General features: G+C 50.6%; 55 protein-coding genes, 2 tRNA genes and 1 pseudogene (1 of these 58 cut by a window edge). 37 read left to right on the forward strand and 21 right to left on the reverse strand.

Going from position 1 to position 57,490, the window contains the following annotated elements:
* Positions 1–89 precede the first annotated feature (89 nt).
* The 4 genes and pseudogenes from EH228_RS09735 to EH228_RS09750 all read right to left on the reverse strand — a co-directional run.
* Positions 90–917, reverse strand: a pseudogene (locus EH228_RS09735) (tyrosine-type recombinase/integrase); the annotation flags it as partial.
* Between the two features lie 161 nt (positions 918–1,078).
* Positions 1,079–1,154, reverse strand: a tRNA-Asn gene (locus EH228_RS09740).
* A 124-nt stretch (positions 1,155–1,278) separates the two neighbouring features.
* Positions 1,279–2,070, reverse strand: coding sequence for a DgsA anti-repressor MtfA (gene mtfA / locus EH228_RS09745; protein WP_152321482.1), 792 nt, complete (start codon positions 2,068–2,070; stop codon positions 1,279–1,281).
* A 44-nt stretch (positions 2,071–2,114) separates the two neighbouring features.
* On the reverse strand, positions 2,115–2,774 hold the full coding sequence (locus EH228_RS09750; protein ID WP_152321483.1) for a hypothetical protein: 660 nt from the start codon (positions 2,772–2,774) through the stop codon (positions 2,115–2,117).
* A gap of 583 nt (positions 2,775–3,357) precedes the next feature.
* Between EH228_RS09750 and EH228_RS09755 the strand changes: the two genes are divergently transcribed.
* Positions 3,358–4,062 carry a phosphohydrolase gene (locus EH228_RS09755; protein ID WP_152321484.1) on the forward strand — a complete coding sequence of 235 codons (705 nt, stop codon included), beginning with the start codon at positions 3,358–3,360 and terminating at the stop codon, positions 4,060–4,062.
* 73 nt (positions 4,063–4,135) lie between these two features.
* Entirely contained in the window at positions 4,136–4,384 is a 249-nt protein-coding gene (locus EH228_RS09760; protein ID WP_152321485.1) for a hypothetical protein, read from the forward strand.
* A gap of 189 nt (positions 4,385–4,573) precedes the next feature.
* Here the strand turns inward: EH228_RS09760 and EH228_RS09765 are convergent, their stop codons facing one another.
* Positions 4,574–5,230, reverse strand: coding sequence for an epoxyqueuosine reductase QueH (locus EH228_RS09765; protein WP_152321486.1), 657 nt, complete (start codon positions 5,228–5,230; stop codon positions 4,574–4,576).
* A 116-nt stretch (positions 5,231–5,346) separates the two neighbouring features.
* Here EH228_RS09765 and EH228_RS09770 point away from each other — a divergent pair, with 116 nt between their 5' ends.
* Positions 5,347–6,756, forward strand: coding sequence for a DNA cytosine methyltransferase (locus EH228_RS09770; protein ID WP_152321487.1), 1,410 nt, complete (start codon positions 5,347–5,349; stop codon positions 6,754–6,756).
* Between the two features lie 40 nt (positions 6,757–6,796).
* Positions 6,797–7,270 carry a very short patch repair endonuclease gene (locus EH228_RS09775; RefSeq protein ID WP_152321488.1) on the forward strand — a complete coding sequence of 158 codons (474 nt, stop codon included), beginning with the start codon at positions 6,797–6,799 and terminating at the stop codon, positions 7,268–7,270.
* A 1-nt stretch (position 7,271) separates the two neighbouring features.
* On the opposite strand, the gene EH228_RS09780 is transcribed toward EH228_RS09775, so the two are convergent.
* Complete coding sequence (locus EH228_RS09780; protein ID WP_152321489.1) at positions 7,272–8,228, reverse strand: acyltransferase; 957 nt, start codon at positions 8,226–8,228, stop codon at positions 7,272–7,274.
* A 290-nt stretch (positions 8,229–8,518) separates the two neighbouring features.
* On the opposite strand from EH228_RS09780, the gene EH228_RS09785 reads away from it, so the two are divergent.
* The 4 genes from EH228_RS09785 (at position 8,519) to EH228_RS09795 (ending at position 10,331) form a co-directional block, all read left to right on the forward strand.
* The gene (locus tag EH228_RS09785; protein WP_152321490.1) at positions 8,519–8,785 is read left to right on the forward strand and encodes a hypothetical protein; all 267 of its coding nucleotides are present in this window, start codon (positions 8,519–8,521) and stop codon (positions 8,783–8,785) included.
* A 17-nt stretch (positions 8,786–8,802) separates the two neighbouring features.
* On the forward strand, positions 8,803–9,705 hold the full coding sequence (locus tag EH228_RS09790; protein ID WP_152321491.1) for a DUF808 family protein: 903 nt from the start codon (positions 8,803–8,805) through the stop codon (positions 9,703–9,705).
* 51 nt (positions 9,706–9,756) lie between these two features.
* The gene (locus EH228_RS20660; protein WP_275065359.1) at positions 9,757–9,888 is read left to right on the forward strand and encodes a hypothetical protein; all 132 of its coding nucleotides are present in this window, start codon (positions 9,757–9,759) and stop codon (positions 9,886–9,888) included.
* A 236-nt stretch (positions 9,889–10,124) separates the two neighbouring features.
* A complete protein-coding gene (locus EH228_RS09795; RefSeq protein WP_152321492.1) occupies positions 10,125–10,331 on the forward strand; it encodes a YodC family protein in 207 nt (68 codons plus the stop codon).
* 56 nt (positions 10,332–10,387) lie between these two features.
* On the opposite strand, the gene EH228_RS09800 is transcribed toward EH228_RS09795, so the two are convergent.
* Positions 10,388–11,608, reverse strand: coding sequence for a glycosyltransferase family protein (locus tag EH228_RS09800; protein WP_152321493.1), 1,221 nt, complete (start codon positions 11,606–11,608; stop codon positions 10,388–10,390).
* Between the two features lie 43 nt (positions 11,609–11,651).
* The gene (locus EH228_RS09805) at positions 11,652–12,455 is read right to left on the reverse strand and encodes a mannosyl-3-phosphoglycerate phosphatase-related protein (protein ID WP_152321494.1); all 804 of its coding nucleotides are present in this window, start codon (positions 12,453–12,455) and stop codon (positions 11,652–11,654) included.
* 436 nt (positions 12,456–12,891) lie between these two features.
* Between EH228_RS09805 and dsrB the strand changes: the two genes are divergently transcribed.
* A complete protein-coding gene (dsrB, locus tag EH228_RS09810; RefSeq protein WP_152321495.1) occupies positions 12,892–13,086 on the forward strand; it encodes a protein DsrB in 195 nt (64 codons plus the stop codon).
* Positions 13,087–13,146: 60 nt separating this feature from the next.
* On the opposite strand, the gene rcsA is transcribed toward dsrB, so the two are convergent.
* Together rcsA and EH228_RS09820 are read right to left on the reverse strand one after the other, a co-directional pair.
* The gene (gene rcsA / locus EH228_RS09815; protein WP_152321496.1) at positions 13,147–13,782 is read right to left on the reverse strand and encodes a transcriptional regulator RcsA; all 636 of its coding nucleotides are present in this window, start codon (positions 13,780–13,782) and stop codon (positions 13,147–13,149) included.
* Between the two features lie 990 nt (positions 13,783–14,772).
* Positions 14,773–15,096, reverse strand: coding sequence for a DUF6388 family protein (locus EH228_RS09820; protein ID WP_152321497.1), 324 nt, complete (start codon positions 15,094–15,096; stop codon positions 14,773–14,775).
* 166 nt (positions 15,097–15,262) lie between these two features.
* Between EH228_RS09820 and yedD the strand changes: the two genes are divergently transcribed.
* The 7 genes from yedD to EH228_RS20205 all read left to right on the forward strand — a co-directional run bounded on the left by yedD (position 15,263) and on the right by EH228_RS20205 (position 21,111).
* A complete protein-coding gene (yedD, locus tag EH228_RS09825) occupies positions 15,263–15,751 on the forward strand; it encodes a lipoprotein YedD (RefSeq protein ID WP_152321498.1) in 489 nt (162 codons plus the stop codon).
* Positions 15,752–15,951: 200 nt separating this feature from the next.
* Positions 15,952–16,938, forward strand: a complete 987-nt coding sequence (locus EH228_RS09830) for a D-cysteine desulfhydrase (RefSeq protein ID WP_152321535.1) — start codon at positions 15,952–15,954, stop codon at positions 16,936–16,938.
* A gap of 103 nt (positions 16,939–17,041) precedes the next feature.
* Positions 17,042–17,845: a cystine ABC transporter substrate-binding protein gene (tcyJ, locus tag EH228_RS09835; RefSeq protein WP_152321499.1), complete on the forward strand. Its 804-nt coding sequence runs from the start codon at positions 17,042–17,044 to the stop codon at positions 17,843–17,845.
* Complete coding sequence (tcyL, locus tag EH228_RS09840; RefSeq protein ID WP_152321500.1) at positions 17,845–18,513, forward strand: cystine ABC transporter permease; 669 nt, start codon at positions 17,845–17,847, stop codon at positions 18,511–18,513. The genes tcyJ and tcyL overlap by 1 nt, the downstream gene beginning before the upstream one ends.
* Positions 18,510–19,262 carry an L-cystine ABC transporter ATP-binding protein TcyN gene (gene tcyN, locus EH228_RS09845; protein ID WP_152321501.1) on the forward strand — a complete coding sequence of 251 codons (753 nt, stop codon included), beginning with the start codon at positions 18,510–18,512 and terminating at the stop codon, positions 19,260–19,262. Before tcyL ends, tcyN begins: the two co-directional genes overlap by 4 nt.
* A gap of 549 nt (positions 19,263–19,811) precedes the next feature.
* Positions 19,812–20,885 (forward strand): acyltransferase family protein, encoded by a 1,074-nt coding sequence (locus EH228_RS09850; RefSeq protein WP_152321502.1) that lies wholly within the window; start codon positions 19,812–19,814, stop codon positions 20,883–20,885.
* 76 nt (positions 20,886–20,961) lie between these two features.
* The gene (locus EH228_RS20205; protein WP_193323315.1) at positions 20,962–21,111 is read left to right on the forward strand and encodes a hypothetical protein; all 150 of its coding nucleotides are present in this window, start codon (positions 20,962–20,964) and stop codon (positions 21,109–21,111) included.
* On the opposite strand, the gene putA is transcribed toward EH228_RS20205, so the two are convergent.
* Positions 21,108–25,058, reverse strand: coding sequence for a trifunctional transcriptional regulator/proline dehydrogenase/L-glutamate gamma-semialdehyde dehydrogenase (putA, locus tag EH228_RS09855; protein WP_152321503.1), 3,951 nt, complete (start codon positions 25,056–25,058; stop codon positions 21,108–21,110). The genes EH228_RS20205 and putA overlap by 4 nt on opposite strands.
* A gap of 400 nt (positions 25,059–25,458) precedes the next feature.
* On the opposite strand from putA, the gene putP reads away from it, so the two are divergent.
* From putP to EH228_RS09885, 6 genes are all read left to right on the forward strand, one after another.
* Entirely contained in the window at positions 25,459–26,943 is a 1,485-nt protein-coding gene (putP, locus tag EH228_RS09860) for a sodium/proline symporter PutP (protein ID WP_152321504.1), read from the forward strand.
* A gap of 287 nt (positions 26,944–27,230) precedes the next feature.
* Positions 27,231–28,064, forward strand: a complete 834-nt coding sequence (gene efeU / locus EH228_RS09865) for an iron uptake transporter permease EfeU (RefSeq protein WP_152321505.1) — start codon at positions 27,231–27,233, stop codon at positions 28,062–28,064.
* A 58-nt stretch (positions 28,065–28,122) separates the two neighbouring features.
* The gene (efeO, locus tag EH228_RS09870) at positions 28,123–29,244 is read left to right on the forward strand and encodes an iron uptake system protein EfeO (protein WP_152321506.1); all 1,122 of its coding nucleotides are present in this window, start codon (positions 28,123–28,125) and stop codon (positions 29,242–29,244) included.
* Between the two features lie 5 nt (positions 29,245–29,249).
* Entirely contained in the window at positions 29,250–30,536 is a 1,287-nt protein-coding gene (gene efeB / locus EH228_RS09875) for an iron uptake transporter deferrochelatase/peroxidase subunit (protein ID WP_152321507.1), read from the forward strand.
* Positions 30,537–31,118: 582 nt separating this feature from the next.
* Positions 31,119–31,907 (forward strand): phosphate starvation-inducible protein PhoH, encoded by a 789-nt coding sequence (gene phoH, locus EH228_RS09880; RefSeq protein ID WP_152321508.1) that lies wholly within the window; start codon positions 31,119–31,121, stop codon positions 31,905–31,907.
* A 98-nt stretch (positions 31,908–32,005) separates the two neighbouring features.
* On the forward strand, positions 32,006–32,398 hold the full coding sequence (locus EH228_RS09885; protein WP_152321509.1) for a hypothetical protein: 393 nt from the start codon (positions 32,006–32,008) through the stop codon (positions 32,396–32,398).
* Positions 32,399–32,519: 121 nt separating this feature from the next.
* Here EH228_RS09885 and EH228_RS09890 read toward each other — a convergent pair.
* Positions 32,520–32,607 (reverse strand) — tRNA-Ser (locus EH228_RS09890).
* 284 nt (positions 32,608–32,891) lie between these two features.
* Here EH228_RS09890 and ghrA point away from each other — a divergent pair.
* From ghrA to EH228_RS09905, 3 genes are read left to right on the forward strand one after another with little or no spacing between them, the layout of a single operon-like run.
* Positions 32,892–33,833 carry a glyoxylate/hydroxypyruvate reductase GhrA gene (gene ghrA / locus EH228_RS09895; protein ID WP_152321510.1) on the forward strand — a complete coding sequence of 314 codons (942 nt, stop codon included), beginning with the start codon at positions 32,892–32,894 and terminating at the stop codon, positions 33,831–33,833.
* Positions 33,834–33,887: 54 nt separating this feature from the next.
* Entirely contained in the window at positions 33,888–34,625 is a 738-nt protein-coding gene (locus EH228_RS09900) for a phosphatase (protein ID WP_152321511.1), read from the forward strand.
* 36 nt (positions 34,626–34,661) lie between these two features.
* Positions 34,662–35,207, forward strand: a complete 546-nt coding sequence (locus EH228_RS09905; RefSeq protein WP_152321536.1) for a TorD/DmsD family molecular chaperone — start codon at positions 34,662–34,664, stop codon at positions 35,205–35,207.
* A 270-nt stretch (positions 35,208–35,477) separates the two neighbouring features.
* Here EH228_RS09905 and proX read toward each other — a convergent pair whose 3' ends face one another.
* Positions 35,478–36,719, reverse strand: coding sequence for a glycine betaine/L-proline ABC transporter substrate-binding protein ProX (gene proX / locus EH228_RS09910; protein ID WP_275065360.1), 1,242 nt, complete (start codon positions 36,717–36,719; stop codon positions 35,478–35,480).
* 463 nt (positions 36,720–37,182) lie between these two features.
* The gene (locus tag EH228_RS09915; protein ID WP_152321512.1) at positions 37,183–37,524 is read right to left on the reverse strand and encodes a colicin V synthesis protein; all 342 of its coding nucleotides are present in this window, start codon (positions 37,522–37,524) and stop codon (positions 37,183–37,185) included.
* 802 nt (positions 37,525–38,326) lie between these two features.
* Between EH228_RS09915 and EH228_RS09920 the strand changes: the two genes are divergently transcribed.
* The 6 genes from EH228_RS09920 (at position 38,327) to rnd (ending at position 46,023) form a co-directional block, all read left to right on the forward strand.
* Complete coding sequence (locus EH228_RS09920; protein ID WP_240116267.1) at positions 38,327–38,695, forward strand: zinc ribbon domain-containing protein; 369 nt, start codon at positions 38,327–38,329, stop codon at positions 38,693–38,695.
* 697 nt (positions 38,696–39,392) lie between these two features.
* A complete protein-coding gene (locus EH228_RS09930) occupies positions 39,393–41,297 on the forward strand; it encodes a DNA repair helicase YoaA (RefSeq protein ID WP_152321514.1) in 1,905 nt (634 codons plus the stop codon).
* A gap of 56 nt (positions 41,298–41,353) precedes the next feature.
* Entirely contained in the window at positions 41,354–42,055 is a 702-nt protein-coding gene (gene tsaB / locus EH228_RS09935) for a tRNA (adenosine(37)-N6)-threonylcarbamoyltransferase complex dimerization subunit type 1 TsaB (RefSeq protein WP_193323316.1), read from the forward strand.
* Between the two features lie 57 nt (positions 42,056–42,112).
* On the forward strand, positions 42,113–42,712 hold the full coding sequence (locus EH228_RS09940; RefSeq protein WP_152321516.1) for a Slp family lipoprotein: 600 nt from the start codon (positions 42,113–42,115) through the stop codon (positions 42,710–42,712).
* 218 nt (positions 42,713–42,930) lie between these two features.
* A complete protein-coding gene (gene fadD / locus EH228_RS09945; RefSeq protein WP_152321517.1) occupies positions 42,931–44,631 on the forward strand; it encodes a long-chain-fatty-acid--CoA ligase FadD in 1,701 nt (566 codons plus the stop codon).
* 285 nt (positions 44,632–44,916) lie between these two features.
* Positions 44,917–46,023, forward strand: a complete 1,107-nt coding sequence (gene rnd / locus EH228_RS09950; protein WP_152321538.1) for a ribonuclease D — start codon at positions 44,917–44,919, stop codon at positions 46,021–46,023.
* A 58-nt stretch (positions 46,024–46,081) separates the two neighbouring features.
* On the opposite strand, the gene minE is transcribed toward rnd, so the two are convergent.
* The 3 genes from minE to minC are packed head-to-tail and all read right to left on the reverse strand — an operon-like array spanning position 46,082 to position 47,902.
* Positions 46,082–46,351, reverse strand: coding sequence for a cell division topological specificity factor MinE (gene minE / locus EH228_RS09955; RefSeq protein WP_152321518.1), 270 nt, complete (start codon positions 46,349–46,351; stop codon positions 46,082–46,084).
* Between the two features lie 3 nt (positions 46,352–46,354).
* Positions 46,355–47,167, reverse strand: a complete 813-nt coding sequence (minD, locus tag EH228_RS09960) for a septum site-determining protein MinD (RefSeq protein ID WP_152321519.1) — start codon at positions 47,165–47,167, stop codon at positions 46,355–46,357.
* Between the two features lie 42 nt (positions 47,168–47,209).
* Entirely contained in the window at positions 47,210–47,902 is a 693-nt protein-coding gene (minC, locus tag EH228_RS09965) for a septum site-determining protein MinC (protein ID WP_152321520.1), read from the reverse strand.
* 158 nt (positions 47,903–48,060) lie between these two features.
* Between minC and EH228_RS09970 the strand changes: the two genes are divergently transcribed.
* From EH228_RS09970 to EH228_RS09980, 3 genes are all read left to right on the forward strand, one after another.
* Positions 48,061–48,336 (forward strand): YcgL domain-containing protein, encoded by a 276-nt coding sequence (locus EH228_RS09970; RefSeq protein ID WP_152321521.1) that lies wholly within the window; start codon positions 48,061–48,063, stop codon positions 48,334–48,336.
* A gap of 583 nt (positions 48,337–48,919) precedes the next feature.
* The gene (locus tag EH228_RS09975) at positions 48,920–49,579 is read left to right on the forward strand and encodes a fumarylacetoacetate hydrolase family protein (protein ID WP_152321522.1); all 660 of its coding nucleotides are present in this window, start codon (positions 48,920–48,922) and stop codon (positions 49,577–49,579) included.
* Between the two features lie 65 nt (positions 49,580–49,644).
* The gene (locus tag EH228_RS09980; RefSeq protein WP_152321523.1) at positions 49,645–50,085 is read left to right on the forward strand and encodes a YcgN family cysteine cluster protein; all 441 of its coding nucleotides are present in this window, start codon (positions 49,645–49,647) and stop codon (positions 50,083–50,085) included.
* Positions 50,086–50,161: 76 nt separating this feature from the next.
* Here EH228_RS09980 and EH228_RS20210 read toward each other — a convergent pair whose 3' ends face one another.
* Both EH228_RS20210 and dsbB read right to left on the reverse strand, forming a co-directional pair.
* Entirely contained in the window at positions 50,162–50,335 is a 174-nt protein-coding gene (locus EH228_RS20210; protein ID WP_193323317.1) for a hypothetical protein, read from the reverse strand.
* Positions 50,336–50,403: 68 nt separating this feature from the next.
* On the reverse strand, positions 50,404–50,934 hold the full coding sequence (dsbB, locus tag EH228_RS09985) for a disulfide bond formation protein DsbB (RefSeq protein WP_152321524.1): 531 nt from the start codon (positions 50,932–50,934) through the stop codon (positions 50,404–50,406).
* Positions 50,935–51,338: 404 nt separating this feature from the next.
* Between dsbB and fadR the strand changes: the two genes are divergently transcribed.
* Positions 51,339–52,058, forward strand: coding sequence for a fatty acid metabolism transcriptional regulator FadR (gene fadR, locus EH228_RS09990; protein ID WP_152321525.1), 720 nt, complete (start codon positions 51,339–51,341; stop codon positions 52,056–52,058).
* Between the two features lie 57 nt (positions 52,059–52,115).
* Here the strand turns inward: fadR and EH228_RS09995 are convergent, their stop codons facing one another.
* Positions 52,116–53,651 (reverse strand): SpoVR family protein, encoded by a 1,536-nt coding sequence (locus EH228_RS09995; RefSeq protein WP_152321526.1) that lies wholly within the window; start codon positions 53,649–53,651, stop codon positions 52,116–52,118.
* 930 nt (positions 53,652–54,581) lie between these two features.
* Here EH228_RS09995 and EH228_RS10005 point away from each other — a divergent pair.
* Both EH228_RS10005 and dadX read left to right on the forward strand, forming a co-directional pair.
* The gene (locus EH228_RS10005) at positions 54,582–55,883 is read left to right on the forward strand and encodes a D-amino acid dehydrogenase (protein ID WP_152321527.1); all 1,302 of its coding nucleotides are present in this window, start codon (positions 54,582–54,584) and stop codon (positions 55,881–55,883) included.
* Positions 55,884–55,906: 23 nt separating this feature from the next.
* Positions 55,907–56,977 (forward strand): catabolic alanine racemase DadX, encoded by a 1,071-nt coding sequence (gene dadX, locus EH228_RS10010; RefSeq protein ID WP_152321528.1) that lies wholly within the window; start codon positions 55,907–55,909, stop codon positions 56,975–56,977.
* Here dadX and EH228_RS10015 read toward each other — a convergent pair.
* Positions 56,974–57,490, reverse strand: partial view of a multidrug effflux MFS transporter gene (locus EH228_RS10015; RefSeq protein WP_152321529.1) — the 3' portion only. 680 nt of this gene lie beyond the right edge of the window; the window shows 517 of its 1,197 coding nt (coding positions 681–1,197); the start codon falls outside the window, past its right edge — the gene reads right to left on this strand; it ends in the stop codon at positions 56,974–56,976. The two genes, dadX and EH228_RS10015, sit on opposite strands and share 4 nt — an antisense overlap.

The raw sequence follows: 57,490 nt of genomic DNA on the forward strand, positions 1-57,490 counted from the left end.
AGAGAAACGCTTTTTCATGGGTAATGTCCTCATCGTTCAATGATAAACATTACTAGCCTGGCGATGGATTAACCAGAGGGGAGCAGGTCACCACGGCCAGAGTAGCGGACGCCGGGGATGGACTCGCGAGTGGCAGGAATGGTCCAGATTCTATTTTTGAAATCGATCTCAAACCAACGGGCGAAACGCAGTTCGCTGGAACGGATGAATAGGTGAAGGGTGAGTGAGACAGCCAGGCGGGTTAACTCTCGTCCTTGCTGGTAGTCCTCAATGCGTGCCAACAGTTCTGGTAGCCGCTCCAGCGGAAGGGCAGGGTAGTGGCGTTTAATGGGAGGGGCGATGATACCGTCCAGATTTGCTGCCGGATTGTGCTCTATCAACTCCTGATGTACGGCATGGCGCATGATGTTGCACATATGCTGCCGGGTACGTGCTGCGACTTCCAGCAGACCTTTTTGCTCAATGCCTTTCAGCAGGTCGATAAAGTGACGAGGTTTCAGTTCAGCTACCGGCACGTGTCCAATCACAGGGAATATATGATGGTTCATGCTGGCAAGCAGACGGGAGGCGTGGTTCTCTGACCACGTTCTGTTGCTTTTATGCCAGTCCAGTGCCACATACTTGAAAGTTTTTTCTGGCGAGGAAGTGGCTCTTTCAGCAGAGCGCTGCTGTGCTGGATTGATATTCTGCGTCAGCAGCTTGCGTATACCATCACGCTGTTGACGGGCATCAGCCAAAGACACTTCAGGGTAGGCACCTAAGCCAGGGCGAGATTCTTTTCTATTGATACGATATTTGAGATACCAGAGACGTGAACCGCCGGGATTGACCAACAGGTACAGTCCATGAGAATCGGAAACTTTGAAGGGTTTTGCGGATGGTTTTAAGCTGCGGATTTTTGTGTCGTTAAGAGACATTTGGGGGTCACTCCGTCATCGAACCAACATGACCCCAAATCTGACCACCAAATTCTCCCGATGCAGAGGGAAAACTAAAAATGCATCGGGAAGATTTTTCACGCTAACTCGTTGAATCTAAAACGCCTAAAGATTCGTGAAGATGCATGAAAACATAAATTTGGCTCCTCTGACTGGACTCGAACCAGTGACATACGGATTAACAGTCCGCCGTTCTACCGACTGAACTACAGAGGAATCGGTTGTGTGGGGCGCATATTAGCGAGGCTGGTCAGGGCTGTCAACAGCAAAAAAACATGCGTGCATTCAACTGGCTGCGTTTAAATCAAGGTGATCGAATAGTGAACACGGCATCATTAAATTAATCAACAATATCGCCAGCGTTGTGCTGTGTCTCTTCATCAGGTAGACGTTGGGCTGGGTCCTGGCGGTAGAACTGTGTGAAGCGGCGATACAGTGCCGGGAAGCGTTCAAACAACAAATCAGGCGCGCTGAAGAAATATTCAGACAGGACCGCAAAGCACTCAGCCGGGGAGCTGGCCGCGTAGGCATCAATGGTGGCGGCGTTTTCACCCACCAGATCGACCTCCTCCTGGATTGCAGACATTGCCGCATGCAGGTCCTTCTCCCAGCCAGCAATGTCCCGTAGTGCAATAGCGGGCACTCCGTTAGCATGCCCGCTTCCCCTGGCATCAAGTTTATGCGCGACTTCGTGAATAACCAGGTTATAACCGGAAAGATCGAATGAATCCTGCACATCCAGCCAGTTCAGTACCACCGGGCCTTGCTGCCAGCTTTGTCCTGCCTGTGCTGTTCTTTGGTGATGAACCAGGCCAAACTCATCTTGCCATTCGTCATCAACCATAAATGGAGTCGGGTAGATCAACACGTCATGAAAACCATCCAGCCACTCGTAGCCCAGATTAAGTACTGGCAGGCAGAATAACAGGGCCAGACGGGTACTTTTTAAATCGTCCAGTACAAAACCCTGAAGTTCGACCAGTCTTTTTTGTTGCAGGAAGCGCCGCGCAAGCTGTATCAGTGCGCGTTGTTCCGCCTTGCTCAGCGCGCCAAGTAGCGGAATCGCGAGCGCCTGCTGCCAGGGCAGGGTATCGGAGGCGCTATTAACCGTTTTCCAGGGCCATTTGATCATGATGCACCTAATCGGAAAGGAAAGTTATATCCTGCGACAGTTATTTAAATTCGGCTGAATTCAATGACCCAGACCCATGGGTTGACTACCCAACTGGCGCCGCCATATTGCAGAGTCCACTGTTTACGATAGGCGTCTTTGGCAGAGATCGCTTCGTGGTGCATAGTAAAAAAATGGTTCAGGAAGTGGGCGTCGGTTTGCACGCCCTCGGCAAGCACATCATCGTCGCTAATATCCTGAACTTTTTCTACCCGGATGTTGTTTATTTGTAGATCAATACGACTGGCCCAACGTGGCATATGGATCCCCGCCTGCCAGCCGACGTGATGGTCTTCATCGGCGACATTGGAAAATTGACTGATATCGGCACGGTACTGGCAATAGTACGGGGACTTAAAACGATCTGGCGAGTGTGCGTATTCCTCTACATCTTGCGGCGCGATTATCGGACCACGCCAGGTTTCCCTGACCCACAAACGGTCGCCGGGTTGGCCGTATGGGCAATGGTAACTTATATTTTCCATGCCCAGCACATGATTACCCTGTTGCTGATTTTTCAGCACATCAATACCGTAGCAGCCTTCATGGTTGTCCTGACTGGGGCCGAGGAGTTGTGACTTCATGATTCGCCGGGTTTGGCTTTGTTGGCCTGAGAGCAGTGCATGCACCCGTTGCTCATTAAACAAAATCGGGCGTTCTTTCATGGTTTAACCCCTGTTAGATAATTGTTAAAATACACACTATAAACTGACCGAAAACCATCACAATACAGAAGAAGTCTAATTTCTCACCACAAAAAAAGTAGAGATGTTAACTTAATGTTAATCATCGTTTTTTCTTTTAAATTTTTGTCTCGAGGTTATTGCTGGTGACCACAGTTAACCGAAGGGCTACCCGGCTTTGTCTATAGAGACGATCTGCAATTTCCGGCGATATATATCACCTTTGCCATTCATTCTGCGATAGCATATGACGGTTTCTCGATCGGCTGGATGGCGGGGAAATCGCCCATATTCTCTGGTCGGCCATGATTCTAACGTATTAACAGATAAAATACCGATAAGTTATTTTGATGGATAAATTATTAAATTTTAACTATTAATCCGATAGTTAAGTCGTCATGTTTCTATAAAGAAGAACTTAAAAGACTACTAATGTTTTTGTTTTGTTAAATGCTTTGTTGTGAATATGATATAGATATGGTTTTGACCATATGAGTTAGTCACGCTGCGCAAGAGGGGTTTTCCCGCTGACGGGTATATAAGTCCAATTGATATGGAGACGTTTATGACCGTTGCTTACTGGCAAATCCGCTTTGAAAGCTGGCTGCATGAGACGTGGCCACAGGATGATAAAGCCCATGATGTGGCACATTTGCGTCGGGTCTGGCAGACAGCACAGCGCATCATGCAAGGCTCGTCAGCCGATGAGTTGGTCGTACTGGCCGGGTGTTATTTTCATGACATTGTAAATCTGCCTAAAAATCACCCCGAAAGACATCTGTCTTCGGCACACGCCGCGGTGGAAACACGGCGTATTTTGCAGGATATTTTTTCTGATTTTCCGCCAGAGAAACACGATGCGGTCTTCCATGCAGTCCATGCGCACAGTTTCAGCGCGGGGATCGCGGCGGAAACGCTGGAAGCGAAAATTGTGCAGGATGCTGACCGTCTTGAGTCGCTGGGCGCGATAGGGCTGGCCCGCGTATTTTATGTCTCCGGCGCGTTGGGGCGTGCGTTGTTTGACAGTGCCGACCCATTGGGGCTTGAGCGCGCCCTGGATGATACGCAATGGGCGTTGGATCATTTCCAGAAAAAACTACTGCGGCTGCCGGCAACCATGCAGACAGCGGAGGGGAAACGCCTGGCGGAATACAATGCGCAGTTTCTGGTGACGTATATGGCTAAACTCTGTGCTGAACTGAAGGGGGATTACTGCGATCTGGATCAAGAGGTGTTAATGAAGTTTTCGCCGCCGGGGGAGAAATATTAAATTTTTATGAACATATAGTTAAAAACCTTTCTCTACGCTACGGTGTTGGGGAACATTCTCAGGAGAATCAGGTATGACCGACACCGTTAGTTTAACGATTAAAATCGAACCAGCCTTAAAAGAAATACTGAAAACGTGTGCTCTTGAAAATCAGATCTCACTCAGTCAGGAAGTCACGCAGCGTTTGCAGAGCAGTCTGAGCACGTCCCCGCATCCGGCGGTAGATAGTCAGGACCTCGTTGAAGAGGCCGCAGCACCGCTGACGTCCACTGAACTGAAACAGCTTCGCGCTTTACTGAAAAAATCGAAAAAAAAGAAGTAACGCTTTTCTTAACGTCCTCTGAGCGCCTTCAGTACGGCGTCCGTTTTTATCTTACAAACGGCATCAAACTGAAAGGGAGTACACTCCCTTTCAGTCAGTGGAGCGGCCCGTCGTCCATTGACTGAAAAAACTGCGGCAGAGTCCTGTGTTTATTGATAGATAACCGATTATTTGCGGGGATCGCGTCAATTATTTTTCATCATCGCCGTAGTAGAGCACCCCGAGTTTGATTAACGGGCGCCCATGGCTTTTACGATGCAGGTTGGTATCACGCAGCGAATAGACGCAACCACAGTATTCCTGTTGATAGAAACGTTCGCGTTTGCTTATCTCAATCATCCTGGCTGACCCCCCTTTTTTACGCCAGTTGTAATCCCAGTAGGTCAGATTAGGATAGGGCGCGACCGCCCGGGCGCCGCAGTCATTGATCTGCTGCATATTCTTCCAGCGGGAGATGCCAAGTGAGCTGCTCATTACCGGAAAACCATGTTCGTGCGCGTACAGCGCAGCGCGCTCAAAGCGCATATCGAAACACATGGTGCAACGCTCGCCACGTTCTGGTTCCCACTCCATGCCTTTAGCCCGTTCAAACCAGTTGTCGGTATCGTAGTCGGCATCAACAAACGGTACGCCATGTTTTTCGGCAAAGCGGATATTCTCTTCTTTGCGCAACAGATACTCTTTCTGCGGATGAATATTCGGGTTGTAAAAGAAAATAGTGTAGTCAATACCCGAGGCCTGGATAGCCTCCATCACTTCACCTGAGCAGGGTGCGCAACAGGAGTGCAACAGTAATTTATTGGCGCCGCCGGGCAGGTGAAGGGGCGGGCGTGAGATATCGCTCATCGCATCAGACTCCATTAATCATAAAAACAGCGTCAGTTTAGGGGCTTCTTCTGCCGATGTCACGGAGTCAATGAAGTGGTAGACTAGCGGCGAATATTCCTTATTACCGGGTAATTATGAGTGAGTTTGAGCGCATTGTCGCGTCGCCAGCGGCACTGATACATCAGCAGCAACCACCGGAAGTTGAGCAAGACCGCCAACTGATGGCGCGGGTGTTGGAGATTTATGACCTGAAAACCGTCGCGGTTATGCTTGCCAACGCGAGCCAGCATCCGTGGACGCGTGAAGCGCTTAAACGTTGGATGAAAGACCAGACCGCCACCAAACGGTTAAGTGAAACGGAGGTCAGCCTGCTTAATAGCTTGCTGCCTGCACCGCCAGCGCATCATCCTGATTATGCTTTTCGTTTTATTGATCTGTTCGCAGGGATCGGTGGTATCCGCAGTGGATTTGAGGCGGCAGGGGGGCAATGTGTGTTTACCAGTGAGTGGAATAAATACGCGCTCAAAACCTACAAAGCCAACTGGTATTGCGACCCGCACACACACGTCTTCAATCAGGATATCCGCGACGTAACGCTAAGTGGTCATCCCACGATTAGCGAACAGGATGCCCGCCTGCATATCGACCAGAAGGTCCCCGATCATGATGTGCTGTTGGCGGGGTTCCCCTGCCAACCGTTCTCGCTGGCCGGGGTGTCGAAAAAAAATGCACTGGGTCGTGCTCATGGTTTTGCCTGTCAAGCTCAGGGCACGTTGTTTTTTGATGTGGCGCGTATCATTAATGCGAAAAAACCGGCGATTTTTGTGCTGGAGAATGTCAAAAATCTCAAGAGTCATGACCAGGGTAAAACGTTCCGTATCATCATGGATACGCTGGATGAGCTGGGCTATGACGTGGCTGATGCCGGGGTCAGTGGTAGTACTGATCCAAAGATTGTCGATGGTAAACACTTCCTGCCGCAGCATCGCGAACGTATTGTACTGGTTGGTTTTCGTCGCGATCTGACATTGCCGAGATTTAGCCTGAGCGCGTTGTCTTCTCTGTATCCTGAACAGAGGACGCCACTGCGTGACCTGCTGGAGCCCACAGTCGATGCGAAGTACATCCTCACGCCAACGCTGTGGAAATACCTTTATAACTATGCGAAGAAGCATCAGGCTAAAGGTAACGGTTTTGGTTACGGACTGGTCAATCCCGAACAGGAGAATGGCGTGGTACGGACCCTGTCGGCGCGTTATTACAAGGATGGATCGGAGATTCTGATCGATCGAGGATGGGATCACCGTTTGGGCGACAGTGATTTTGATAATCCACAGAACCAGCAGCATCGCCCACGTCGTCTGACGCCGAGAGAGTGCGCCCGTCTGATGGGATTTGAATCCCCTGGTGGGCCACGTTTCCGTATTCCGGTTTCCGACACCCAGGCTTATCGGCAGTTTGGTAACTCGGTGGTGGTGCCCGTTTTCGCCGCAGTGGCAAAACTGTTGCTGCCATGGATTGAACAGGCGGTTAAAGCACGGTAGTTCTTCCGCCTGACTGTCGCCAGAAAATAAGGATGATGCTATGGCTGATGTTCACTCTTCTGAGACTCGCAGTAAAAACATGCGAGCTATCCGCACACGCGACACCGCCATTGAAAAGCGGCTGGCAGAACTGCTGACCGGGCTGGAATTCAGTTTTCGCGTGCAGGATAAAACACTGCCGGGACGTCCAGATTTTGTGCTGGATAAATACCAGACCATTATCTTTGTCCACGGTTGCTTTTGGCATCATCACCACTGCCATCTGTTTAAAGTGCCGGCGACCCGTACTTCCTTCTGGTTGGGGAAAATTAACAGCAACGTTGAGCGGGATAACCGCCATATGGCCGCGCTGAGCGCCGCAGGCTGGAAGGTACTGGTGGTGTGGGAATGCGCGCTGCGCGGTAAAACCCGGCTGGAGGAAGAGGCGATGGCCACCCGGCTGGAAGAGTGGATTTGCGCCGGGGACGGGAATAGTGAAATTGACGGACGGGGTATCCGTCAGATGATTGCCTGAATTAAAAGGTGACCAGCGCTCGCGTTAATCTGAACCGTAGCATAACCAGTGTCAGTATGACCGATAGCAGGAAAGTCAGGAAGATGACCAACAGCTTGGTCGCTAACGAGGTAATGTTAACCCACTGGATTAATAAATTGAAAAACGAGTAGTGCAGGATATAGACCCCGGTCATCGCTTTGCTCAGCTTTGCCGATAGCTTTTGTAGATGCGGCCCGACAGACAGCCCGTTAACTGCGATGATAATCAACACCACCAGAATATAAACTTGCGAGCCAGTGAGAATAAAACTGTTACGCTCGACATTGAACAGGGTAAAGAAGAAGTATTTCTCATATAGCCAGGTGAAGATATAGACAAATGGCACCATAATCATGGCGGCCTGTGCCACGAATGGGCGCGAGTAAACGGCGGCTACCACGGGGTCGAACAGCAATCGACCCGTTAAATAATACAGTATCCATGTCCATAGCCTGAATTCTGCGGGTAGCGAAAGCCAGCGATTATCCGTCGAATGGATAGCCAGTAAGTCATAATTAAAAGCCAGTAACAGCAGAACCACAATTGTGGCGACCAACAATGTTCGGTGTTGTACCAGTTGGTCGATCAACGAGTGAAAGCTGTAGATGAACAGCAGCGTCAGCACGAACCACGGCTGAATCAGGTAACCTTTGTGATACGGCTCGATAAAATACCAGATCGAATACCAGAACAGGAAAATCAGCAAAATGGCGCTGATTTTTTTCATTTGCCACGCGGTACTGCGTGAGGCGTTGGCATCCAGATAGCCGGTCACCACAAAAAAAAGCGGGGTGGAAATGGTGGAGATAAAGGTCATAAAGGTGAGGATATTATTATAGCTATAGGAATAATTATCGTAGGTGTTGTACAGAGTGAAGAACGTCACCGCTGTCAGGCAACCCAGGGTTTTTATCAGGTTCAGGCCTGTATCGTTCATACTGTTTTTCCTTACCTTTAAAACGCTGAGTACTATACCATGACGATAAGTCTGTAGAATAAATTAATGATCAACGTGTTATCTGTATTTTTCATCTGGGGAAGATTTATTTATTGGTCAGGAGGTTACTGATTTTCGGTTATCGCCGAGCCGGAGCCTGCTTTGCCGGGGCATAAGAGATTGACCCAGGATTTTCAGCATGGTTATCTCCCCGTCTGTCACATTATTTGCATATTCAGCGCATAATTGCTTAGATCACTTTTTTAACCTCTCCCTGTCCACGGTGGATTATGGCCAGTATCAAACTCACGGTAAGACGGCTGTATAAAATCAGCGGCGAACGCATGGTCAATACCCAGGCGACCGCACGCATTTATGTTGGCGACAAACTGGTGGCGACGGAGGAGGTTTCCGGGATGACTGAAAGCCCGGTGAGCAAGTATCTTCACCACCACGAGGCGGAAGGGCAGCCTGTACGGGTGGAATGGGAGTGTGATGGCGTTGCTGATATGGCGGTAGCTGAGATGCAGGTTTGTCCCTGCTGTCAGCATGATTAACAAAAAGGAAAGACATTTTGGCTGGAAGTAGTTTACTGACATTACTGGATGATATTGCTACCTTGCTCGACGATATTTCGGTGATGGGTAAGGTGGCCGCAAAGAAGACCGCAGGTGTATTAGGCGATGATCTGTCGCTGAATGCGCAGCAGGTCAGTGGTGTGAAGGCGAATCGCGAACTACCGGTGGTTTGGGGCGTCGCGAAAGGCTCTTTTCTTAACAAACTGATCCTTGTGCCGCTGGCGTTGGTGGTTAGTGCGCTGGCCCCCTGGGCTATTACGCCGTTATTAATGCTGGGGGGGGCTTATCTCTGTTATGAGGGGGTGGAGAAAGTTGTCCACAGTTTGCACCAGGGGCCATCCGAGAAAACCGACCAGGCGCGTGAAAGGCGGTTACGCGAGATCGACAGTCAGGATGCGCTCGCCTATGAAAAGAAGAAAGTTAAAGGCGCCGTCCGGACTGACTTCATTCTCTCCGCAGAGATCGTGGCCATCACCCTGGGTATCGTGTCCGAAGCGCCACTGTTAAATCAGGTACTGATCCTCTCCGGTATCGCCATCCTGGTGACGATCGGCGTGTATGGCATCGTGGCCTGTATCGTTAAAATTGACGATCTTGGCTGGTGGCTGCAGCAGAAATCCACCACGTTGCTGCAGGGGATGGGGCGCTTTTTGCTGACGATGGCGCCATGGATGATGAAGGCGCTTTCTATTGTGGGAACGTTGGCGATGTTCCTGGTGGGCGGTGGGATTATTGTCCATGGCGTTCCGCTGATCCATCATTTTATCAGCGAGTTCACTACCGATTATAGTGGCCTGACTGGCTCGCTTATTAGCAATCTGGCGAACCTGGTCGTGGGATTGGTTGTGGGGTTGATTGTGCTGTCAGTGGTAAATCTGATTGCCAGAGTACGCGCATAATCAGTATAAAGATAACGTATGATGGGCCAGGCAAAACGAGCGGGAGTCATGATGAAAGACGACATTTTTGAATTTGATATTGATGCACAGTTGGAACAAGCTGAAGCTAACGCAGAAAAAAAAGCCAGCGAAGTGCCGACCGATTTAAGCGACGAAGCCGACTGCGAAGGCTGCAAAATCTAATCTGTCGCACACGGCGGTTATCGGCATAATGCTTTGACTGGGTTAGTGATCTGAAGCGGGTACAGTGACTGCTGTACTCGTTTTTTTATTTTTCAATTCTTATTTTCTCCATTTTATTTAACAAAACTTTTACCCACGATCAACGGAAGAAATCGCTTCTGCCTGCTATACCCTAAATAATTCAAAACGGGAAATTTTCCATCAAGAGATCTGATAATCAACGAAAGGAGACAAGTATGATTCTGGTCAGTGATAGGGTGCAGCGTAAAGAAGGAGGCCCGGTAATGGTGGTCACTGGCTATGCCAGCGGTATGGTTGAGTGTCGTTGGTACGATGGTTATCAGGTCAGACGCGAAGCCTTTCGGGAAGACGAGTTGTGTCCGCTGTGCGTCAGACAAAACTCGCTCGCCAGTTGGCAGGCGGGAGAACGGGTGCTTTCATAAGACGATATAACCTGCCGCCGGCAGGTTATAGGCCGTTAACCGCGTCAATGACAGCGCTAAACCTCACCCACATTATCTTCTTCAACGGCGTTGTAAATGCGTTGCAGGATGTCCGGGAAGGCCGACTGTACACGGCTCCAACTGGGTATGAAGGGTTTTTCATTCGGGCGTTCAATAAACGACTGTCCGGCGTCCAGAATGGACTGGGTGAACATTTCAACAGCGGCTTCCTCGGCGTGCTGATCAAACTTCAGGCCGTTCATGTTTGCTTCATGGTTATAAATTTCCATCATATCCAGCGCGTTACGGTAATACGTGGCCTTCAGTACACGGAATGAGTCGCTGGTAATATTAACCCCCATTGTGGCCATTTTGCGCAGCAATGACTGGACAATATCATTGCTCATCCGTCGCAAACCGCCAGTACCATCCTCTTCCGATAGCGGCTGATGTTTATGGTCGTAGTTCCCTGTTATCTCGACCTGACAGCTTTGACGTGTGGTGTAGTTACGGTAAATTTCCGAAAGCACGCCAATTTCCAGTCCCCAGTCACCGGGGATCTTAATGCCATTCAGCACATGGGTACGCATGGCAAATTCCCCGGATAACGGATAGCGGAAGCTGGTGAGATAGTCGAGGTAGTCGGAATGACCATAAACTTTTTGCAGCGATCGCAGTAGTGGGCTGACCAGCAGACGTCCGACTCGTCCGTTAAGTTTGTTGTCGGCCACGCGGGCGTAGAACCCTTTACAGAATTCGTACTGGAATGAGGGGTTTGCCAATGGATAAATCAGGCGAGCCAACATTCCACGTTCATAGGTGATGATATCGCAGTCATGCAGTGCGACACAGGATGAGCGGTCAGACGCCAGCGTATAACCAGTGCAGAACCAGACATTTCGCCCTTTGCCAGGCTGAGAAGGCGACAGTCCTTCTTTCTCCAGTTCGGCATCAATCGCCTTCAGGCGAGGGCCGTCGTTCCATAAAATGCGGTGACGCTGCGGCAGGTGGGAAAAAAACGCACGGGCATGCAAAAACTGAGCGCGATCAGCACGATCCAGACCGATAATGATTTCCTCCAGGTAGGGCACTTTTGCCAGTTCGTCAACAATATGTCCCAGCGCCGGACCTTCCAGTTCTGAAAACAGTGACGGCAGAATCAGTGCCATTTTGCGTTTACTGGAGAAGCACACTAAATCTTTCTCCAGTTCGTCTACCGTGCGATTGGTGAGATTATGGAAATTGGTTATTACCCCATTCTGGAAAAAATCACTCATTGTTTCCCCCTTAAAAACGCGGCGCCTTGCGGGCTCGTTAAGATTAACAGTGGACAAAATGTGCCAGACCTTCACTCCAGCCTTGTGGGCCATAGCCGGTGCTGTAATAAATATTTTCGTTATCGTCGCGTGATAGTTGTATGCGGTTTTTACTGTAACCTTTGATCACTACGGCGTAGTTCACCTGATCGAGCATTGGTGCATCGTTAGGCCCATCACCAAGACCGAGGGTTATCCAGCGTTTACCTTGCGGATGCGTATAGTGAGCAAGTAGCCGGGCCAGCGCTGTTCCTTTACCGTCCCTCTGATTCATCACGTGCCAGAATCGTCCGCCCTGTCGCAATGCCAGTTTTTCTAGCGACAACGCCTGTTGAAAAGCGACGAAGTTCTCTGGGGAATCACGCCAGATAATGCTTTCTGAGCCTTTGCGCATCTTTGCCAAAACGGCCTCACGCGGTGTCAGACCTGTCCAGTCCGCCACTTCTTTCTCCGTGACATCGGCGAAGCCGGTGAATTCGAAACCATAGCGCTGACGAACATGCTGCAGAATCTGGCAGAGTGCTGAATAGTCTTTAGCGGGGAGCAACGCGTCACGTGTCTCGTTGACGTTTTTTCCCATGATGATAGCGCCATTTTCAGCAATAAAAGGTGCATTGGTGATCCCCAGCGACTGCTGTATGGGCTGGATTTCCGCCGCCGTTTTACTGGAGCAAATAATCAGTGGAATGCCTGCCGCATTCAGGCGATCAAGCCAGGGCTGGGCGGGTTGCCAGCTGTAGGTATGATGATCCAGCAGCGAACCATCAAGGTCGGTCACAATCATCAGCGGATCCTGGAGTGTCGGCATGGTCATGACCTCTGTTGAGCGTTAAACAAAAAAGTGGAAACTTTTAAGCATAGTGTTTCAGGCTACTTTCGGAATCATTGTCAATAGGGGAATTATGGTGGTGTGGGAGGAAATCACGTTGAGAACTATCTCAAAAATACCAGAACTGATTTTTCATTACTGAACTGAGCGATTTCACTGGCAACTTGACATACGGCGACGACAAGTTGGTGCACAGAAGGCTGGGAGCAGATCTCAACAGACAAAAAAGCCCGCGTGAGCGGGCAAAAACCTTGTTACTTTTTAGCTTGGTAGCCCTCTTGGGGGTGAGGGCATTGGCAATAGTGTAGACGGGAGGCTCGTAATAAATCTCGCCATGAAAGGTTAAAAAAGTGAAAAGGTGAGTATCATTGTTTCAGATACACTTAGCAGAACACTACTTCATGGGAGAGCGAGTATGAAAGTGAATGATCGGGTGACGGTGAAAACTGATGGTGGCCCACGCAGACCGGGGACGATACTGGCGGTTGAGGTGTTTAGCGAGGGTACCATGTTCCTGGTCGCACTGGAGGATTATCCGTTGGGCATCTGGTTTTTTAACGAAACGAACCATGAAGACGGTATTTTCGTCGAACCTTATCCAGAAAAATAATTGATCAGGCGACCTCACCGTTGAACCACCTCCCCCTGGGAGGTGGTCTTTTACTGGTGATTAGCGCACGTTAACGTAGATGCCACTGGTCACATTATCGGTTAAACGTACAACATGATAAATAACTTGTTTGTTATGTGTTTTTATTTTACGTTTAATATTTCCCTTATGGGAAGAAACGGTCTTGGCCTTAATTTGCATTTTGTCCGAGATCTGAATGGTATCATGACCAGACATCCACATTTTTAACATATTGGATTCGGTCTGGCTTAATGTCAGAGGATGAATGTCGAACCCGGCTGGGTAGCGTGGTGATACATTGAGTCTTTTTTGAAAATACGAGATGAGTAACGTATCCAGAGTGGCTGGTTTTATCGATTTTGATGTAATAATCAGGTTCTTACGAACATAGAGGTATTCCTCAAAATGGATATTGGATATCGCCATAAAGATAAAGAACAAGGTATCGGGATGATGCATGATAACCGTTCTGATGCGCTGACTGGCATCGGGTTCATGAATGAAGCAATCTTCGTTAATAAAAACCACGCCAGGTTGAAGTTGCTGACATTTGTCCTGTAGATGATCAATATCACTGACGGAAGTTATGTTTTTCTTTTTCACTCCCTTCGCAATCATATAATCTGTCAATCCTAGTCGTGTATAGCTGCATGAATCCATTATAATTGTTGGCATTATTGCGACCCCCTCACCAAATTGTTATCCGTTTAAATCAACGATGAATTACGTGATCGTATAGTCTCAGAGAGTAAGTACTCATATTTCAGTCTTATAGGTAGGTACTTCGGCATTGAATCAACCTGAACATCATGGTCAGGCGAACGCATCCATACCAATGTAACTGACATCATATCTTTACTGCGCCATAAAAGGCCTTTCATCCGACTATCCAGCAAGTTTGCCCTACAACAGCTTAAAGCTTTATTTTGCGACCAATGTCACTATCGCGTAGAACACAGAAAATCCTGATAGGATGATTCCTAAAAACATTCATCTTGCGAATGAATTCAGCTGTGATAAACGTTGGCAATGCCGCAAAACATCTTTTCCCACAAGGGAAAATGGCAATTTTGAAAAATACGCTTTAAAACAATATATTATATATTTTCGGATCGTTAATATTAGCGTGATTCTTCATCCATTTTGAGAGATAAAATACGCTAATCAAGATTTAATAAGAATAATTTTCATTGGCAAGGATGATTTATCGGATTTTCCTTAAGATGATTCTTAGAAAGGCGGTTTAAAAAATAAACAGAAATATCGACATCACTTAACATTTTTCGATTTATCATCAACTGACATATCAGTTTGTCTGCTGTGACGTTTACGAAGGACATTGAGCCGTAAATCAGATAATTTGCCAGACAGAAGCTCACAAAGCAGCATCGTCAGATGTAAAACAGCATATCCAATGATAAGTAACGGACAAACCCGTGGTAAAAATGAGTAACAGAGATGAAACAGGGTTTAACAAAGACAGGGCCAGATGAAGGATGAGTAGCGACATTCCTGTCACTACAAAGGCATAGAATAGAGATGATGGCTGTTGCCATATCCTGAGGGCTGGTGTGGCGGTTATCGTACAGAATGCAGGATTAAATGATCGCGAGGTCAGGCGTGGGCCAGGGTGTCGAGTATTTTGCCATCATCAGTAGTCGATTCTTAAAGTTGATTTTTAATACAAAACGCTTCCCAGCTCATCCCCAGTGCGCTGGCGTGTTCACGCAGGTAGGCCTCGATAGCCTGCGCCGCCACCTCTTTATCGGGTTCCGCCAGTTGAATGGCGAACAACATGCTATCCAGTTTTTTCTCGCGGGTGAAAGCCGCATAGGCGCGATGGGTCTGCATTGCCTGCAGTTGTGGCAATGTGATGCCCAATTGTGCGGCGTCTTCCGCACTGAGATTGGCGATACCTTCTTTGATATCAGGGTAGGCTTCAAGAAACAACGTAGTCGCAGTGGTATAGTATTCTTCGATGGTTTTCATCATGTGTCCGGCAACGGATAACAAATAATGTGCGCCAGTTTACACCCAGGCTGCTACACGTGAAATACCGGAGTGGGCTTAATCCGTACTGATCTGATGCGTGCTGCTTGCGGTGGCAGGTAAGAAATTATAACGTAGCGCCTGGTCGACGAGTCAGGAACTGAAAATGCAAAAGTGGATTTTAGTAGCCGCAGTATTGGGGCTGGCAGGTTGTGCCAGGATACCCAATTACCAAAGTGCGGTGAAAACCCCGCCGCCGGTAAGTCTGGTCGGCAACTGGCAGACTATGGGGCCGCAAAAAGGTCTGGTGAGTAAAGAGGCGATAGCCAGCCTGATTATTACTGCCGAAGGGGATACGCTGGATTGCCGCCAGTGGCAGCGAGTGATTGCCAAGCCAGGTAAAGTGACGCTGCTTCGCGGCGATTGGGTTAACGTGAATAATCAACTGCGGGTGATGCCGCTGAAGTTGGTCGGCAGTGAACTGCATTACGATAAACTGGTGTTGCAGAAAGTCTATCAGCCTACTGCGGAATGTCAGGATGCGCTGAAACATGAAGATAATCTGCCTGCGCCGCCATCACCGAAGATAACCTCTGATGTTACTGGTAAAAAACATCATAAATCGATGTTGAGAAACGACATCGATGAGCCATAATGTGGTTGAAATGTCGTGCAGTACCTGTCCTGCACGGCTTTTTTGTTAGCAGTCATATTCTACTTGCATTGCGCAAACATGACCATTTTTTGTCCTGGCAGCGCGATCAGGTTGGCGATACCCGTCGTTTTTTCGTTACCTTTTAGCATTATTCTGTAAAACTGTCAGGATAACTTATCGTGCCGTTTCAGGAGGCTATGTTGTCTTTACACCTTTTACATTCTTTTCCCCGCCTGGAATTGGTGGGGGCACCGACGCCTCTGGAACATCTGCCGCGTTTGTCCGACTATCTGGGGCGGGATATTTTCATCAAACGTGACGATGTCACGCCGGTGGCGTTGGGCGGTAATAAGCTGAGAAAACTCGAGTTTCTGGCAGCTGATGCCTTGCGCCAGGGGGCGGATGTGCTGCTTACGGCCGGTGCTATCCAGTCTAACCATGTCCGACAGACTGCTGCTGTGGCGGCTAAACTCGGCCTGAAGTGCGTGGCCTTGCTGGAAAATCCTACAGGCACCTCTGCCGAAAATTACCTTTCAAATGGTAATCGCCTGTTGCTTGAACTGATGGATGTTGACGTGGTGATGGTTGAGGCGCTGCATCATCCCAGTGAACAGTTGGCAGAACAGGCTATTCGTCTGGAAGCGCAGGGCTTTCGTCCTTATGTGGTGCCGGTGGGGGGATCTAATGCGCTGGGGGCGCTCGGTTACGTTGCATGTGCACAGGAAATTGCTGATCAGAGCGAAGGCGTGGTGGATTTTGCCGCGGTGGTGGTGGCCTCCGGCAGCGCGGGAACGCATGCCGGGCTGGCGGTTGGGCTGGAGCAACGCTTGCCGGATAGCGAACTGGTGGGTGTCACCGTTTCACGTACCGTGGACGCTCAGTTACCGAAAGTCACCGCTATTCAGCAACAACTGGCGACTTCTCTGGAACTGCACGCAAAGGCGCCGATTACGCTGTGGGATGATTATTTTGCTCCCTGTTATGGTGAACCAAACGATGAGGGCATCGCGGCGATTAAGTTGCTGGCGCGGCTTGAAGGGATTTTCCTCGACCCGGTCTATACTGGCAAAGCGATGGCGGGGTTGCTGGATGGCGTCAGCCAGCATCGTTTCCGTCGTGAAGGTCCGATCCTTTTTGTGCACACAGGCGGAGCGCCGGCGTTATTTGCTTATCACCCTTTAGTCTAATATGGATCGAATTATTCTAATAAGGTGCATCAATTCACCCTCTAAAATAGCGCAGTAGGGCGGATTTGTTGCGCCTGGGATCTTATAACATAGTGGAGTCTTTATGCATTTTTCTCTGGTTCGTCGCCAATTGATGATTGGGATGATATCTCTGGCGCTGGTCGCCGGTTTTTCCTCTGGCGCACTGGCCGCACAAGAAAACCTGCTGAATAAAGTGAAACAGCGTGGTTCGCTGCTGGTGGGGCTGGAAGGTACTTATCCTCCTTTTAGTTTTCAGGATGAAAATGGCAAGCTGGCTGGATTTGAAGTGGATTTTGCTAATGCGCTGGCACAGCATCTTGGCGTTAAAGCCAGTCTGAAACCGACTAAATGGGACGGCATGCTGGCGTCGCTGGATTCTAAACGTATCGATGTGGTTATCAACCAGGTGACCATTTCCGATGAACGCAAGAAAAAATATGATTTCTCAACTCCTTATACTGTCTCGGGGATCCAGGCGTTAACCAAAAAAGCGAACGCCGGCAGCATTAGCAAACCGCAGGACTTGAGCGGCAAGAAAGTGGGGGTGGGTCTGGGTTCAAACTATGAACAGTGGCTCCGGGCCAACGTGAAGGGCGTGGATGTTCGCACTTATGATGATGACCCGACTAAATATCAGGATCTGCGAGTGGGGCGTATCGACGCGATTCTGGTTGATCGCCTGGCCGCGTTGGATCTGGTGAAGAAAACCGGTGATACGCTGGCCGTCGCGGGGCCGGCATTCTCTCGTCAGGAGGCTGGCGTGGCGCTGCGTAAGGGCAACCCGGATCTGCTGGCGGCGATCAACCAGGCGATTGCCGACATGCAGAAGGATGGCACTATGGCCAAACTGTCCGATAAATGGTTTGGCGTGGACGTAACTCAATAATGCAGGAAAGTTTGCAACTGGTGCTGGACTCAGCACCTTTATTATTAAAAGGCGCGCTTTTTACGCTGCAACTCAGCATTGGCGGCATGTTTTTCGGTCTGTTGCTCGGGTTTATTCTGGCAATGATGCGTCTTTCTCATTTCTGGGCGGTTTCATTTCTGGCACGCTGTTACGTGTCGATTTTCCGCGGTACGCCGCTGATCGCCCAGTTGTTTATGATCTACTATGGCTTGCCACAGTTTGGCATTGAGCTGGATCCGATCCCCTCAGCAATGATAGGCCTGTCGTTGAACACGGCGGCTTATGCTTCTGAATCATTGCGTGGGGCGATTGCGGCTATCGAGCGCGGGCAGTGGGAAGCGGCGGCCAGTATTGGCATGACGCGCTGGCAGACCTTACGGCGGGTCATTTTGCCCCAGGCTGCCCGTACGGCGCTGCCGCCATTGGGTAACAGTTTCATCAGTCTGGTGAAAGACACCTCGCTGGCGGCTACCATCCAGGTGCCGGAATTGTTCCGTCAGGCGCAGTTGATAACGTCACGCACATTGGAAGTGTTCACCATGTACCTGGCCGCCTCGCTGATTTACTGGGTAATGGCTACGGTGCTGTCTTTCCTGCAAAACAGGCTGGAAGAGCGGGTTAATCGTCAGGATCGGGAGTCAAAATGAGTGCCATTCAAGTCAATAAACTGGTGAAACAGTTTAATGGTCAGACGGTGCTGCATGGCATCGATCTGGAGGTTGCCTCCGGGGAAGTGGTGGCGATTATTGGTCCCAGTGGTTCGGGTAAAACCACCTTGCTGCGCAGTATTAATCTGCTGGAAACGCCGGATAGCGGTACTGTCCAGGTCGGTGATATCTGCATTGACGCCGCGACAGGAATGAACCGACAGAAATCACAGGTACGGCAGTTGCGCCAGCAAGTGGGGTTTGTCTTTCAGAGTTTTAATTTATTTCCTCACCGTACCGTGCTGGAAAATATTATTGAAGGACCGATCATCGTAAAACATGAGCCAAAAGCGGAAGCCATTGACCGTGCCCGTCAGTTGCTGGATAAAGTCGGTCTGCGCGGTAAAGAGCACAGCTATCCCCGTCGTTTATCCGGTGGACAGCAGCAGCGTGTCGCTATTGCCCGTGCGTTGGCGATGCGCCCTGAAGTGATCCTCTTTGATGAACCTACCTCGGCGTTGGATCCAGAGTTGGTCGGTGAAGTGCTCAGCACCATTCGTTCGCTGGCGGAAGAGAAGCGCACGATGGTGATTGTGACTCACGAAATGAGCTTCGCTCGTGACGTCGCCGACCGGGCTATTTTTATGGATCAGGGGAAAATTGTTGAGCAGGGACCGGCAAAAGCGCTGTTTGCTGATCCACAGCAGTTGCGTACACAACGGTTCCTTGAAAAGTTTCTTAATGCCTGATGCCTTCATCGCCGGGTCATCCGGCGTTTTTTCTTACCGGACCATTATGGTGTGATATTGCTTAAGGTTAATCTTAAATGATTAGCATGAACGCGAAGAGTCATGCCTGTCCGGTTAATGCTGAATCTTGTCTGTTTTTATTATTATCCGGTACCACTTGAGTATTTAAGATTAACCGGATGGTTATTTGAAGGTAATATTTTAAACTCTTATTATTTCCTTTTTCCTATAAGGCTGGTTACAGTATTTTTATTCGTCAGTAACCGGTGCCAGTGAATAATGGAAATAATCCTATAAAGTACGGCCTTATTCTGTATTTTAAACGGGCTCTTAATTATTTACGTGGCGGGAAAAAATACCCGGGAGTTTTGCACTGTACTGGCGCTGCCCCCTATCCCCTGGGATGAGATTGTCAGACTGGATCCCATGACAAGCGCCGGGATGCTGACAGGCTTGCACAGGCCAGGTCCAGATGACTGAAAGTCGCTAATGCATCTGCACTTTGATGTATGGCGAGTATAACGAGAACAGATATCCGGCGGAGTCATAATGAATACCACGCAGAAAAAAGATATCACCTGGATAAACAGCCTGAAAGGGGGATGTATTTTACTTGTCGTTTTGTATCATGTGGTTCTGCCAGGTTATGCGGAAATGATCCCGTATTTAACCGCCGGGTTTATTCCAGCGAAATTATGGATTTCTTTCAATTTTTACCTCTCACCATTGCGTATGCCTGCTTTCTTCTTTGTTTCCGGATATCTGGCGACTAACGGTATTATCCATCGTTCCTGGGGTGAGATTTTTACCCGTCGGGTAACAAATTTATTTTATCTCTATTTCCTCTGGGGAATCATTCAGTGGCTGATGATCCGTGGTGTGTCCAATGCCATCATGGGCGGACACTTGTCACACAATACCAATGCGGCCTGGGCAGATTCTCCACTGGAATCTCTCCAACTGATGCTGCTGGGCATGAGCTCATCCTGGTATTTGTATGCGCTGGGCTTGTTCTTTGTTTTCGCTAAAATATTTAAGCAGCAAAAGGCGCTGATGCTGATTATTGCCCTGGCGCTGAATTATGCCGCGGTGACTAAAGTGATCTCTGGTTGGGGGCCGGAAAGCCTGGCGCAATATCTGATATTCTTCCTGCTCGGTACCTTCTGGAGCAATACGGTGCTGCGTTGGAGTGAGTGGCGCCGCAGTAATTTCCTGCCATGGTCAGTATTGATTGTACTGGCGGGAGTGCGCCTTGCCGTGGGGATCCCGAGAAATCTGTTCCTGTGTTTGCTGGTGGTGCTGTTGTGTATCGCGTTCTGTCGCAGAGTAAACCAGTATTTTAGTTTGCGCGGGTTGAATTGGATTGGACGCAATACATTACAAATTTACGTGCTACACCGCATTTTTATCGAGTTCTTCGCGATGTCCATTATGTTGTATGCCGAACGGCATCATCTGTTCGCTAATAAAACGTTCTCCCTGTTGTGGGCGGTGAGTTTCCCGCTGGCTATGACCGTAGCGAGTGCCGCCTGTTCAGTGGGTGTATGGACGTTGTTGAATCGTGGAATGGGGAAAAATCTGTTTATTTATCCGAAACTGTTACGTATCAAGTTTGATGGCTAAACGGTGAGCCGCACACTGAGAAGAGAGTGGCAGTGACCGGTATAGGTATGCTCCGCGTTGGCACAGGAAACGCCGGTTGTCTGGTAAGACGCAAAACGTCATCCCTGGCAGTCCATCTCGTGTCGTCCATGGCGCGAGATACCGTATTCCAGTCGGCGTTCCCGGCGAGTTGCGCGGTGAAGGGGCGCGCAACGGCGGGGTGCCAATGAACCGTTTATATACTTAACCAATGGTCATCAGGCTGGCATTGCCGCCTGCTGCCGCGGTATTCACACTGAGAGAGCGTTCAATCAGCAGGCGTTCCAACAGTAAATGAGTTTCTCCGCGGGCAAAGCCCTGCACCGAAACAATCGCACCGTCACGCGCAGCCACGGTTTCACATACCGTTCGCAATTGATCGGCGTCTCCATGGTAAATAACCGCGTCGAAGGCCTGATACTGTTGTAGCGGATCGGTAGCGAAAGCAATACGTTCCTGCACTGCCGCAGGCAGTTTTTTAAACACCTCGCGATGCTGACTGTCATCAGGCCACAGTGCGCAACTGCCGACGGCTGTGATCGCAGCAAGCTGGATCAGCGTATCTTGTTCATTATCCGCTAGGCAGAGAACCCGTTCACGTGGCAACAGGGCGAAGGTATTGCGTTCGCCAGTCGGCCCGGACAGTTGGCGTACCGTACCGCCCTGGCCCAGTTCAGCATAACGCGCGCAGAGCTGGGCCAGGTCCGGCTGGTCTTTGGCCCATGTGCTCAACGCGTGGTGGACGGCAAGCAGAGTCGCACGTCGCGTTGTATTTACCGGGTGCTCGCGATCAAGGTGTTGCAGTGTGACGTGCAACGCATCATCCGGGCGGTGGGACAGCAGACGATAAAGATACAACGGGCCGCCGGCCTTCGGACCGGTGCCGGACAGACCTTCGCCACCAAACGGTTGTACACCCACCACGGCCCCCACCATATTACGGTTCACATAAAGATTACCGACATGGGCGCGCTGGGTGATCAACGTGATCGTCTCATCAATACGGGTATGCACCCCCAGCGTCAGTCCGTAGCCTGAAGCGTTAATCTGTTCAATCACCTGCGGCAGGGTATTGCGGCTGTAGCGCACCACGTGTAACACCGGACCGAATACCTCTTTGTCCAGATCGGTCACGTTCTGTAACTCAATTAACGTTGGCTGGATAAAGTTTCCGCTTTGCCATTCTTTGCCGCCCTGCGGGTTAGGCTGGGTAGCCTGATAGACTTTCATGCCTTTGTTGCGCATGGCCTGGATATGACGTTCGATATTCTGTTTCGCTTCCGCATCAATGACCGGCCCGATATCGCAGGAAAGACGTTCTGGATTCTCCATGCGATACTCAGCCATCGCACCGCGCAGCATTTTCAGCGTGTGGTCCGCCACCTCTTCCTGTATGCAGAGCAAACGCAGTGCTGAACAACGCTGACCGGCACTGTCAAAGGCGGAAGCCACTATGTCGAGCACCACCTGCTCGGTCAGGGCGGAGGAATCCACGATCATGGCGTTTATACCGCCTGTTTCAGCGATCAGCGGGACCGGGCGCCCCTGCGGATCGAGGCGGCCCGCCAGATTACGTTGCAGCAGAGTGGCAACCGCGGTGGAACCGGTGAACATCACGCCGCGTACCCGCGAGTCGCCGGTCAACTGCGCGCCTACGGTTTCACCCAAGCCTGGCAACAATTGTAATGCACCAACCGGTACGCCAGCTTCATGCAGCAGGGCCACGGCAACCGCGGCAATCAGCGGGGTTTGCTCGGCTGGTTTCGCCAGCACGCTATTACCGGCGGCAAGGGCGGCGGCAATCTGGCCGGTGAAAATCGCCAGGGGGAAATTCCACGGGCTGATACAAACCACCGGGCCCAGTGGGCGATGGGTTTCGTTATTGAAGTCATCACGTACCTGTCCGGCGTAATAACGCAGGAAGTCGACGGCTTCACGTACTTCGGCTATCGCGTTGTTGAAGGTTTTACCCGCTTCACGTACCAGTAGTCCCAGCAGGCGTTGTAGCTGTCCTTCCATCAGTGTTGCTGCGCGCTCCAGAATGGTGGCGCGCTCCTGTGGCGGCGTGGCGAACCAAATGGGGCCAGCGTTAACCGCGGCGTCGAGTGCGGTGGAAACATCCGCTTCGCTGGCGTAACGCACATAACCGACAATGTCAGTGAGGTCTGCCGGGTTGAGCACTGGCCGCGGTTCGTCGCTGCTGGTTTTTCCCTCAATCATCGGTGCGGCTTGCCACGCCTGGAGCGCGCTGTTGAGCAGGGCGCTGGACAATGATGCCAGTCGATGTTCGTTAGCCATATCCAGTCCAGCGGCATTCTGACGTTTTGCGCCGTACAGATCGCGCGGCAGAGGAATTTTAGGATGCGGCAGACCAACAGCGCCTTCGGTACGCGCCAGTTTCTCGGCTTCCTCTACTGGAGAGGCCACCAAATCGTCGATGGCCAGCGTATGGTCAGCGATACGGTTAACAAAAGAGGTATTGGCGCCGTTTTCCAGCAGACGGCGTACCAGATAAGCCAGCAGTGTTTCGTGGCTGCCAACCGGTGCATAAATACGGCAGGGACGATTGAGCTTGCCATCAGCCACTTTACCGACCACCTGTTCGTACAAGGGTTCGCCCATGCCATGCAGGCACTGGAACTCGTACTGGCCCGGATAATAGTTATTACCGGCCAGTTGATAAATCGTCGCCAACGTATGGGCGTTGTGAGTGGCAAACTGCGGATAAATTAAATTCGGCACCGCCAGCAGCTTGCGGGCGCAGGCCAGATAAGCGATGTCAGTATAGACCTTGCGCGTATAGACGGGATAACCTTCCAGTCCTTCCATCTGAGCGCGTTTTATTTCACTGTCCCAATAGGCGCCTTTCACCAGGCGGATCATCAGGCGTCGCTGGCTGCGCTGCGCCAGGTCAGTCAGTTCATCAATCACTAATGGACAGCGCTTTTGATAAGCCTGAATGACGAAGCCAATGCCATTCCAGCCTGCCAGATCCGGCTCGAAGCAGAGTTTCTCCAGCAGATCGAGCGACAGTTCCAGACGGTCAGCTTCTTCGGCGTCAATATTGATGCCGATGTCGTAAGAACGCGCCAGTAAGGTTAGCGATTTCAGGATCGGGTACAGTTCGTTCATCACCCGCTCATATTGCGCCCGGCAGTAGCGCGGGTGCAGGGCTGAGAGTTTGATCGAGATACCCGGACCTTCATAGATGCCACGACCATGAGAGGCTTTACCGATCGCGTGGATCGCCTGTTGATAGGACAGCAGATAGTTTTTCGCATCCTGCGCGGTGAGGGCGGCTTCACCCAGCATATCGTAAGAGTAGCGGAAACCTTTCTCTTCCAGCTTACGCGCGTTAGCCAGCGCTTCGGCGATGGTCTCACCGGTGACAAATTGCTCACCCATCAGACGCATGGCCATATCCACCCCTTTGCGGATTAACGGCTCGCCACTCTTGCTGATAATGCGGTTCAGCGAGTGGGAGAGGTTGGCTTCGTTATGGGTGGACACCAGACGCCCCGTGAATAACAGGCCCCAGGTGGCGGCGTTGACGAACAGGGACGGGCTACGTCCCAGGTGCGACTGCCAGTTGCCGGTACTGATTTTGTCGCGGATCAGGGCATCGCGAGTGGGTTTGTCCGGGATACGTAACAGTGCTTCCGCGAGGCACATCAGGGCCACGCCTTCCTGGGAGGAGAGAGAGAATTCCTGCAGTAAACTTTGCACCATGCCACTGCGTCCGCTGGCACCTTTTTGCTGTCTCAGGTTACTCGCCAACTGATGGGCCAGCTGATACGTTTTTTGGGCTGTCGCGGCGGGCAGGCGAGCCTGTTCCAGTAGCATCGGCACCGCTTCGGTCTCAGCGCGGCGCCAGGCTGAAGTAATCGCGGCACGGGTTACCGACTGTGGCAGAATGGCTTCGGCAAACTCGAGGAACGGTTGATGCGGTTCATCGACGGGCTCATCGTCTCCTTCCTGCGCAACGGCTTGTGCAGGGATTTCCGGCTGGGCGTTGCCTCGTTCCAGTTGCTCCAGATAGTTAAAGATAGCCTGTTTGATGAGCCAGTGCGGCGTGCGATCGATCTGAGTGGCCGCTAGCTTAATGCGTTCACGTGTGGCTTCATCCAGCTTGACGCCCATGGTGGTGCTGCCCATGTCTGAAACTCCCTGATTAAAAAACAATGATGTTTACACGCAATATCACTGAAGTTGCAACTTTGTGCAACCACTGTAAATGTGACATTGTTTGCAGACTCTGAAATCTATGGAATAAAAGTGTCTGGTGATAAACCAGCCTGCGTTATGCTCTGCGATAACACCTGATTTTTTAATGATTTTTATGCGATATAACCAGTGATGCGATAAACATGTGCAACCTGTTGGCATTCTACTGGCAATGACAGGTGAAATGGATGTGATTTATATGTTAAATCACTTATGGCGAATGGTGATTTACGGCAGGATATCCCATTGCGGATTGAGGGAGGGCAGCAACGATCCTGTGGCACCGTCCCCGAGGTGACGGCATGTTAACAATAATAAATGGAGAAACTGAATGACAGTAAGCACACCGATGATGGTGACCTTTAGTATTTATATCCTCGGCATGATATTGATCGGTTTTATTGCCTGGCGTTCAACAAAAAACTTCGATGATTATATTCTCGGCGGCCGGAGTCTGGGGAGCCTGGTCACCGCACTGTCCGCAGGCGCCTCCGATATGAGTGGCTGGCTACTGATGGGGTTGCCTGGCGCTATCTTCCTGTCCGGCATTTCTGAAAGCTGGATCGCTATCGGTTTGACGTTAGGGGCCTGGCTTAACTGGAAAATTGTTGCTGGTCGTCTGCGTGTACAAACCGAGCATCATGACAATGCCCTGACGCTGCCGGACTACTTCTCCAGCCGTTTTGAGGATAAAAGCAAGTTGTTGCGGGTGATTTCTGCGCTGATTATTTTGGTGTTTTTCACTATTTATTGTGCTTCCGGTATTGTTGCTGGGGCGCGTCTGTTTGAAAGCACCTTCGGCATGGACTACGGAACCGCGCTGTGGGTTGGTGCCGTGGCAACCATTATTTATACTTTTGTCGGCGGGTTTTTGGCGGTGAGCTGGACCGATACCGTGCAAGCCAGCTTGATGATCTTCGCGTTGATCCTGACGCCAGTGATGGTGATTATCGCGGTCGGCGGACTTGGCGATTCATTGGCGGTTATCCAGGCGAAAAGCGTTGAAAACCTCGATATGCTGAAGAATCTGAATTTTATTGCCGTGATTTCATTGCTGGGTTGGGGACTGGGCTACTTTGGTCAGCCACATATTCTGGCTCGTTTTATGGCGGCAGATTCTCACCATTCCATTCATACGGCCCGTCGTATTGGCATGACGTGGATGATCCTGTGTCTTTCCGGCGCGGTTGCAGTGGGTTTCTTCGGCATTGCTTATTTCCAGAATCATCCGGAGCAGGCGGCTGGTGTGTCGCAAAACAGCGAACGCGTCTTTATTGAACTGGCGCGGATCCTGTTCAACCCGTGGATTGCCGGGGTTCTGCTGTCTGCTATTCTGGCGGCGGTTATGTCGACTCTCAGTTGCCAGTTACTGGTTTGCTCCTCGGCGTTGACTGAAGATCTCTATAAAAACTTCCTGCGTAAGCACGCCAGCCAGCAAGAGTTGGTCTGGGTAGGGCGTGCAATGGTGCTGTTGATTGCGATTATCGCTATTCTGCTGGCATCTGACCCGAACAACCGGGTGCTGGGATTGGTCAGTTATGCCTGGGCTGGTTTCGGCGCTGCTTTCGGCCCGGTGGTGCTGTTCTCGCTACTTTGGAAACGCATGACCCGTAATGGCGCACTGGCAGGGATGGTGGTGGGCGCGATGACCGTGCTGGTGTGGAAACAGTATGCGTGGCTGGGTCTGTATGAAATCATCCCCGGCTTTTTGTTTGCCAGTGTGGTGATTGTACTGGTCAGTCTGCTGGGGCGTGAGCCTTCAACAGCGGCACAGCAACGTTTTGCCGCCGCAGAAGCTGAATTTAACACACATTAATCCTGGCGGGCCGTCTTGCACGGCCCGTAAGGGAGTTGCAGGGGAAGACCGCTCAAAGATTGCGTCATTCCTGATCCCCCAGGTCGTGTTCTCTGTTTTATTCCCGTTCGCCGTTTTCCCCCATCTGAATTTGTCATGTAGCTCACCACCGTCTTCGTCCGGCAGGCAAAACACGAAAATACCCGCCAGCCTACTTGTTTTTTCTTCTCCGATAATGATAATCGGTATCGTTTTGATTTACGTTTCTTTACCTGAACTAAATTCTTTCCACTCTTGAGGGTGTTGGCATGTTTGTCCCGTTTCTCATTATGTTGCGCGAAGGGCTGGAAGCCGCGCTGATTGTCAGCTTGATAGCCAGTTACCTGAAGCGCACGCAGCGCAGTGAATGGTTTGGCGCCATGTGGATTGGGGTGTTTGTTGCTGTCGCTCTGTGTCTGGGGGTGGGCTATTTCATCAATGAAACAACGGGTGAGTTTCCGCAGAAAGAGCAGGAATTGTTCGAGGGAATCGTCGCGGTGATTGCGGTGGGTATCCTGACCTACATGGTGTTCTGGATGCGCAAAGTTTCACGCAATGTGAAGGCGCAGTTGGAAGACGCCGTGGACAACGCATTGCAGAAAGGCAAGGGCAGTGGCTGGGCGCTGATCATGATGGTGTTTCTCGCCGTGGCGCGTGAGGGACTGGAGTCAGTGTTTTTTCTGCTGGCGGCGTTTCAGCAGGATGTGGGCATTGCGCCGCCTGTCGGCGCGGTACTGGGACTGCTCACCGCCATTGTCCTGGGCATGGTTATCTACTGGGGCGGTGTGCGTTTGAATCTGGCCGCATTTTTCAAGTGGACCAGCCTGTTTATTCTTTTTGTCGCCGCAGGCCTGGCGGCCGGGGCTATCCGCGCTTTCCATGAAGCCGGGTTGTGGAATCATTTTCAGACCGTGGCATTCGATCTGAGTCATTCGCTCTCCACCAGTACATTGGTGGGGACGCTGTTGGAAGGCATTTTCGGTTATCAGGAAACCCCCAGCGTCAGCGAAGTGGCGGTGTGGTTTATCTATTTAGTGCCTGCGTTGTTGCTGTTCTTTATGCCAGCGCGTTCCCAGGCTGCGGCGATGCGCGCTTCGCGTTAAGCCGTTATCGATGCCTGCCATTGGGCAGGCTGAACTCTTTTCACAGGGATTTAACACTATGACTCTTCATTTTCGTCAGTCGGTACTGACCATTGCACTCCTGGGGTTATTGGCCAGCTCTGCGGCGACGGCTGCGGATATTCCGCAGGTTAAAATCAGCGTAAACGACAAACAGTGTGAACCGATGACCGTGACGGTTAACGCCGGGAAAACGCAGTTCATCATCCAGAATAACAGCCAGAAAGGGCTGGAATGGGAAATACTGAAAGGGGTGATGGTGGTGGAAGAGCGTGAGAATATCGCGCCAGGCTTTACGCAGAAACTGACGGCTAATCTGGAAGCGGGTGAGTACGACATGACCTGTGGTCTGCTGAGCAACCCGAAAGGCAAGTTGATTGTGAAAGGGAGCAATGGTCCGTCAAATGGTCAGCAGGATCTGCTGCAACTGGCAGGACCGATTACCGAATACAAAGCCTACGTGACCCATGAGGTGGCTGAACTGGTTGCCGGAACGAAAGCCTTTACCGATGCGGTGAAAGCGGGCGATCTCGCCAAAGCTCAGGCGCTGTATGCACCAACCCGACGCCATTATGAACATATCGAGCCGATCGCTGAGTTATTCTCTGACCTCGACAGCAGCATTGATGCCCGTGAAGATGATTATGAGAAAAAAGCCGCCGACCCTCATTTCACCGGCTGGCACCGGCTGGAAAAAGCGCTGTTTGGTGATAAGAGCACCGATGGCATGAGTGAGTATGCCGATAGGCTGAATACGGATACGCTGGAGTTGCAAAAACGGGTGAGTGAGCTGGCTTTCCCACCGAGTAAGGTGGTTGGCGGCGCCGCTGGTTTGATTGAAGAAGTTGCCTCCAGTAAAATTTCTGGTGAAGAGGACCGTTACAGCCGCACCGACTTGTCTGATTTTCAGGCTAACGTCGATGGCGCGCAGAAAATTGTCGATTTGCTGCGCCCGATGCTGCAAAAAGATGACGCCGCGCTGTTGGCGAAAGTTGACGCTAACTTCAAGAAAGTTGACGGCATTCTCTCTAAATATCGTACCAAAGAAGGCTATGAGTCTTACGACAAGTTGACCGATGCTGACCGCACGGCGCTGAAAGGCCCGATCACCACTCTGGCGGAAGATTTGTCTAAATTGCGTGGTACGCTGGGACTGGATTAATTGTTATGGCAAGGCAATCTTTTGACGATGCGCAGAGCGCTTCGCGTCGTCGTTTACTGAAAGGAATGGGCATCCTCAGCGGTGCCCTCGCAGTGGGTGGCGGCTGTCCGGTACATGCCGCCTCAGATAATCGTTCTTTCTCGCCGGGTGCGTTGCCGCCGAATGACCGGCAGGAGACACAACCATACTATGGCCGGCATCAGGCCGGCATTATTACACCGCAACAGGCGTCAATGATGCTGGTGGCATTCGATGTGCTGGCCACGGACAAAGCAGACCTGGAACGCCTGTTCCGGTTGCTGGATAACCGTATCGCCTTCCTGACCAAAGGGGGCAAAGCGCCACCGGTCAGCAATCCTAAGCTTCCGCCCATGGACTCCGGTATTTTAGGTGATGATATCTACCCGGATAACCTGACGATTACCGTTTCGGTTGGACATTCGCTATTCGACGATCGTTATGGTTTGCAGGCGCACAAACCTCTGAAGCTCCAGCAGATGACTCGCTTCCCCAATGACGCGCTGGATAGTAGTTTGTGTCACGGCGATCTGTTGCTGCAAATCTGCGCCAACAGCAATGACACGGTGATCCACGCGTTGCGCGATATCATCAAGCATTCGCCCGATTTGCTCAGTGTCCGCTGGCGGCGGGAAGGTTTTATTTCTGACCATGCTGCGCGCAGCAAAGGTAAAGAGACGCCGATTAATCTGCTGGGGTTTAAAGATGGCACGGCTAACCCCGATACCCGCGATCAGTCACTGATGGACGAAATTCTTTGGGTGTCGGCGGAGCAGGGGGAACCCGTCTGGGCGGTGAACGGCAGCTATCAGGCGGTACGTGTTATCCAGTTCCATGTTGAATTCTGGGATCGTACGCCATTGCAGGAACAGCAAACCATCTTCGGGCGGGAGAAAGACAGCGGTGCGCCTCTGGGGATGGCGAACGAGCGTGATGTACCGGATTATGCCAGTGATCCTGAGGGTAATATCACACCGTTGGATGCACATATTCGTCTGGCGAATCCACGTACACCGGAGACGCAAAATAGCCTGATGCTGCGCCGTGGTTACAGTTATTCCATGGGAGTTTCAAATGCCGGCCAGTTAGAAATGGGACTGCTTTTTGTCTGTTATCAACATGATTTAGAAAAAGGCTTTCTGACGGTACAAAAAAGACTCAATGGCGAGGCGCTTGAAGAATATATCAAACCGGTCGGCGGCGGTTACTTTTTTGTTCTGCCGGGTGTTCCTGATGATAAACATTATATTGGTCAATCTTTGATCGAGGCTTAAGCGCTTTTTTTATCCTCCCGTTCGCGTCTTGAGCGGGAGGCTGGAAAGGAGGTAAATAGGTCATTAGACGCGTTTTAACAGCAATAATTACGAATGTTCCTAAATATTTCAGTATAAAGTAAATATATTAATATATTGATTTTAATGTTTTTTTTATTTTTATCCGGGTGTGGCGCCTCTGGGTATTGCTATTTTTGCCGGTCGAAAACAAAAATTGATGTTGCATTTAGGTTTGGATCTGTTGCATTTTATTCGTAACAGATGTTAGTAGCTATCCAGTGTTCAGCACGGAGATCGCGAATGGTAAAGTCCTTTAACGGACAACAGCGTCAGAATATATATATCGCTTCTTCCTGCGAGGGCCTGATAGCCCCGACGACTTTATCTTCTCTTTTACATTCCAGCGTCCAGTTCATTGAATCCAGTGTCATCATCCGGTACCCGGCAGCGTTTGCACGGTGCGGTGTATCATTCTCAACGGCCAGACAAGGCTTAAAAGGGAGCCAACAAAACCTCTAAAGCGTTCACGTAATCGCGTCACTATCAGGATGCGGGAAATGAAACCAACTGTAAGGTGCCACTATGGGAAGACAGAAAGCAGTGATCAAAGCTCGTCGTGAAGCAAAACGTGTGCTTCGTAGCGATTCACGCAGTCATCGTCAGCGTGAAGAAGAATCGGTCACCTCGCTGGTGCAGATGGGTGGGTTGGACTCTATTGGCATGGCGCGTGATACACGCGACCACTCGCCGATTGAAGCCCGTAATGAAGCTCAGGCGCACTATCTTAACGCCATAGAAAGTAAACAACTGATCTTCGCTACCGGCGAAGCAGGTTGTGGTAAAACCTGGATTAGCGCCGCCAAAGCGGCCGAGGCCTTGATCAATAAGGATGTTGACAGGATTATTGTCACGCGTCCGGTGCTGCAGGCGGATGAAGATTTGGGCTTCCTGCCTGGGGATATCTCAGAGAAATTCGCACCGTACTTCCGGCCGGTGTATGACGTTCTGGTTAAACGTCTTGGTTCTTCCTTTATGCAGTATTGTCTGCGTCCTGAAATCGGTAAGGTGGAAATCGCGCCTTTTGCCTATATGCGTGGGCGTACCTTCGAAAACGCGGTGGTTATCCTGGATGAGGCGCAAAATGTGACCACGGCGCAAATGAAAATGTTCCTGACTCGCCTCGGGGAAAATGTCACGGTTATCGTCAATGGCGATATCACTCAGTGTGATCTGCCTGCGCATGTACCGTCTGGTCTCAGCGACGCCCTGGCTCGTTTCGAGGAGGACGACATGGTTGGCGTGGTGCGTTTTGGTAAAGAAGACTGCGTGCGTTCACCGCTGTGCCAGCGTACGTTGTTGGCCTATGGCTAAACCTTTATCGGTCAGAATCAAGCCCGGATGTGAATTCGGGCTTTTTTTGCGTCTAACGTGGGTGATCAGGGGCGGTAGTGTTCACCTGGACAGCGGCAATGGCTGTCACAGCTTTGATGTCCGGTGTTCTGGCTCCGTGTGGGCGAGCGGCCCACATTGAGGTGGCGACAATCAGTAATCCACCCAGGGTTAATGATTCCGGCAACCACAGTGCGCCAAACAGCGGCTCGGTTCTCATCAGTAGAGCGGAGAGGGGCGGGCGGCGTAGTGCGCTTGATGGCGTAATTCTGTGTAAAGAAAGCGAACAACGTACCCGCGCAGCAGATAATCGAGGTGTTGCCGCAATGGGATTATATGACGTCTTATTACGGTATGGCCTGGTACTCGACCACCCCAATCGGTTTCTACCGCTGAAATGCCGGGTGCTGATTGATTTTCTTGTCGAGAAGATGGTCGATAGTGACCTGAATCATCGCTCACGCCGAGTGTGATTTTTATTGTGCCCCCACCTAACGCTGGGCGTCGTTCTTTAACGGGGTTTCTCACGCGTCTTCTGCTGGAAAACAGACATAAAAAAAGCCTGAACTTTCGCTCAGGCTTTCTCTCTGAAAATGGCGGTGAGGGGGGGATTCGAACCCCCGATACGTTGCCGTATACACACTTTCCAGGCGTGCTCCTTCAGCCACTCGGACACCTCACCATATTGTTGTCGCAACCCTGTTGCTGACGGGCGCTAATGTAGGGAAAAGAGCGATGCCGGTCAATACCTTTTCTTCACTTTTTCCCGCGCTTAGCCAGTTTTAAAGCTGATTGCTGCTTAAATCGACAAAATGCCGGTCATCAAAATGAAAATATCATGATACATGATTAACGTAAGGTGATTAGCGCCCGCCAGTGCGGCAATACAACCTGGCATCACAACAATTTTTACTTGCCAGCCGCACTTTTTTCCCTGAGCCTGAAAGGAAAAAACAGGAGAGCACGGTGGACATCATTTTTTATCATCCTTTTTTTAATGCAGATAAATGGATAGCCGGTTTACAACAGCGTCTTCCTCAGGCCCGTGTACGTGTCTGGAGCCCGGGTGATGATGCGCCAGCCGACTACGCGTTGGTTCGCCAGCCGCCTGTCGCGATGTTGCAGAACCGTCGCGGTCTGAAGGGGGTCTTTGCTCTGGGGGCCGGGGTGGATGATATTCTTGCACAGTTGCGTAACCATCCGGACATGCTGCCAGCGGGCGTGCCGTTGTTTCGGCTGGAAGATACCGGTATGGGACGGCAGATGCAGGAATATGCGGTTTATCATGTGTTGGGGTGGTTCCGTCGCTTTAATGAGTATCAGCAGCAGAAGAGTGAGGCGCGGTGGCAGCACTTGCGTAACCATTCTCGTGATGCGTTCAGCATTGGCATTCTTGGCGCCGGTGTGCTGGGCCGAAGTGTGGCGGAAAGTCTGAAACCATGGGGCTTCCCGCTGCGTTGCTGGAGCCGTACGCCAAAAAATCTGCCCGGCGTCACCAGTTTTTATGGCCAGGAGCAATTAGCGGAATTTCTCTCTGGCACACAAGTGCTGATCAATTTGCTTCCCAATACGTTGCAGACCGTCGGCATCCTTAATCGTCAGTTGTTGAGCCAACTGAAACCGCAGGCTTTTCTGCTTAACCTTGCTCGCGGGCCACATTTGGTGGAAGACGATTTGCTGGCGGCGATGGCGGCGGGGGAGATTAAAGCCGCGGCACTGGATGTTTTTGTCCAGGAACCGTTGCCGCAAGAGCATCCTTTCTGGGCGCATCCTGATATCGCTATTACTCCGCATAATGCCGCAGTCGCTTTGCCTGACGATGCGATGGACTATATCGCCAGCGCCATCAGACAGCGCGAATCGGGTGAAATGCCTGCCGGGCGTGTGGATTTGGTGCGGGGTTATTAAATCAATCTGGCGCAGGGATGCTATGCTTGCCTCAATTGCCATCAGGAGAATGTTATGTACCCCGTTGACCTTCATATGCATACCATCGCCAGCACTCACGCTTACAGCACGTTGCGCGATTACATTCAGCAGGCGCAAATCTGTGGCGTGAAACTGCTGGCGATTACCGATCACGGGCCTGATATGGCCGATGCGCCGCACTATTGGCACTTTGTTAATATGCGTGTCTGGCCGCGACAGGTAGACGGTGTGGGTATTTTGCGCGGTATCGAAGCCAATATTAAAAATACCGACGGCGATATTGATTGTACTGGTCCCATGCTGGAGGTGATGGATATGGTGGTGGCGGGTTTCCACGAAGCGGTATTTTCCCCCCGTGATAAAGCGACTCACACTGAAGCAATGATTGCGGCGATGGCCAGCGGCAACGTACATATCATCAGTCATCCGGGGAATCCAAAGTATCCGGTTGATATCCCGGAAATAGCGGCTGCTGCGGCAAAATATGATGTGGCGCTGGAGCTGAATAACTCTTCATTTACCCATTCCCGTCCGGGGAGTGAACCTAACTGCCGTGCAATAGTGGCTGCGGTAAAGGATGCGGGAGGGTGGCTCTCCTGCGGCTCAGACTCACATACTGCTTTTACGCTCGGCAACTTTGAACACTGTCTGCGGATCATTAATGAGGTGGATTTCCCGCAAGATCGCATATTAAATGTCACGCCACGTCGTCTGCTTGATTTTCTGGCGCGGCGCACGGGTAAAAAAATAATTGAACTCGCTGATATGTGACAGTGTCACGTAGAATTTCTGAATGGATAGATAATGATGAATGAATTTTCGATCATCTGCCGGGTACTGGGCTCGCTATACAACCGCCAGCCACAGGACCCGTTGCTGGTGCCGCTGTTTAGTTTGCTACGCGAAGGTAAACTGCGACAGCACTGGCCGCTTGAGCAAGATGAACTGTTGCAACGTCTGCAGCAGAGCAGTGATCCGCAGGTGCTGGCGGCTGATTACAATGCGCTGTTTGTTGGCAGTGATTGCAAGGTATCGCCTTATGGCTCTCACTGGGAAAACGGGCCTCAGGAGAGCGAAGTCCGTCTCTTTTTGCAAAGTCGTGGAATGCCACTGACTGATGTGCCCGCCGATCATTTCGGTGCGTTACTGCTGGCGTCTTCCTGGCTGGAAGACCAGTCAGAAGCTGATGAGTCCCAGGCGCAGATTATTCTGTTCGATGACTACCTGCTGCCATGGTGCGGCCAGTTTCTTGGCAAAGTTGAAGCTCATGCCACTACGGCGTTTTATCGCACGTTGGCAATGTTGAGCCGTGAGGCCATCCAGGCGATGCGTGACGATCTGTATGAGGGATGATACTGACATTCTCTGCCATCGGGCCGTGGGCTAAAAAAGAAGGCAATCTAATTATCCACACAAAACCATGTGAATTATTTGCGGCGAAAATTGCTGGTTATGGTTTTAAATATAAACGACAGCATAGCCATCCAGGGTTTGATGGTGAGAACAGTATCCGGGAACGGCGACGTTGCCAAACGATTCAGACCAGGAGTGGTCCTTTATAAATCCCCCCGTGGTAAGGGGGATTTTGTGAGGCGCGGAGTGACTGCGCCAACGATGAAATAATTACCGGGTAGCTGATTTTTTCGCTTCAGTTATCCAGTGATTAAATTCAGACTGGTGAGCGTGGATCCATCCATCAACCTGAGCAGAAACAGCCTGTTCGCTGTCTTTTCCCTGATGCATACTCAGATTCTGTTCGCTGATATCCTGTAACGGAATTTTCATTAACGTGAATAATTTTTTTGCCGCCGGATTTTCATTTGCCCAGTCTTTATTGGCGATAATATTCTCAGTGTTGACACTGAAGCCATAATTTTTACCATTTGGCAGCCGGGTATCTTCGGTTGGCTGACCCGCCGGTGACGCGGAGAAAGGCACCGTCAGCCATACAACATCCTGTCCAGGTTTCAAAATAAAGCTTACCCAGTACGGGGTCCAGGTATAATACAACACCGGTTTACCGGCTTTATAACGCGCCAGCACATCAGCAATCATGGCAGAATAACTGCCCTGATTTTGTTCTGCTGTCTGGCTGAGGCCATAAGCTTTGAGTTGCGCATTGATCACATTACCGCATGCCCAGCCTGGCTCACAACCAGTGAGAGAGGCTTTACCGTCTCCGCTGGTGTCAAATAAACGGGCTATTTTAGGGTCTTTAAGTTGAGAAATATCGGTAATATGGTATTTTTCTGCTGTCTTTTTATCAATTAAATATCCCTGGGCTGCCCCGGAAATTAACGGGCCTGCACGGAAAAAACTGTTATCCCCCCCAGCCGATTGATACATTTCCGACTGCAAAGGTTCCCAGTCGACAGCTGAAAATGTCGCATCCCCGCGAGCGATAGAGGTATAAATAACACTGTAGTCAACCTCCTGAATGGGTTTGACATCATATCCTAACTGGCTGAGTGCTCTGCCGACTAATTCTGTCTGGAAAGTTTCTTCGGCTAATGGACTCTTGAGTGGTTGAACGCTAATTCCTTTTCCAGGAAGATTCTCAGCGTGTACCGCACTACAAAAAGTGGTTAAAACTGCAGGGAGAATTATTCGTTTAATCACATGTTGCTCCTGTTTTTTCAGAAGTCTAAACCTAACAACCCCTGACAGATAAATCAAATTTAAATCCCTGACCCTCTCACAGGCAGACATATATTCTGTCTTTACTGATATTATGGCAATATTCGCTTTATTCAGCGGATTAATAGTGAGCCGAAAAATAATGACATGAGGTGATGAATAATGTTTTTTTTGGCTTGCTATACCGCAAGATAATGATGTGGCCCTGCTGGCATCGAGCCGCAGCATGGGTGACTCATATGACAACACGATGGCAGATAGCATCACAAAGCAGAGGCGGATGCTGGAAAATAGCGTCGAGGTGAAGTTGTGTACACTGACGTGGGTGGACGGGTTATAACATACATCGACGGTTGCGGGAACGATTGGGTCATTCCCTCCAGCAGAAGTGGAACAGGCCTGTGCCGATTTATGTGGTTTTATGTTTTTCTTGTAAACAGTTTTAGGGCATTTCGGCGGATGTGCCAGATATCAATATATGAATTATCGCCACAGGGCGAGTTAATTGAATCGTAAAGCATCTGAGTATTCAGTGTTCAAGAAATATATAAAGATGGGCTGTAAATTAATTTATTGTCAGTATTGGCGATTAACTCTTCCCATAGGGAAATGATCTCTGGCTTATGAAAATAAGGGTGAGCTCGGTAAACGAGCCCACCCTGTTCATATTTTTACAACATGAAGAAATACACTATAGTAGTGACGAGGAGGTTTGCCCTACATAGAAAGTACCGTCTATAACACTATTATAGAATGATAAACACATTGAGGTTATGGTATCAGGATCATCCCAACCAACAATCAAACCGCTGATTCCGCCAGAAACCAACCCAATCAGTCCACCACCAATCATACCTACTAACTGACCAATTGAACCGATACCAAGGATTCCTCCACCATTACCACCATTTACTCCACCGATAATAGCACCAGCGGTACCAGCAGCAGTGGCTCCAAGAACCATACTCTGAAGACCTGACAGAAGATCGGCTCCCGCAACACTGTTCATCTCAATGCATGTTAACTCACGCATGTTTACCTCCATTTATCTGTGAGAAACAATAAGAACTTTATCATTATTAAAAATAAATTTGCATAGCAAAAAGTCCAATTATTGTGGTAATGAGTTCAATAAAAAAGGGGCGTTGACATCCATGCTGAAAATTGCAACAGGGACAACAGAGTTGGAAATAACAGGCATGGTTAAACCTTATTATATCAGGCTGATGCTGATAGTTACCGGTTATTTATACTGAACCACTCCGAGTCTCCGGGAGAGTATTTTGTCTGTGTACACAGGTGGCCAGATTGCTGTAATGTTATTTGTGGTGTTTTGTTGTGTGTAAATCGTACTGCAATATGATATAAATAATTGAAAATAATAATTTTTACCGTTGTTATTAATGTTGACATAATTACAGTGCTTATGATTTTCATTGATTTGCAGATGATAAAAAAAGACGAAATAGGGTCACTTTAGGTTAGCGGTGGTGGGGGCAGGTTCAACTCCTGCACTGTTGTATGTGCTCAGCCTCTTTTTACTATCAGTTTTGTTTAGGTTTTTGGCAGTAGGGTTAAAAATTTATTTTCAAAACAAGGAGGTTGATATGAGCACACTTCATTCTAGGGTAATTGTACTATTTTTAGCTGCTTCAAATTACGTCATGGGGTTGGGCATTAATGCAACGGGTACGATTACCTCGCTAACCTAAAGCATCCAATTTAAACCCGCCTCCTGGCGGGTTTTTGCTATCTACCTCACCAACTCTCACATTGTCTTCCTTCCTCCCTCTGATACTATGTTTCAACTTATTACTGTCTATGGGGATAGGGATGTGGAACCAATATTCGGTTTTATGTTATTTGGAGCGCTGGTAATCATTGTTAGTGTTGTTGCACGTAAACGTAATGTAGTTGGGAGCAGGTTGCTTTATTTGGTCGGGATAATTGGCGCTGGCTTTGGGCTTGTTGTGCTGATTTCTAACATCACTCAAGGTTATGGGATGATTGCTGGCTTGGTGGCTTTTATTTCGCCGGTTCTTGGTTTAATCATCGCTTTTTCGGCCCCCACCGCGGAAAAAATAACTGTTATTCATGGAGTATCAGGTGATTACAAAAAATGTCCACTTTGTGCTGAAGCGGTTAGGAAGGAGGCAGTAAAATGCAAGTATTGCGGAAGCGATCTTCCTAATAATCCAGCATAAGCTGTTATAAATTGTGTGATCCATAGACATCGTTTCAATTTTCTCAGTTCAAGCTCAAGCTTGTAATTCTGTTCCTGTATATGCTCTTCACTGGGCGGATAGTTTGCGTGAACGGCATCAGAGTATGGCGTTTGCTCAGCAAGTTCGAAGTAGCGCGCCATCGGCGTTTGAGCGTTGTGAGCGCTATGAGGACCTTTCCAGTGATAGTCATGCTGCCATTCTGCCCGTCGTTCCAGTAACCGTTTGTTGTTATATCCGTCCACCCACGTCAGCGTGGCAAGCTCCACCGCTGACCGATTTTTCCAGCTCTTACGGTGTATCACCTCCGCTTTCAGAAGGTTGTCACACCGTTCCCGCGGGCTGCGTTTCGCCGGATGCCGGCGATGCTGCGGATAGCGGTAATATGTCGACGGGACGACAGCCAGCTCATGGCATACCGGTCCGACCCCGTGTTCATCGCGGAGCGTGTCCACCTGGGGCGTTCAGTCTCCAGGATTTCCGGGGCGGTTCAGTTTTTACCGTTCGAAATGATGCGATAACTCATTGATGGATATGTATTGTTGTGGTGTCATTCGTGGTGTTTTGTTGTGTATAAATTGCACTGCAATGTGTCGTAAGTAATTGAAAATAATAATTTTGACCGCTTTTATTAATACTGACATAATTACAGTGTTTTTTACTCCGGTAGTGAGGATGTGTGGCAGACGATTTTGCAGCAGATGGCGCGTTGGCGCGGGCAATTCCCGGGTTTAAACCGCGAGAAGCCCAGCGGCAGATGGCCGAGGCGGTCAGTCAGGCAATCGCCGACAGATGTGAACTGGTCGTAGAAGCCGGAACGGGTACGGGTAAAACCTTTGCTTATCTGGTTCCGGCGCTGCGTTCAGGCAAAAAAGTGATGGTCTCTACGGGGTCCAAAGCGCTACAGGATCAGCTGTATAGCCGCGATTTACCGACGGTAGCCCGTGCGCTGAAATTCACCGGAGTACTGGCATTGCTGAAGGGGCGTTCTAATTATCTGTGTCTTGAACGGCTTGAGCAACAATCAATGGCTGGCGGTGAACTGGTCGCCCAGGCGATGAGTGATTTGGTCCATCTGCGTAGTTGGTCAAGTGAAACCGTGGATGGCGATATCAGTACCTGTGGCGGTGTCGCGGAGGACAGCCCGGTGTGGCCGTTGGTCACCAGCACTAATGATAACTGCCTGGGCAGTGACTGTCCGCAGTATCAGGATTGTTTTGTCGTAAAAGCACGTCGTAAAGCGATGGATGCCGATGTGGTGGTGGTTAATCACCATCTGTTCCTTGCTGATATGGTGGTGAAGGAGAGCGGTTTTGCCGAGTTGATCCCTGACGCGGATGTGATGATCTTCGATGAGGCTCATCAGGTTCCGGATATCGCCAGCCAGTATTTTGGCCAGCAGCTTTCCAGCAAGCAATTGATTGACCTCGCCAAAGATATCACCATTGCCTACCGCACCGAGATCAGAGATATGCAGCAGCTGCAAAAATCGGCTGACCGCCTGGCGCAGAGCGCGCAGGATTTTCGCCTGGCGTTAGGGGATCCTGGTTTTCGCGGCAATCTGCGAGATGTGCTGAATAATCCTGCTATCCAGCGGGCAATGTTGTTGCTTGATGATGCCCTGGAGCTGTGCTACGACGTGGCGAAAATGGCGCTCGGCCGATCTGCGCTGCTGGATGCCGCTTTCGAGCGGGCGGCAGTATATCGTGGCCGACTGACGCGTCTGAAGGAGGTCACTCAGCCCGGTTTCAGCTACTGGTATGAATGCCATTCTCGTCATTTTGTTCTGGCCCTGACCCCGCTGTCGGTCTCTGAACGTTTCCGTGAAGTGATCAATGAACGTCCTGCCAGTTGGATCTTCACCTCGGCGACACTGGCGGTGAACGAGAAAATGAGCCACTTTATCGAACGACTGGGTGTCAGCAAGGCAAAAACGATGATCCTTGATAGCCCGTTTGATTTCGCCCGGCAGGCGCTACTCTGTGTGCCGCGTCATCTTCCTTCGCCCAATCAGCCGGGTAGCGCTCGCTTAATGGCACAGATGCTGTTGCCGTTGATTGAGGCCAATAATGGGCGCTGCTTTTTTCTGTGTACCTCACATCAGATGATGCGCAGCCTGGCAGAGCAATTCCGCGCGATGCTAACCCTGCCGGTATTGCTACAGGGGGAAACCAGCAAGGGCCAATTATTGAAGCAGTTTATTGCCGCGGGTAACGCTTTACTGGTGGCAACCAGCAGTTTCTGGGAAGGGGTGGATGTCCGGGGTGACGTGCTGTCGCTGGTTATCATCGACAAATTGCCATTCACCTCGCCGGATGATCCATTGCTGAAAGCGAGGATGGAAGACTGCAAGCTACGTGGCGGCGATCCCTTCGACGAGGTGCAGCTACCGGAGGCGGTTATCACATTAAAGCAGGGAGTGGGGCGTTTAATCCGCGATGTAGATGATCGTGGTGTATTGGTTATTTGTGATAACCGCCTGGTGATGCGACCTTATGGCGCGGTATTTCTCAACAGCTTGCCGCCCACGCCACGGACTCGCGATATTCAACAAGCGGTCGATTTTCTTAAGTCGCCAGCATAATTTCCCGTGCAGTCTGTGTTATGCTGCGCGCCGAATTTTTCCCGCCAGAGGTAAGTATGGCCACGCGAATTTTAGCCATTGATACGGCGACAGAAGCCTGTTCTGTCGCACTGCTGAATGATGGGCAGATTACGGCTCACTTTGAGCTTTGCGCACGTGAACATACGCAGCGCATCCTGCCGCTGGTGCAGGACATTCTCCAGCAGCGGCAAATGGTCTTAACCGATCTCGATGCATTAGCCTTCGGACAAGGACCCGGGAGCTTTACCGGTGTGCGTATTGGTATTGGTATTGCTCAGGGACTGGCTCTTGGCGCCAATCTGCCCATGGTGGGGATTTCAACACTGAAAACCATGGCGCAACAAGCCTGGCGATTAACGGGGGCAACCCGTGTGCTGGCGGCGATTGATGCGCGAATGGGGGAAGTCTATTGGGCGGAGTATCAGCGGGATGAACGGGGCATCTGGCAGGGCGAAGACACAGAAGCGGTACTGAAGCCGGAGGCCGTCCAGCAGCGTATGGAGCAACTGCATGGCGACTGGGCGCTGGTGGGAACGGGCTGGAAAGCGTATCCGCAGTTAGTGGCGTCCAGTGAGCTGGCGTTACAGGTGACGGCGGTAGAGCTCCCTTGTGCGGAAGATATGATCCCGCTGGCGGTTAACGCGTTGGCGGAGGGCAGAGCGGTCGCGGTAGAGTTCGCGGAGCCCTGTTATCTGCGTAATGAAGTGGCATGGAAAAAATTGCCGGGACGGGAGTAACCGGGGATACTACTTGTTGGTAGTGGAGTCCAGGCTGGCAGGACCAGGGAGAGTTTTATGTGTAAACGTATTTTGTTGCAGTTAGGATGTTTCGTGTTGAGCGCGGTTTTGCTTACCGGCTGCGCCAGCGTGCCGGAGTCCGTACGGGGTACATCGCCAACGCCACAGCAAGATTTGGTACGGGTATTAAACGCGCCTCAGCTTTATGTCGGTCAGGAGTCTCGCTTTGGCGGCAAGGTATTGAAAGTTATTAATAAAAATGGCATGACCCGACTGGAGATTGCCGCCATGCGTCTTGATGATAGCGCCCGGCCGATACTGGGAAGTTCATCGATTGGTCGTATTTATGCCGATATCCACGGTTTTGTCGATCCCATCGATTTCAATAATCAAATGGTGACGGTGGTCGGACCGATCACTGGCAGTGAAAAAGGTACCATCGGGCAGGCTAGTTATAATTTTATCACCGTCAATGTCACCGGTTATCAGCGTTGGCATGTCACTCAACAAATTGTGATGCCTCCACAGCCCGCGGGACCATGGATATGGTATGGGCCCCCTCCGGGGCGTCATCGCGGTGGCTACTGGGGACCCCCTCCGGGTTATGGTTTTTATCAATATGGTCCGGCCCAGGTTCAGACTATCCTGACTGAATAACCGCTTTTATTCTTTTTTCCTTCTGACGACCCGGTGACTGGACTACAGTTTCCGGGTCGTTTTTTATTGGTTGACCCTGGATGAGGTAAATTTAGTGATGGGCTTCGCAACCCCGAAATAGAGAAATGAGCTAACTGGTACGCCGAGTTAAAATAATGTTAAGTGATGTGCTGGTACAAGATCTCGATGATAACAAATGATAATTCCGAGGAGTTTCCTTGAATAAGGTTTGGTTAAACCGCTACCCGGCTGACGTACCGGCAGAAATCAGTGCCGACCGTTACACGTCCCTTATCGATCTGTTCGAGCAGGCAGTGAGACGTTACGCCGACCAGACGGCTTTTATCAATATGGGGCAGACGATAACTTTTCGCGATCTGGACGCGCGCAGTCGTGCCTTCGCCGCTTATCTGCAAGAAGGGTTGGGGCTAAAAAAAGGCGACCGGGTCGCACTGATGATGCCTAACCTGCTGCAATACCCAATATCGCTGTTTGGCATCCTGCGGGCGGGCATGATCGTAGTGAATGTTAACCCGCTTTATACGCCGCGCGAGCTGGAATATCAGTTGAACGATAGCGGCGCTCGCGCGATTGTCATCGTATCGAATTTTGCCCATACCCTGGAAAAAGTCGTCGAAAAAACCCAGGTCAAACACGTTATCCTGACTCGTCTGGGCGATCAGCTCTCTCCAGTAAAAGCGTCACTGGTCAATTTTGTGGTGAAATACATCAAGCGACTGGTGCCCACATATCATCTACCGCATGCCATCTCTTTTCGTCACGCGTTGGATAAGGGGGCGAGCATGCAGTATGTGCGTCCGAAGACGGTGAATGATGATCTGGCCTTCCTGCAATATACCGGCGGCACAACAGGGGTGTCGAAAGGTGCGATGCTGACGCACCGTAATATGCAGGCTAATCTGGAACAAACCCGGGCGACTTATGGTTCTTTGCTGAAGGAGGGGAAAGAGACGGTAGTCACCGCGTTGCCGCTGTACCACATTTTTGCGTTAACGGTGAACTGTCTGCTGTTTATCGACCTGGGCGGGGCAAATCTGTTAATCACCAATCCCCGCGATATCCCGGGATTAGTGAAGTCGTTGTCAAAGATCCGTTTTACGGCAATTACCGGGGTCAATACGCTGTTTAATGCGTTAGTGAATGATAAAGGTTTCCAGCAACTGGATTTTTCCAGTCTCAGCCTGTCGGCCGGTGGGGGTATGGCGGTGCAGCAAGCCGTTGCCGAACGCTGGGAAAAGCTGACAGGCCACTATCTGTTGGAAGGTTACGGCCTGACAGAATGTTCGCCGTTAGTCTCAGTCAATCCTCATGATATCCGTTATCACAGCGGCAGCATCGGTCTGCCTGTGCCGTCTACGGAAATCAAGCTGGTCAACGAACAGGGCGATGAAGTGGCAGAGGGCGAACCCGGTGAACTGTGTATTAAGGGGCCGCAGGTGATGCTGGGTTACTGGCAACGCCCTGATGCTACGGATGAAGTGCTGAAAAATGGATGGCTTCACAGCGGTGATATTGTTACCGTTGATCATCAGGGTTTCATTCGTCTTGTTGACCGCAAAAAAGATATGATCCTGGTCTCCGGATTTAATGTTTATCCGAACGAGATTGAAGAGGTGTTGATGCAGCACCCGAAAGTGCGTGAAGCTGCCGCTATTGGAGTACCGGGCGAGGTGTCGGGAGAGACAGTGAAGGTCTGTGTTGTAACAAAAGATGATTCACTGACCCGGGAAGAGCTGATTGCCCATTGTAAGAAATACCTGACAGGGTATAAGGTTCCTAAAATTGTTGAATTTCGGGATAGCTTGCCAAAAAGTAATGTTGGTAAAATTCTGCGGCGTGAACTGCGGGATGAGGTGATCAAGGCGGCTAAATCCAACGGAACATCTTCCTGTTGCTAATGATGTAAGATAGTACTGGTCACTTTTAGGCTTTGTCGCAGTCTGACGCCGGTTATGCCGGCGTTTTTATTGCCAACGAAAAACGGCGTCCTGTGCGACAGTTTTTGGCTTTTGGCCTGATTGTTTTGGTTTTAAAAATGACAAACCAGGCAAAGAATTATTTTTTAAGGCTGTTAGTCCGCCCCACAGGGGATAATCAAAGCCGCCTTCTGTGAAGGCGGGATTTTTACTGAATCACACTGAGGCGCGAGACGTCGCAGCGAGAGGACCATTTTGAATTACACCATAATAACCACCAACGAGGCGCTGGCTGTATGTTGTCAGGCTGCCCGTCAGGTACCCGCAGTGGCGCTGGATACCGAATTTGTCCGTACCCGGACGTACTACCCTGGTCTTGGTCTGATCCAGCTTTATGATGGTGAGAATATCTCGCTGATTGATCCCTTGACCATCACCGAATGGCGTCCGTTTTGCGACTTGCTGAATGATAGCCACGTCATCAAATTCTTGCATGCCGGCAGTGAAGACCTCGAAGTGTTCCTGCATGAATACGGGATGCTGCCGACGCCGATGATCGACACGCAGATCCTTGCCGCTTTCACCGGGCGTCCGCTTTCCTGTGGGTTTGCGACATTGGTTGAATCATTCACTGGGATTCTATTGGATAAAAGCGAATCGCGTACCGACTGGCTGGCGCGCCCGCTGACTGAAAAACAGTGCCAGTATGCAGCGGCGGATGTTTACTACCTGTTGCCGATTGCCCACAAACTGATGGCTGAGGCCGCGTCTTCCGACAAGATTGACGCCGCCCTGAACGAATGCGAATTGTTGTGTCAGCGTCGGCAAATCGTGGTGGATCCGCAAGAAGCCTGGCGCGATATTACCAATGCCTGGCAACTGCGTCCGCGTCAATTGGCGGCACTGCGTCTGCTGGCAGCCTGGCGCCTTGAGCTGGCTCGTGAAAAGAATATGGCGGTTAACTTCGTGATCCGTGAGGAAAACTTGTGGAAAGTGGCGCGCTTTTTGCCGAGTTCGCTAAGTGAGCTGGGTAACCTTGGGCTGGCAGGACAGGAAATCCGCGTCCATGGCAAAGCATTGGTGGCGATGGTGGCCAACGCAAATATGCTGGATGAAAGCGAACTGCCGCCACCGGTAACGAATCTGGTCGACTATCCTGGCTATAAGTCAATGTTCAAAGCATTGAAAGCATTAATGGCGGAGGTTGCAGAGAAAAATGGCATTAGCCAGGAGTTACTGGCCTCACGTCGGCAGATTAACCAGTTGCTTAACTGGCACTGGCGATTGAAACCGAGCGACAGAACACCGGAACTGTTGGATGGATGGCGTGGCGAACTACTCAAAGAGGGGATTACACCGCTCCTGCAAGCATGAGGTGACAACGTAACGTTCCCCCGCTCATAAGCAGGGGAAAATCAGCAGAAGGTGTCGATCATTTCGGCACGTCTTCCGTTTCTGGAAGTGTCACGTTCAGTTCCAGAATCGAAATGTCATCATCCTTCTGATCAAGCTTCACGCTAAGCATCTCTGGATCGATCTTCACATATTTGCAGATGACTTCCAAAATATCCTTTTTCAATTGTGGCAGATAATGGGGCTCACTATCGCCCCTCCTGCGTTCAGCCACGATAATCTGCAGCCGTTCCTTGGCGATATTGGCTGTATTCTTTTTACGGGATAAAAAGAAATCAAGTAAGGCCATGGTTTATCCCCCAAACAGGCGTTTCAGGAAACCCTTCTTCTCTTCTTCAATGAAGCGGAAGGGACGTTCTTCACCAAGAAGACGGTCAACGGTATCAGCATAGGCTTTGCCTGCGTCTGATTCGGTGTCCAGAATCACGGGCTCGCCCTGGTTAGAGGCCCGCAGAACTGATTGATCTTCTGGAATAACCCCAGCCAGTGGTATACGCAGGATTTCCAGCACATCTTCCATGCTGAGCATATCGCCACGATTGACGCGACCTGGATTGTAGCGGGTCAGCAGAAGATGTTCTTTGATCGGCTCCTGACCATTTTCCGCACGGCGGGATTTGGAAGACAGGATGCCGAGGATACGGTCAGAGTCACGTACAGAAGAGACTTCAGGATTGGTGGTGATTATCGCTTCATCCGCGAAATACAGTGCCATCAGCGCGCCGGTTTCGATACCCGCTGGAGAGTCACAGACGATAAAGTCAAAATCCATCGCGTCGAGTTCATTGAGTACCTTCTCCACGCCATCACGCGTCAGCGCATCTTTATCGCGTGTCTGTGACGCGGGCAGAATGAAAAGGCTTTCAGTCCGCTTATCTTTGATTAATGCCTGGTTCAGCGTGGCATCACCCTGAATAACGTTGACGAAGTCATATACCACGCGGCGCTCACAGCCCATGATCAAATCGAGATTACGCAGACCGATATCGAAATCAATCACTACGGTTTTTTTACCTTTCTGGGCTAAACCGGTCGCGATGGCCGCGCTGGACGTAGTTTTGCCAACGCCCCCTTTACCCGAAGTAACAACAATAATGCGTGCCATAAAATAATTTCCTTAAGAAAAGAAAGGGCTCGTGAGCCTGGCTCAGTTCAGTGTCTGTATCGTCAGGGCGCCGTCTTTCAAGCAAAGACGAGACGCTTTTCCAAAAAAGTCAGCCGGGATTTGGTCCATGATCCAGTATTCACCGGCGATAGAAACCAACTCTGCGGATAAGTTGGTGCAAAAAATCTGGCAGTCGTGGTCACCGCTGGCACCTGCCAGGGCACGGCCACGCATCATACCGTAAATATGGATATTGCCATCGGCAATCAGTTCGGCACCGGCGCTGATACTGCTGGTTACGATCAAATCGCTGTTTTTAGCATAAATCTGCTGACCGGAACGGACAGGCGTATCAATTACCCGCGTTTTAACCACAGGAGGGACAACCGGTTTGACGGGCTCGGCGACGTCAACGGTTTTTTTCTGTTCCTTGCCTTCTGAAAGCAGCGGCAGGCCAGCCTGACCCACGATGCGTTTCAACGCGGCATCTTTACAACCGCTGACGCCAACGATATGCAGTCCGACTGAAGCAATGGCTTGCTGCATCTGACGCCAGTTGACCTCTCTGCTTAGAGAGGAGACGTTCAACACCACGGGGGCATTTTTCAGGAAAGCCGGGGCCTGGTTGACTTTATCCTGTAGCGCCTGGCGAACCACATCCGGATCACTATGGTGTAAATGAACAACAGACAGAGTAAAGCTGCTGCCCTTTAACTCAATTGGCGTTTGTGACATCTGTCGCGCTCAGTCCTGTTATTTTATATCCCCCGCTAAATTAGGCCAATCTGACGACCATTTTCTGACGATGGGACAATATTCCGAAGTTCTGCAAGCATGTTATAGTTACAGCTATATTCAGGCAAGTCACCATCCAGGTTAATTCGAGTAAAAATATGTTTTGTGCGATCTACAGAAGTCCCAAACGTGACCAGACTTATCTCTATGTTGAAAAAAAAGACGATTTTTCACGCGTACCCGCTGACCTGTTACAGGGATTCGGTAAACCTCAGTTGGCAATGATGCTGCATCTTGATGGCACTAAACGCCTTGCCAATGCTGACCAGGAAAAAGTGAAAGCCGCGCTTGTCGAGCAGGGCTATTATTTACAGATTCCTCCTCCGCTGGAAAGTCTGCTTAAGGGCCATCGGGAAAAAGATAAAAAGAATTAATTAGGATTCATCTGTAAAATATATCTCCACTTTGGGCTTCGTCAGTTGATTTTAATTGTTATCGAGGCTCAGCGTAAAAAAGATGCCCGCATCAGGCGGGCCTTCCCAGACTCTGTTATTGGAGCACTGATTCTCGTCGTGATGTGCTGGCAAAAAGCCGTCGGGCGCGTTTCTCTCGGTCCTTTGTCAAATCAGACTGTTAGCCGGTCTCTGCGGCGGGACTTTTTTCAGTCAGCGAAAACCCTGCTGGCGGTATCATGTCGTGCCTTGAGGGCATTTTCAGCTAATCTTAAACAGCAGGGCACCCCAGTCACAGTCTGCATGAGTCTTAATTGCCCGGAATTGAGCAGGTATTTCGCCATCAGCATTGGGATGATGGCCGACAGTGAATATATCCGTCATACTTCAAGTGGCAGGTACGGTGGCTGCCTCCAGTCGTCCGGAGCACTCATCGGTGCAAGAACATCGGGACTACTTTACTTGCTGCCTTCCTGCAGTTTGAATTATTTTGGTTATTGCTCAATTAACCATAACGGAAGGATGGCCAGGGGCCATCTACTCTCAACACAGGAAAGGGAACAATATGTATCAGCATCATAACTGGCAGGGCGCGTTGCTGGATTATCCGGTAAGCAAAGTCGTTTGTGTCGGCAGCAACTACGCGAATCACATTAAAGAAATGGGCAGCGTGACGCCGGGTGAGCCGGTATTATTTATCAAGCCGGAGACGGCGCTCTGCGATATCCGTCAGCCGCTGTCGATCCCGAAAGACCTGGGGGCGGTTCATCATGAAGTAGAACTGGCAGTATTGATCGGTTCCACACTGAAGCACGCGACAGAAGAGCACGTTGCTAAAGCCATTGCTGGATATGGCGTCGCACTGGACCTGACATTACGTGACGTGCAGGCCGCCTGTAAGAAAGCGGGGCAGCCATGGGAAAAAGCCAAAGGGTTTGATAACGCCTGCCCGATTTCTGGTTTTATTCCGGTCAGCGAATTTGACGCCGACCCGCAAAACGTTGAGCTGAAACTGGTTGTTAATGGTGACGTTCGCCAGCAGGGTAATACGCAAGATATGATCCATAAAATCCTGCCACTGATTGCCTATATGAGTCAGTTTTTCACTCTGCGGGCAGGCGATGTTATTCTGACCGGCACGCCAGAAGGCGTAGGCCCCATGGTCTCTGGTGATAAGCTTGAAGTGTCACTGGGTGGCCGTGGCGTTGCTACCCGCGTCCTGTAAGACTTGCATCTGAAGCCCGAACGCTTTATAAGGTGCGGGCTTTTTTACTCAAATGGAACGCCAACATGACTGATACCCCTTTCTGGCAGCGGAAAACGCTGGAACAAATGAGTGATGAGGAATGGGAATCCTTGTGTGATGGCTGTGGCCAGTGCTGCCTTAATAAATTACAGGACGCCGACACCGATGAAATCTATTTCACCAATGTGGCCTGTAATCAGCTCAATATCAAAACGTGCCAGTGCCGTAACTATGAGCGTCGCTTTGAATATGAAGAGGACTGCATCAAGTTAACGCGCGAAAATCTGCCCACATTTTCCTGGCTCCCGCCGAGCTGCGCCTATCGCCTGCTGGCTGAAGGTAAAAATTTGCCAGGATGGCATCCGTTGCGGACCGGTTCAAAGACGGCGATGCACGCTGAGCGTATTTCAGTCAGGCATATCGCGGTACGGGAAAGCGAAGTGCTCGATTGGGAAGATCATATTATTAATCGTCCCCACTGTTAGCTCGTTGGCGGAATCAAAGGTGACGGTCACAGGCGGAGACAACGAAAAAACCGCCTGAACGGCGGTTTTTTTAGGGTCAGTCGTCCACTTGGGGCTGGCCGACCGGGTTACTGGTTCCTGGCGCGCCAGGCGGCAAATGTCCACCCGGTGGGGCCGGTGGTGGGCTGTGCAGATCATCATTATTGTTGACACAGCCTGAAAGTGCGGCGGATGAAAACACAAGAGCCAGTACAAAAGCAATATTCTTCATATTGTTCCCATCATGTCAGGGTACATGTGTATTTTCAGCATAGCCTCTATAACGTCGTTCTTCCCATGTTAGCGGGAAAACAGATCACGTTTTTTGGCTTTGAAGGGCTGAGAAATTAACACCAGTGCGCCAATGATCAGAAAAACGGCAAAAATTACGATCAACCACTGCGGCATACTCAACGTGAACAGCGACCATTGTTTTTCCGCGCAGTCACCGGTGGCCACAAATATCGCCGGAAACCATTTGTCCAGTGGCAGCCAGGCAGGGAAACGTGCGGCAAAATCACAGGTGACAAATGGGTTAGGGTGCAGTTGGATCATGGTGTGCTCCCAGGACAGGCGTAACCCTTCCCAGGCACTGTATAGCCAGATAACAATTGCCACCCAGCGCAATGGGGTTTTTGGGGCGATGGCACCGACCAGACCTGCGGCCAGAATGCCAAATAACGCACAACGTTCATAGATACACATCACGCAGGGTTTCAGTAGCATCACGTGTTGAAAATACAGTGCAACCATCTCTAGCACAAACGCAGTCAAAGCCATTAACAGCCAGGCTCCGCGACCTCGGGAACAGCTATTTAAATATCGCAACATAGTCAATCCATGTAATAGGCGTTGAATCGGCAGTGTAAACTAAAAGTGTCACCGTGCCAGCCAGATAGTCAAAAAATTAAGATTAAAAATGACTTAGGGCAAACGGCCAGGTCATCGGTTTAAAATATCCCGGTTGACGACACAATCCCCCGACCGAAAAGTGAGATCAAACAGCACCGGCGCCCATATCGCTAACGCATCGGTAATAGCATGATATTGCCTTCAATCACGGTTGGGAGGGGTAAAATCGCGGGTGGAGCAGTGAAAGAACAACAGACCATGATTTTTGGGAAATTTGCAGGATGATTGTGTGTTTCCCCTCTGAGCAGTCTATGTGATGCCAGGGGCATCTGGTATGATGAGCTGAATTTTTGCCGTCCTGAACGCAACGGAAACAATACGCTATGGTCATTAAGGCTCAGAGCCCCGCAGGTTTTGCTGAAGAGTATATTATTGAAAGCATCTGGAACAGCCGTTTTCCAGCAGGTTCGATTCTGCCTGCAGAGCGCGAGCTTTCAGAACTGATTGGCGTCACCAGAACCACATTACGTGAAGTATTACAGCGACTGGCTCGTGACGGCTGGCTGACCATTCAGCATGGTAAGCCGACACGCGTCAATAATATTTGGGAAACATCGGGTCTGAGTCTTCTGGAAACGCTGGCGCGTCTTGATCACGACAGTGTTCCACAACTGATTGATAATCTGCTGTCTGTGCGTACTAACATCTCATCTATTTTTATCCGTCGGGCAATTCGTACTTACCCGGACAAAGCGAAAGAAGTGCTGGTGACCGCACAGCAGGTGGAAGATCAAGCCGAAGCCTACACTGATCTGGACTACAGCATTTTCCGCGGGCTGGCTTTTGCGTCAGGTAACCCCATTTATGGGCTGATATTCAACGGGTTGAAAGGGCTGTATACCCGTGTCGGACGCCATTATTTCTCTAATCCTCAGGCCCGCAAACTGGCGCGTGAATTTTACCAGCAGCTGCTCACTATTTGTCAGAACGAGCAGTTCGATAAAATTGTCGATACGGTGCGTGATTACGGGCGTTGTAGCGGAGAGCTCTGGCATGGCATGCAGAAGAGTATGCCCACGGATTTGCCACCACCACGACGCTAAGCGAATAAAACCAAAAGCCGGAGGCAGATGACCCCCGGCTTTTTTATCACGGGCGATTTACAATAAGGATGGATGAGGTGGGCAGCGGTCAAGAATTTCGATGTTGCCGTCATCGTTCTGTTGCTCAAGATGCACATCAAAACCCCACAGGCGATGTACATGTTTCAGCACTTCACGACGGCTCTTATCCAGCGGTGTGCGATTGTGCGGCACATAGCGCAGCGTCAGAGAGCGATCGCCACGCAAGTCGACATCATAGACCTGAATATTGGGCTCCAGATTGCTCAGATTGTACTGTGCTGATAATTGCTGGCGAATGGCGCGATAACCCGTTTCGTCATGGATTGCCGCAATTTCCAGGAAGTTATTGCGCTCATCGTCCATGACGGTAAACAGGCGGAAGTCACGCATGACTTTGGGTGACAGGAACTGGCTGATAAAGCTTTCGTCCTTAAACTCGCGCATGGCGAAATGCAGCGTCTCAAGCCAGTCGCTACCGGCGATGTCAGGGAACCACTGACGATCTTCTTCCGTGGGCTCCTGACAGATACGCTTGATGTCCTGGAACATGGCAAAACCCAGGGCATACGGATTAATACCGTTATACCACTGACTGTTGTACGGCGGTTGGTACACCACATTGGTATGACTGTGCAGAAACTCCAGCATAAAGCGCTCAGTCACTTTCCCTTCGTCATACAGATGGTTGAGGATGGTATAGTGCCAGAATGTCGCCCAGCCCTCATTCATGACTTGGGTCTGTTTTTGCGGATAGAAATACTGGCTGACTTTACGCACGATGCGCAAAATTTCACGTTGCCAGGGCTCCAGCAGAGGGGCATTTTTCTCCATAAAGTAGAGCAGATTTTCTTGCGGCTCGGAAGGATAGCGGGTGGTCGGAGCCATAGATGACTCTTTTTCGCGACGAGGCAGCGTACGCCACAGCATATTCACCTGACTCTGCAGATACTCTTCGCGGCTCTGCTGGCGAGCTTTCTCTTCTTCCAGCGAAATTTTCTGCGGTCGTTTATAGCGGTCCACGCCGTAGTTCATTAGCGCATGGCAGGAATCCAGCAATCTTTCGACTTCTTCGACGCCATAACGCTCTTCGCAACGGGTTATATAGTTACGGGCGAAAATCAGGTAGTCGACAATCGAACTGGCGTCAGTCCAACTGCGGAACAGATAATTGTTTTTGAAGAAGGAATTATGCCCGTAACAGGCATGCGCCATCACCAGCGCTTGCATGGTAATGGTGTTTTCTTCCATCAGATAAGCGATACAGGGATTGGAATTGATGACGATTTCATAGGCCAGTCCCTGCTGTCCATGCTTGTAGCGTTGCTCCGTTTCGATAAACTTTTTGCCGAACGACCAGTGTGCGTAGTTGATAGGCATTCCCACACTGGAGTAGGCGTCCATCATCTGTTCGGAAGTGATCACTTCGATTTGATGCGGGTACGTTTCCAGCCGGTAGATCCTGGCTACGCGATCAATTTCCGCCAGGTATTCATCCAGCAGATCGAACGTCCAGTCAGGTCCATCACTCAGGCGTTTACTGTCAGTAATGGGATCATCAAAGATAGTCGTCATAGCGCACCCCTTTTAAAAATCGGTTTTCGACGTTACAGCATGTAGCGACCAAACATCCGTTTTTTGTGGGTCTGCCGGGACAAAGCGATTGTTCAGGCAGACCTGGAATTAAAGCCAACACTTTAATGATAGTTCACCCTGACGGACCCATCATCGGTTTGGAAATTACAGGTACGCGTTAAACCATTCGGCCAGAACGCGGATAATCTGCTTAAAGTGTTCTCCTGTATAAATGTCGTAATGACGAGCATTGCTTTCTTCATATCATCTTTTTTCTTTGGAGCCAACCGCATCGAATTGCCCTGGCAAGCCAGAACAGATGACTGTGGCTGCTTCAGGTTTCTGCACTGAGGGCCGTTAGCGATTGTTTGCCTGAACCTTTTGCTGGTGTGATACCGACGTACGGGGGGGGCGGGCCGTTGAAAATAGAGGCAAACAGGGCGAAAGGTCGTAAACCTTATTCAGTCGCTGGGGCAGTAAGTTGCCGTGACGATGAATGCGTCGTTTTGTGCGATGCCTGCCATCGTCGCGCAATGTCATACTGCCATCAGGTCTTTCCCTCAGAGGGAGACCATTGAAATTTTCGGTAGAAAATACAGTCACTGAATAAAAATACCCCTTTAACAGCACCAATCGCTGTTTAAATGATAAAATATGAAATTATATTCTGTTTATAAGTAAAGGATATGAAGCTGCTACAATCTGCTGATAATAGTGCTTAATTTCTGTTATTTGGTTTCAATTGTTGTAATTGTGTAATCGATTAGAATTTAATTCTAAATTAATGGATGCTTATTGTTTTTATTCTCTTTCCAGGTAAAAAAGGTGGGGGCCATATCAACGTAACGTCGATGATATTGGTCAGTGTTTTAATCCTTAACGATGGATTTAGCCAGTTCATTATACTTTTACGGTGTCGGTGGGGGCGTTATGCGAGTTGTCATTCTGGGCAGTGGCGTGGTCGGTGTGGCCAGCGCCTGGTATTTGGTTCAGGCGGGACATGAAGTCACGGTTATTGATCGCCAGCCTGGCGTGGCGCTGGAAACCAGTGCCGGTAATGCCGGGCAAATTTCTCCCGGTTATGCGGCCCCCTGGGCGGCGCCAGGCGTACCGTTAAAAGCGATTAAGTGGATGTTTCAGCGGCATGCGCCGCTGGCGATTCGCCCGGATGGTACGCTTTTCCAGTTGGAGTGGATGTGGCAGATGTTGCGCAATTGCGATATGCAGCATTACCAACAAAACAAGAGCCGCATGGTACGCATTGCTGAATATAGCCGTGACTGCATGAAGGCGCTGCGCCAGCAGACCGGCATTGCTTATGAAGGTCGCCAGGGGGGGACGCTCCAACTGTTCCGAACGCCGCAGCAGTTTGAAAGCGCCACGAAAGATATTGCCGTGCTGAAAGAGGCGGGCGTTCCCTATCAACTGCTTGAAGCGAGCCAACTGGCGAATGTTGAACCTGCACTGGCCGGGACTCAGCACAAGCTTACCGGCGGCTTACGTTTGCCAAACGATGAAACAGGCGACTGTCAGCTGTTTACCCAGCGGTTGGCTGAATTAGCGGCGAGTGCCGGCGTCATTTTTCGTTTCAATACCACGGTGGATACGCTGTTGCAGGAAAACAATCAGATTAGCGGCGTGAAGTGTGGAACGGAAATCGTTAAAGCGGATGCCTATGTCGTGGCCAGTGGTGCTTACTCCACCAACCTGCTGAATAACTTTGTTAAAATACCGGTCTATCCATTGAAAGGTTATTCCCTGACCATCCCGATTAAAAACGCCGACGCTGCACCGGTTTCCACGGTATTGGATGAAACCTATAAAGTGGCGATTACCCGCTTTGAACAGCGTATTCGGGTGGGGGGCATGGCTGAAATCGTTGGCTATAACACCAAATTGCATCCGGTGCGTCGCGAAACGTTGGAGAGGGTGGTCAGCGATCTGTATCCTCAGGGAGGGCATATTGAACAGGCCACCTTCTGGACCGGATTACGGCCCATGACGCCGGACGGTACACCCATCGTTGGCCGCACACCGTTGAAGAACCTTTATTTGAACACGGGACACGGAACACTTGGCTGGACCATGGCCTGCGGCTCGGGTCAGTTGATTGCTGATATTATCTCTGGACGGACCCCGGCTATTGCTGCCGATGATTTGTCAGTGATGCGTTATCTGCCTGGATTTTATCCGTTATCCGGCCAGATGCTGCATGGTGCCCGCCCGTCTTAACGTATTGAGAACCAGGAGAAGTTATGTCTCGTCCAATTGTCGCAACTATCGACACCAGCGCGTTGCGACATAACCTGGCGATAGCCCGCCAGGCTGCGCCTCATTCCCGCATATGGTCGGTGGTCAAAGCCAATGCCTACGGGCACGGTATTGACCGCGTCTGGCAGAGTTTGACGGATACCGATGGTTTTGCTTTGCTGAATCTTGCAGAGGCCATTTTGCTGCGTGAGCATGGTTGGGAAAAACCCATCCTGTTGCTGGAAGGGTTTTTCCACGCCGATGAGTTGGAAATTCTTGACCGTTATCGCCTGACCACCAGTGTGCACAGCAATTGGCAGATCCAGGCGCTGGCAAAGGCGAAGCTTGCTGCGCCGCTGGATGTTTATCTGAAGATCAACAGTGGTATGAACCGTCTGGGCTTCCAGCCTGAGCAGGTCAATCAGGCATGGCATAAGTTGCGTAGTCTGGATAATGTCGGTGAAATGACGTTGATGGCCCATTTTGCCGAAGGTGAGACCACGGAAGGGATCGCGGGGCCGATGAAGCGTATTGCTGATGCGGCACAAGGGTTGGATTGCCCTCGTTCACTGGCAAATTCAGCGGCGACCTTGTGGCACCGCGAAACGCATTATGACTGGGTACGTCCGGGTATCATCCTTTACGGTGCTTCACCCAGTGGCAACTGGCAGGATATTGCCCGTTGTGGATTGCAACCTGCAATGACATTAAACAGTGCGATAATCGCCGTGCAGGGGTTGAAGACGGGGGACGGTGTGGGTTACGGCGCACGTTATCGCGCAACAGGTGAGCAGCGTATTGGCGTGGTGGCCTGCGGCTATGCCGATGGTTACCCGCGACATGCTCCAACAGGGACCCCCGTTTGGGTTGATGGGGTTAAGACACAGACGGTCGGTGCCATTTCAATGGATATGATCACGGTAGATCTGACACCGTGCCCGCAAGCGGGCATCGGCAGCCAGGTTGAGCTGTGGGGTAATAACGTTAAAATTGACGAGGTGGCCAGTGCCGCGGGTACTGTGGGCTATGAACTAATGTGCGCTTTAGCGCCACGAGTACCGGTTCAGTTACGTTAAGTGTTAAGCGCGGTCAGTGTGCCGCGCACTTTTCTACTGTACGCCCACGCCAGTCCAGTCAGGATGGCACCGACCACCATCATCAGGGCCAATGCGGACTTTTCCGCCAGTGGTAGCGCCATCATCAGCAAGCCCGCCGAGGATCCCCCGGCCATCTGAATAAAACCATTCAGTGCTGATGCGACGCCTGCCTGTTGCTTATAGGGGGCCAGCGCGTAGCTGGTGGCGGGTCCGACGGTGAAGGCCAGTCCGGCTACGGCGATCGCCACCGGGATCATATACAGCGGCCAGCTGTTTTGCCATGCGGTTGGCATCACCATCATTCCGCCCGCCAGCGTCAGTGCGCCCAGCGCCATGGCCAGACTGCCGATCGCCAGGCAAATTGGACGTCCCAGCTTGCGGATCATTTTGTTCACCAGCATGCTGACCAGCATGATCCAGAATCCGTTGACACCAAAGGCAATGGAGAATTGTAGTGCATTCAACTTGCCTTCATTCATTAGCACATGCGGC

Origin of the sequence: Erwinia endophytica, from assembly GCF_009295515.1 — a bacterium.
In the GTDB taxonomy this organism is placed as follows: Bacteria; Pseudomonadota; Gammaproteobacteria; order Enterobacterales; family Enterobacteriaceae; genus Erwinia; species Erwinia endophytica.

Excerpts from the sequence above, each read along its gene's own strand:
- EH228_RS09940 (WP_152321516.1), top strand. The coding sequence starts at position 42,113 with ATGTGTAAACGTATTTTGTTGCAGTTAGGATGTTTCGTGTTGAGCGCG.
- EH228_RS09970 (WP_152321521.1), top strand. The coding sequence starts at position 48,061 with ATGTTTTGTGCGATCTACAGAAGTCCCAAACGTGACCAGACTTATCTC.
- yedD (WP_152321498.1), top strand. The coding sequence starts at position 15,263 with ATGCAAAAGTGGATTTTAGTAGCCGCAGTATTGGGGCTGGCAGGTTGT.
- EH228_RS09750 (WP_152321483.1), bottom strand. The coding sequence starts at position 2,774 with ATGAAAGAACGCCCGATTTTGTTTAATGAGCAACGGGTGCATGCACTG.
- putP (WP_152321504.1), top strand. The coding sequence starts at position 25,459 with ATGACAGTAAGCACACCGATGATGGTGACCTTTAGTATTTATATCCTC.
- EH228_RS20660 (WP_275065359.1), top strand. The coding sequence starts at position 9,757 with ATGAAAGACGACATTTTTGAATTTGATATTGATGCACAGTTGGAACAA.
- EH228_RS09820 (WP_152321497.1), bottom strand. The coding sequence starts at position 15,096 with ATGAAAACCATCGAAGAATACTATACCACTGCGACTACGTTGTTTCTT.
- EH228_RS09905 (WP_152321536.1), top strand. The coding sequence starts at position 34,662 with ATGAATGAATTTTCGATCATCTGCCGGGTACTGGGCTCGCTATACAAC.
- EH228_RS09760 (WP_152321485.1), top strand. The coding sequence starts at position 4,136 with ATGACCGACACCGTTAGTTTAACGATTAAAATCGAACCAGCCTTAAAA.
- efeB (WP_152321507.1), top strand. The coding sequence starts at position 29,250 with ATGGCAAGGCAATCTTTTGACGATGCGCAGAGCGCTTCGCGTCGTCGT.
- EH228_RS09980 (WP_152321523.1), top strand. The coding sequence starts at position 49,645 with ATGACTGATACCCCTTTCTGGCAGCGGAAAACGCTGGAACAAATGAGT.
- EH228_RS09900 (WP_152321511.1), top strand. The coding sequence starts at position 33,888 with ATGTACCCCGTTGACCTTCATATGCATACCATCGCCAGCACTCACGCT.
- EH228_RS09795 (WP_152321492.1), top strand. The coding sequence starts at position 10,125 with ATGATTCTGGTCAGTGATAGGGTGCAGCGTAAAGAAGGAGGCCCGGTA.
- EH228_RS09780 (WP_152321489.1), bottom strand. The coding sequence starts at position 8,228 with ATGAACGATACAGGCCTGAACCTGATAAAAACCCTGGGTTGCCTGACA.
- EH228_RS09805 (WP_152321494.1), bottom strand. The coding sequence starts at position 12,455 with ATGCCGACACTCCAGGATCCGCTGATGATTGTGACCGACCTTGATGGT.
- efeO (WP_152321506.1), top strand. The coding sequence starts at position 28,123 with ATGACTCTTCATTTTCGTCAGTCGGTACTGACCATTGCACTCCTGGGG.
- EH228_RS09800 (WP_152321493.1), bottom strand. The coding sequence starts at position 11,608 with ATGAGTGATTTTTTCCAGAATGGGGTAATAACCAATTTCCATAATCTC.
- EH228_RS09995 (WP_152321526.1), bottom strand. The coding sequence starts at position 53,651 with ATGACGACTATCTTTGATGATCCCATTACTGACAGTAAACGCCTGAGT.
- tcyJ (WP_152321499.1), top strand. The coding sequence starts at position 17,042 with ATGCATTTTTCTCTGGTTCGTCGCCAATTGATGATTGGGATGATATCT.
- EH228_RS09755 (WP_152321484.1), top strand. The coding sequence starts at position 3,358 with ATGACCGTTGCTTACTGGCAAATCCGCTTTGAAAGCTGGCTGCATGAG.
- EH228_RS09765 (WP_152321486.1), bottom strand. The coding sequence starts at position 5,230 with ATGAGCGATATCTCACGCCCGCCCCTTCACCTGCCCGGCGGCGCCAAT.
- EH228_RS09850 (WP_152321502.1), top strand. The coding sequence starts at position 19,812 with ATGAATACCACGCAGAAAAAAGATATCACCTGGATAAACAGCCTGAAA.
- EH228_RS09975 (WP_152321522.1), top strand. The coding sequence starts at position 48,920 with ATGTATCAGCATCATAACTGGCAGGGCGCGTTGCTGGATTATCCGGTA.
- tcyL (WP_152321500.1), top strand. The coding sequence starts at position 17,845 with ATGCAGGAAAGTTTGCAACTGGTGCTGGACTCAGCACCTTTATTATTA.
- EH228_RS09785 (WP_152321490.1), top strand. The coding sequence starts at position 8,519 with ATGGCCAGTATCAAACTCACGGTAAGACGGCTGTATAAAATCAGCGGC.
- dsbB (WP_152321524.1), bottom strand. The coding sequence starts at position 50,934 with ATGTTGCGATATTTAAATAGCTGTTCCCGAGGTCGCGGAGCCTGGCTG.
- fadR (WP_152321525.1), top strand. The coding sequence starts at position 51,339 with ATGGTCATTAAGGCTCAGAGCCCCGCAGGTTTTGCTGAAGAGTATATT.
- minD (WP_152321519.1), bottom strand. The coding sequence starts at position 47,167 with ATGGCACGCATTATTGTTGTTACTTCGGGTAAAGGGGGCGTTGGCAAA.
- phoH (WP_152321508.1), top strand. The coding sequence starts at position 31,119 with ATGGGAAGACAGAAAGCAGTGATCAAAGCTCGTCGTGAAGCAAAACGT.
- tsaB (WP_193323316.1), top strand. The coding sequence starts at position 41,354 with ATGGCCACGCGAATTTTAGCCATTGATACGGCGACAGAAGCCTGTTCT.
- rcsA (WP_152321496.1), bottom strand. The coding sequence starts at position 13,782 with ATGCCAACAATTATAATGGATTCATGCAGCTATACACGACTAGGATTG.
- EH228_RS20210 (WP_193323317.1), bottom strand. The coding sequence starts at position 50,335 with ATGAAGAATATTGCTTTTGTACTGGCTCTTGTGTTTTCATCCGCCGCA.
- dadX (WP_152321528.1), top strand. The coding sequence starts at position 55,907 with ATGTCTCGTCCAATTGTCGCAACTATCGACACCAGCGCGTTGCGACAT.
- putA (WP_152321503.1), bottom strand. The coding sequence starts at position 25,058 with ATGGGCAGCACCACCATGGGCGTCAAGCTGGATGAAGCCACACGTGAA.
- minE (WP_152321518.1), bottom strand. The coding sequence starts at position 46,351 with ATGGCCTTACTTGATTTCTTTTTATCCCGTAAAAAGAATACAGCCAAT.
- tcyN (WP_152321501.1), top strand. The coding sequence starts at position 18,510 with ATGAGTGCCATTCAAGTCAATAAACTGGTGAAACAGTTTAATGGTCAG.
- EH228_RS09915 (WP_152321512.1), bottom strand. The coding sequence starts at position 37,524 with ATGCGTGAGTTAACATGCATTGAGATGAACAGTGTTGCGGGAGCCGAT.
- efeU (WP_152321505.1), top strand. The coding sequence starts at position 27,231 with ATGTTTGTCCCGTTTCTCATTATGTTGCGCGAAGGGCTGGAAGCCGCG.
- EH228_RS09775 (WP_152321488.1), top strand. The coding sequence starts at position 6,797 with ATGGCTGATGTTCACTCTTCTGAGACTCGCAGTAAAAACATGCGAGCT.
- proX (WP_275065360.1), bottom strand. The coding sequence starts at position 36,719 with ATGCTGCGGCTCGATGCCAGCAGGGCCACATCATTATCTTGCGGTATA.
- EH228_RS10005 (WP_152321527.1), top strand. The coding sequence starts at position 54,582 with ATGCGAGTTGTCATTCTGGGCAGTGGCGTGGTCGGTGTGGCCAGCGCC.
- mtfA (WP_152321482.1), bottom strand. The coding sequence starts at position 2,070 with ATGATCAAATGGCCCTGGAAAACGGTTAATAGCGCCTCCGATACCCTG.
- dsrB (WP_152321495.1), top strand. The coding sequence starts at position 12,892 with ATGAAAGTGAATGATCGGGTGACGGTGAAAACTGATGGTGGCCCACGC.
- minC (WP_152321520.1), bottom strand. The coding sequence starts at position 47,902 with ATGTCACAAACGCCAATTGAGTTAAAGGGCAGCAGCTTTACTCTGTCT.
- EH228_RS09770 (WP_152321487.1), top strand. The coding sequence starts at position 5,347 with ATGAGTGAGTTTGAGCGCATTGTCGCGTCGCCAGCGGCACTGATACAT.
- EH228_RS09885 (WP_152321509.1), top strand. The coding sequence starts at position 32,006 with ATGGCTGTCACAGCTTTGATGTCCGGTGTTCTGGCTCCGTGTGGGCGA.